The 57,671-nt window shown below is 52.9% G+C and carries 48 protein-coding genes (2 of these 48 cut by a window edge); 14 read left to right on the top strand and 34 right to left on the bottom strand.

Annotated elements, in window-relative coordinates; translation table 11 throughout:
• The 4 genes from acpS to KP806_RS13865 all read right to left on the bottom strand — a co-directional run.
• Window positions 1-445, bottom strand: the 5' portion of a protein-coding gene (gene acpS, locus KP806_RS13880) for a holo-ACP synthase (protein ID WP_318153628.1). 26 nt of this gene lie to the left of the window's left edge; 445 of the gene's 471 nt are visible here — the first part of the coding sequence; it begins with the start codon at window positions 443-445; the stop codon falls past the left edge of the window.
• 29 nt (window positions 446-474) lie between these two features.
• Entirely contained in the window at window positions 475-2,661 is a 2,187-nt protein-coding gene (locus KP806_RS13875; protein WP_224724288.1) for a copper resistance CopC/CopD family protein, read from the bottom strand.
• A 10-nt stretch (window positions 2,662-2,671) separates the two neighbouring features.
• Window positions 2,672-3,736, bottom strand: coding sequence for a DUF4198 domain-containing protein (locus KP806_RS13870; RefSeq protein ID WP_224724287.1), 1,065 nt, complete (start codon window positions 3,734-3,736; stop codon window positions 2,672-2,674).
• Window positions 3,737-3,832: 96 nt separating this feature from the next.
• A complete protein-coding gene (locus tag KP806_RS13865) occupies window positions 3,833-5,455 on the bottom strand; it encodes a hypothetical protein (RefSeq protein WP_224724286.1) in 1,623 nt (540 codons plus the stop codon).
• A gap of 163 nt (window positions 5,456-5,618) precedes the next feature.
• On the opposite strand from KP806_RS13865, the gene KP806_RS13860 reads away from it, so the two are divergent.
• Window positions 5,619-6,782, top strand: a complete 1,164-nt coding sequence (locus tag KP806_RS13860; protein WP_224724285.1) for an SGNH/GDSL hydrolase family protein — start codon at window positions 5,619-5,621, stop codon at window positions 6,780-6,782.
• 29 nt (window positions 6,783-6,811) lie between these two features.
• On the opposite strand, the gene KP806_RS13855 is transcribed toward KP806_RS13860, so the two are convergent.
• Window positions 6,812-7,210, bottom strand: coding sequence for a ribosomal maturation YjgA family protein (locus KP806_RS13855; RefSeq protein WP_224724284.1), 399 nt, complete (start codon window positions 7,208-7,210; stop codon window positions 6,812-6,814).
• 205 nt (window positions 7,211-7,415) lie between these two features.
• On the opposite strand from KP806_RS13855, the gene KP806_RS13850 reads away from it, so the two are divergent.
• Complete coding sequence (locus KP806_RS13850; protein ID WP_224724283.1) at window positions 7,416-7,643, top strand: hypothetical protein; 228 nt, start codon at window positions 7,416-7,418, stop codon at window positions 7,641-7,643.
• 227 nt (window positions 7,644-7,870) lie between these two features.
• On the opposite strand, the gene nadE is transcribed toward KP806_RS13850, so the two are convergent.
• The 6 genes from nadE to KP806_RS13820 all read right to left on the bottom strand — a co-directional run bounded on the left by nadE (window position 7,871) and on the right by KP806_RS13820 (window position 12,404).
• Window positions 7,871-8,680 (bottom strand): ammonia-dependent NAD(+) synthetase, encoded by an 810-nt coding sequence (gene nadE / locus KP806_RS13845; RefSeq protein WP_224724282.1) that lies wholly within the window; start codon window positions 8,678-8,680, stop codon window positions 7,871-7,873.
• A gap of 14 nt (window positions 8,681-8,694) precedes the next feature.
• Window positions 8,695-9,129 (bottom strand): BrxA/BrxB family bacilliredoxin, encoded by a 435-nt coding sequence (locus tag KP806_RS13840; protein WP_224724281.1) that lies wholly within the window; start codon window positions 9,127-9,129, stop codon window positions 8,695-8,697.
• A gap of 76 nt (window positions 9,130-9,205) precedes the next feature.
• Complete coding sequence (locus KP806_RS13835; RefSeq protein ID WP_224724280.1) at window positions 9,206-9,601, bottom strand: DUF3905 domain-containing protein; 396 nt, start codon at window positions 9,599-9,601, stop codon at window positions 9,206-9,208.
• 32 nt (window positions 9,602-9,633) lie between these two features.
• Window positions 9,634-9,774: a hypothetical protein gene (locus KP806_RS13830; RefSeq protein WP_224724279.1), complete on the bottom strand. Its 141-nt coding sequence runs from the start codon at window positions 9,772-9,774 to the stop codon at window positions 9,634-9,636.
• Between the two features lie 52 nt (window positions 9,775-9,826).
• Window positions 9,827-11,512 (bottom strand): two-component system sensor histidine kinase NtrB, encoded by a 1,686-nt coding sequence (locus KP806_RS13825; protein WP_224724278.1) that lies wholly within the window; start codon window positions 11,510-11,512, stop codon window positions 9,827-9,829.
• A 49-nt stretch (window positions 11,513-11,561) separates the two neighbouring features.
• Window positions 11,562-12,404, bottom strand: coding sequence for an alpha/beta hydrolase (locus KP806_RS13820; protein ID WP_224724277.1), 843 nt, complete (start codon window positions 12,402-12,404; stop codon window positions 11,562-11,564).
• A gap of 67 nt (window positions 12,405-12,471) precedes the next feature.
• On the opposite strand from KP806_RS13820, the gene KP806_RS13815 reads away from it, so the two are divergent.
• The gene (locus KP806_RS13815; protein WP_224724276.1) at window positions 12,472-13,731 is read left to right on the top strand and encodes a BaiN/RdsA family NAD(P)/FAD-dependent oxidoreductase; all 1,260 of its coding nucleotides are present in this window, start codon (window positions 12,472-12,474) and stop codon (window positions 13,729-13,731) included.
• Between the two features lie 370 nt (window positions 13,732-14,101).
• Here the strand turns inward: KP806_RS13815 and KP806_RS13810 are convergent, their stop codons facing one another.
• Entirely contained in the window at window positions 14,102-14,512 is a 411-nt protein-coding gene (locus KP806_RS13810; protein ID WP_224724275.1) for a hypothetical protein, read from the bottom strand.
• 181 nt (window positions 14,513-14,693) lie between these two features.
• On the opposite strand from KP806_RS13810, the gene KP806_RS13805 reads away from it, so the two are divergent.
• A complete protein-coding gene (locus KP806_RS13805; RefSeq protein ID WP_224724274.1) occupies window positions 14,694-15,602 on the top strand; it encodes a helix-turn-helix domain-containing protein in 909 nt (302 codons plus the stop codon).
• Between the two features lie 18 nt (window positions 15,603-15,620).
• On the opposite strand, the gene xylB is transcribed toward KP806_RS13805, so the two are convergent.
• Together xylB and xylA are read right to left on the bottom strand one after the other, a co-directional pair.
• The gene (xylB, locus tag KP806_RS13800) at window positions 15,621-17,117 is read right to left on the bottom strand and encodes a xylulokinase (RefSeq protein WP_224724273.1); all 1,497 of its coding nucleotides are present in this window, start codon (window positions 17,115-17,117) and stop codon (window positions 15,621-15,623) included.
• Between the two features lie 19 nt (window positions 17,118-17,136).
• On the bottom strand, window positions 17,137-18,450 hold the full coding sequence (gene xylA, locus KP806_RS13795) for a xylose isomerase (RefSeq protein ID WP_224724272.1): 1,314 nt from the start codon (window positions 18,448-18,450) through the stop codon (window positions 17,137-17,139).
• 227 nt (window positions 18,451-18,677) lie between these two features.
• Here xylA and KP806_RS13790 point away from each other — a divergent pair, with 227 nt between their 5' ends.
• Window positions 18,678-19,847, top strand: coding sequence for an ROK family transcriptional regulator (locus KP806_RS13790; RefSeq protein WP_224724271.1), 1,170 nt, complete (start codon window positions 18,678-18,680; stop codon window positions 19,845-19,847).
• Between the two features lie 390 nt (window positions 19,848-20,237).
• On the opposite strand, the gene KP806_RS13785 is transcribed toward KP806_RS13790, so the two are convergent.
• Entirely contained in the window at window positions 20,238-20,426 is a 189-nt protein-coding gene (locus KP806_RS13785; RefSeq protein ID WP_224724270.1) for a hypothetical protein, read from the bottom strand.
• Between the two features lie 395 nt (window positions 20,427-20,821).
• Here KP806_RS13785 and KP806_RS13780 point away from each other — a divergent pair, with 395 nt between their 5' ends.
• Window positions 20,822-22,573: a glycoside hydrolase family 2 protein gene (locus KP806_RS13780; RefSeq protein WP_224724269.1), complete on the top strand. Its 1,752-nt coding sequence runs from the start codon at window positions 20,822-20,824 to the stop codon at window positions 22,571-22,573.
• Between the two features lie 82 nt (window positions 22,574-22,655).
• Here the strand turns inward: KP806_RS13780 and KP806_RS13775 are convergent, their stop codons facing one another.
• From KP806_RS13775 to KP806_RS13745, 7 genes are all read right to left on the bottom strand, one after another.
• Window positions 22,656-28,049 (bottom strand): Athe_2463 domain-containing protein, encoded by a 5,394-nt coding sequence (locus KP806_RS13775; protein WP_397376396.1) that lies wholly within the window; start codon window positions 28,047-28,049, stop codon window positions 22,656-22,658.
• A gap of 294 nt (window positions 28,050-28,343) precedes the next feature.
• Window positions 28,344-29,606, bottom strand: coding sequence for an S-layer homology domain-containing protein (locus tag KP806_RS13770; protein WP_224724267.1), 1,263 nt, complete (start codon window positions 29,604-29,606; stop codon window positions 28,344-28,346).
• 267 nt (window positions 29,607-29,873) lie between these two features.
• Window positions 29,874-30,836, bottom strand: a complete 963-nt coding sequence (locus KP806_RS13765) for an S-layer homology domain-containing protein (RefSeq protein WP_224724266.1) — start codon at window positions 30,834-30,836, stop codon at window positions 29,874-29,876.
• A gap of 282 nt (window positions 30,837-31,118) precedes the next feature.
• Window positions 31,119-32,375, bottom strand: a complete 1,257-nt coding sequence (locus KP806_RS13760; RefSeq protein ID WP_224724265.1) for an MFS transporter — start codon at window positions 32,373-32,375, stop codon at window positions 31,119-31,121.
• Between the two features lie 52 nt (window positions 32,376-32,427).
• Window positions 32,428-33,744, bottom strand: coding sequence for a DUF2087 domain-containing protein (locus tag KP806_RS13755; protein WP_224724264.1), 1,317 nt, complete (start codon window positions 33,742-33,744; stop codon window positions 32,428-32,430).
• Between the two features lie 155 nt (window positions 33,745-33,899).
• Window positions 33,900-35,120 carry an MFS transporter gene (locus KP806_RS13750; protein ID WP_224724263.1) on the bottom strand — a complete coding sequence of 407 codons (1,221 nt, stop codon included), beginning with the start codon at window positions 35,118-35,120 and terminating at the stop codon, window positions 33,900-33,902.
• 71 nt (window positions 35,121-35,191) lie between these two features.
• Window positions 35,192-36,289: a lactonase family protein gene (locus KP806_RS13745; protein WP_224724262.1), complete on the bottom strand. Its 1,098-nt coding sequence runs from the start codon at window positions 36,287-36,289 to the stop codon at window positions 35,192-35,194.
• A gap of 229 nt (window positions 36,290-36,518) precedes the next feature.
• Between KP806_RS13745 and KP806_RS13740 the strand changes: the two genes are divergently transcribed.
• Window positions 36,519-36,881 (top strand): LytTR family transcriptional regulator DNA-binding domain-containing protein, encoded by a 363-nt coding sequence (locus KP806_RS13740; RefSeq protein WP_224724261.1) that lies wholly within the window; start codon window positions 36,519-36,521, stop codon window positions 36,879-36,881.
• 114 nt (window positions 36,882-36,995) lie between these two features.
• Window positions 36,996-37,997: an aldose 1-epimerase gene (locus tag KP806_RS13735; RefSeq protein ID WP_224724260.1), complete on the top strand. Its 1,002-nt coding sequence runs from the start codon at window positions 36,996-36,998 to the stop codon at window positions 37,995-37,997.
• A gap of 78 nt (window positions 37,998-38,075) precedes the next feature.
• Here KP806_RS13735 and KP806_RS13730 read toward each other — a convergent pair whose 3' ends face one another.
• A complete protein-coding gene (locus tag KP806_RS13730) occupies window positions 38,076-38,528 on the bottom strand; it encodes a GMC oxidoreductase (RefSeq protein WP_224724259.1) in 453 nt (150 codons plus the stop codon).
• Between the two features lie 70 nt (window positions 38,529-38,598).
• The gene (locus KP806_RS13725; RefSeq protein WP_224724258.1) at window positions 38,599-39,078 is read right to left on the bottom strand and encodes a LysM peptidoglycan-binding domain-containing protein; all 480 of its coding nucleotides are present in this window, start codon (window positions 39,076-39,078) and stop codon (window positions 38,599-38,601) included.
• A 163-nt stretch (window positions 39,079-39,241) separates the two neighbouring features.
• On the opposite strand from KP806_RS13725, the gene KP806_RS13720 reads away from it, so the two are divergent.
• Both KP806_RS13720 and KP806_RS13715 read left to right on the top strand, forming a co-directional pair.
• Window positions 39,242-39,538 (top strand): spore germination protein, encoded by a 297-nt coding sequence (locus KP806_RS13720; protein ID WP_224724257.1) that lies wholly within the window; start codon window positions 39,242-39,244, stop codon window positions 39,536-39,538.
• Window positions 39,539-39,552: 14 nt separating this feature from the next.
• Window positions 39,553-40,542: a hypothetical protein gene (locus tag KP806_RS13715; RefSeq protein WP_224724256.1), complete on the top strand. Its 990-nt coding sequence runs from the start codon at window positions 39,553-39,555 to the stop codon at window positions 40,540-40,542.
• Between the two features lie 57 nt (window positions 40,543-40,599).
• Here KP806_RS13715 and KP806_RS13710 read toward each other — a convergent pair whose 3' ends face one another.
• Together KP806_RS13710 and KP806_RS13705 are read right to left on the bottom strand one after the other, a co-directional pair.
• Entirely contained in the window at window positions 40,600-41,169 is a 570-nt protein-coding gene (locus tag KP806_RS13710) for a hypothetical protein (RefSeq protein ID WP_224724255.1), read from the bottom strand.
• Between the two features lie 132 nt (window positions 41,170-41,301).
• Window positions 41,302-41,664: a YmaF family protein gene (locus KP806_RS13705; protein ID WP_224724254.1), complete on the bottom strand. Its 363-nt coding sequence runs from the start codon at window positions 41,662-41,664 to the stop codon at window positions 41,302-41,304.
• Window positions 41,665-41,909: 245 nt separating this feature from the next.
• Here KP806_RS13705 and KP806_RS13700 point away from each other — a divergent pair, with 245 nt between their 5' ends.
• The gene (locus KP806_RS13700) at window positions 41,910-42,386 is read left to right on the top strand and encodes an efflux RND transporter periplasmic adaptor subunit (protein WP_224724253.1); all 477 of its coding nucleotides are present in this window, start codon (window positions 41,910-41,912) and stop codon (window positions 42,384-42,386) included.
• On the top strand, window positions 42,383-43,072 hold the full coding sequence (locus KP806_RS13695) for an AIM24 family protein (RefSeq protein ID WP_224724252.1): 690 nt from the start codon (window positions 42,383-42,385) through the stop codon (window positions 43,070-43,072). Before KP806_RS13700 ends, KP806_RS13695 begins: the two co-directional genes overlap by 4 nt.
• A gap of 633 nt (window positions 43,073-43,705) precedes the next feature.
• Here KP806_RS13695 and KP806_RS13690 read toward each other — a convergent pair.
• The 8 genes from KP806_RS13690 to KP806_RS13655 all read right to left on the bottom strand — a co-directional run bounded on the left by KP806_RS13690 (window position 43,706) and on the right by KP806_RS13655 (window position 55,950).
• The gene (locus KP806_RS13690; protein WP_224724251.1) at window positions 43,706-46,816 is read right to left on the bottom strand and encodes a glycoside hydrolase family 2 TIM barrel-domain containing protein; all 3,111 of its coding nucleotides are present in this window, start codon (window positions 46,814-46,816) and stop codon (window positions 43,706-43,708) included.
• 170 nt (window positions 46,817-46,986) lie between these two features.
• The gene (locus tag KP806_RS13685) at window positions 46,987-47,472 is read right to left on the bottom strand and encodes a YhcH/YjgK/YiaL family protein (RefSeq protein WP_224724250.1); all 486 of its coding nucleotides are present in this window, start codon (window positions 47,470-47,472) and stop codon (window positions 46,987-46,989) included.
• Between the two features lie 1,025 nt (window positions 47,473-48,497).
• Complete coding sequence (locus KP806_RS13680) at window positions 48,498-49,505, bottom strand: DUF3231 family protein (protein WP_224724249.1); 1,008 nt, start codon at window positions 49,503-49,505, stop codon at window positions 48,498-48,500.
• 538 nt (window positions 49,506-50,043) lie between these two features.
• Window positions 50,044-51,858 carry an ABC transporter ATP-binding protein gene (locus KP806_RS13675; protein ID WP_224724248.1) on the bottom strand — a complete coding sequence of 605 codons (1,815 nt, stop codon included), beginning with the start codon at window positions 51,856-51,858 and terminating at the stop codon, window positions 50,044-50,046.
• Window positions 51,859-51,995: 137 nt separating this feature from the next.
• Window positions 51,996-52,754, bottom strand: coding sequence for a response regulator transcription factor (locus tag KP806_RS13670; protein WP_224724247.1), 759 nt, complete (start codon window positions 52,752-52,754; stop codon window positions 51,996-51,998).
• An 88-nt stretch (window positions 52,755-52,842) separates the two neighbouring features.
• Window positions 52,843-53,673 carry a carbohydrate ABC transporter permease gene (locus KP806_RS13665; RefSeq protein ID WP_224724246.1) on the bottom strand — a complete coding sequence of 277 codons (831 nt, stop codon included), beginning with the start codon at window positions 53,671-53,673 and terminating at the stop codon, window positions 52,843-52,845.
• Window positions 53,674-53,676: 3 nt separating this feature from the next.
• Complete coding sequence (locus tag KP806_RS13660; protein WP_224724245.1) at window positions 53,677-54,567, bottom strand: carbohydrate ABC transporter permease; 891 nt, start codon at window positions 54,565-54,567, stop codon at window positions 53,677-53,679.
• A gap of 81 nt (window positions 54,568-54,648) precedes the next feature.
• Window positions 54,649-55,950, bottom strand: a complete 1,302-nt coding sequence (locus KP806_RS13655) for an ABC transporter substrate-binding protein (RefSeq protein ID WP_224724244.1) — start codon at window positions 55,948-55,950, stop codon at window positions 54,649-54,651.
• Window positions 55,951-56,233: 283 nt separating this feature from the next.
• Between KP806_RS13655 and KP806_RS13650 the strand changes: the two genes are divergently transcribed.
• Together KP806_RS13650 and KP806_RS13645 are read left to right on the top strand one after the other, a co-directional pair.
• Window positions 56,234-57,196 carry a glycoside hydrolase family 113 gene (locus tag KP806_RS13650; RefSeq protein ID WP_224724243.1) on the top strand — a complete coding sequence of 321 codons (963 nt, stop codon included), beginning with the start codon at window positions 56,234-56,236 and terminating at the stop codon, window positions 57,194-57,196.
• A protein-coding gene (locus KP806_RS13645) for an AGE family epimerase/isomerase (protein WP_224724242.1) crosses the window boundary here: on the top strand, window positions 57,193-57,671 show its beginning. The gene runs 730 nt beyond the window's last position; only the first 479 of its 1,209 coding nucleotides appear in the window; its start codon is at window positions 57,193-57,195; its stop codon lies beyond the right edge, outside the window. The genes KP806_RS13650 and KP806_RS13645 overlap by 4 nt, the downstream gene beginning before the upstream one ends.

Below are 57,671 nucleotides of genomic sequence, written 5' to 3'. Positions count from 1 at the left end.
CAAATGCGGAAGCCAGCGTCCGCTCGTGGGTAATCGTCACATGGATACGGACCGCATCCGGGTGAAGCCCCAGCCTCTCCCAGGCGCCTTCACTAAGTCTGCATTCAGGCTTGCCGCTCGTTCCTCGCAATATTTCAATATCCTGGAAACCGAGCACCTGCCCGATCCCGCAGCCAAAAGCCTTAACGAGCGCTTCCTTCGCGGCGAACCTTCCGGCCGTAAATTGGTGAAGACGCTCGCCTTGGCAGGGCTCTGCCAGTACCCGCTCGCTGACGGTAAGCACCCGTTCCATAAAGCGCCGTCCAGCGGCCCCCTCCAAAATTTTCTTCATCCGCGTAATATCCGATAAATCATGCCCGATGCCAATAATCATGCCTACACCGCCTTTTCCTTGAAGGTGAGAGTAGCAGATGGGCAGAATGAAGTCAAGCGTGTCGGATGTCATTCGATCTGTCCCTTGTCCGCACCAGCCGGTTACTGGAGTTTCTTTTCATAATGAAAGTCATTTCCCGCGCTGTCGCTTATATCAACCGTAAGCATAGCCGGGCTGGATAGTCTTTCGAATATGCCTTCTGCACGGTACGTATACTTCGTAAAGCCCGGAAACTCAAACTTTTCCTCTTCCAAGGGCTGAAGCTCAAGCGGTATCACAACCGGCTCGATGTCCGGTGACGAACCTGCACCTCCGGCAACGTTCATCGATGCGGCTGCAGGCTGCCCCATTCCTTCCGGCAGCCAAACGTCAAGCCTGACCTGCTGCACCCGAGATGGACTCTCATCCGAAATGCGAACGCTCATATGCGCCTGCTCGCCCATGACATGCCAGTAGAAAGGCTCCTGCCCTTGCTTCCCTGCCGCCTCCATAGGCGGCGAGCTGGAAGACAACCAGCCCGCAAGACCGAATAAGCACACCGCCAGCAGCACCTCCAGCCGCACTCCAAACATAAGCCTTCGGCTCGCCGCATGTCCGCGCGAGTCGCCGTAAATAATCCCTTTGGCCGCTGCTTCCGCAATCTTCGGCATTAACAGAAGCTTATGCAAAGCGGCTATCGCAAGCACGAGCAGCATCAAACCTAGCTTCGCTGCGATCAACCGGCCGTAGGCGGTCGACAGCAGCTCGGACCATGCGGACAGTCTGGCAAATGATAGCCATGCTCCGCTTACGATCATCAGTGCAATGCAGGGCAATGCCCATGCCGAGAAACGGACCGCTGTCCGGTTCAGCCCGTCCGCCGCTTGACGACTGAACGTCAATGACAGCAATCCGGCCAATCCCCCGAACCATATTGCGGCTGCTCCCATATGCAAAGCATGACTAAATACAGCTGCCGCCGCTCCATTCACTGAAGCATACGCATGGCCGGTCAATGGAAAGGTCGCGATAACCCCGGCGATTGCGAGCCACTTCACACGGTTCGCCCACAGCCGCTCGCGTGCGGGAGCGAAGGCGAGCAATAGCAGGAATAAGGCTCCCGCCGGTCTCAGCACGGCGATTTTGCCGATCATCGTTTCGCTTGCTAGCGTATAAAAAGGCAATCCGCCGAGCTGCTCCGACAGCATAGAAAACCTGACCCAGCCGGACAGGATCCATATGAGTGCCGCGGCTGCCGCAGCAGCTCTCTCCGCCCGCAGCGAAAACCCTGCAGGGGCTTGCTCCTCCCCGCGCCACAGAATATAACGGAAAAACAGCATGCCTGCGAGCGATGCACTAACGAAAATATCCAAAATCCGCAGCGCAATCATCAGCCCGTGACCGCCGCCGTGCTCATGCGAGCCTTCGGCATGAGCGCGGTCCATCCCCGCTTCGACCGTATCAGCCGTTCCAGTCGTTTCAGACGCTTCTGCCTCTCCTTCCGCCTCATCCGCTGCCGTCAAAAAATCATCGCGATTTAATTCCGCTCCGTTATCCCGACCGGTTTCAGCGCCAATCCCCCCGCCGCCTTCCGCAGCGGAAGACTCCGCCTCAAGCGCTTCCGCATCGGCGCTTTCCGGAGAAGGCGCCGCATCCGCTCCCCCCGCCTTACCGGTGCCGCCGTCACCGCCCGTCTCGTCCGCCGGCGATGGCCGGACGCTGCCGGCGTCATCGCCTCGAGCCGGCATCTCCGTCGACGAGCCGCCCGCCGACGACGATGGGGCGGCGGCCGATGGTGCAGGCGTCCTTACCGGCACTGGTTTTGCCGTCGCGGCCGGCTTAGCCGGCGAGCCACCGCCGCCTGGCTCAGACGGTGGAGCTGCTCCGCCGTCCGCTTCCGTATCGCCGTCCAGCGAGATCGTATCGTCGGGCTTTGTCTGCCCCAGCTTCACGCCTACGGCGAACTTATACGAGCCGTCGGTCGTATGCGTATCCAGCGACAGCACCTGCCAGCTTACTTTATAGATGCCTTTTTCAAGCTTCGGGATCGTATAGAGCAGCGTTGAATCGCCGCCGCTGCCCAGCTTGCCGGAAACGGAGCTCCCGTCAGCCGCATTCGTAAGCGTCACAGAGCTCAGCTTCGCATCGACCTTCTCGGTGAACGTCAGCCGGATGACGGACGGCGAGCTTTCCAGCTCCGCATTTTCATAAGGGGAGGACTCAGAAATATAGGCATGCGCCGAGACGAAGCCCGGCAAGCATGCCCATATCCAACCTGTTATTACAGCTAAAATAATCGTTTTTTTCATCGTCATTGCCTTATTTCAAATAAATCGAAACGGCCGCACCGGTTCCGCCGACGCCCGGAAAATATTCAACCGAAGCGCCCGCAGCTGTCGAAGCCGCTCTCAAAGCGACCAGCCCTGCACCCTTATAGCCGCTGTCCACATATTGGCGAAAGAATGCCGCGTCCACCTTCGTAACGCCCTGCTCAATCTTCATCGTTGCTGGCGAAGCTGCTTTGCCGTTGACGTAAACGAACGGTTTACCCGCTCCCGCGCCGCCGGGCAGCAGCACCGGCTTGTTCTGAACCGTAAACGTCATCGTCGCTTCGTAATTCGTCAAATCGTATTCGCCAGCCTTCGCTTCCTCGGTGCTTGGTTTGGAACGGACCAGATAATAGTCTGCGGCGCCGGCCGTAAACGTAACGGTGCCATTTGCGTCCGTCTCTAGCTCGATCGCCTCCGAATTGCTCCGGCGAATGACGTCAATCGCCGTATCCGCAAGCGGCTCGCCCTTCAGCAGCAGCCGGATCGAGACCTTCCCGCCGGGAGTCGCCGCGGCCGGATTGAACAGCGGGATCAGCTCCGCGCGGTCGGGACTGACCTGTCTGGAGAAGCCGGTCAGCGCCTTCACCCGGTCAAGCACGGGAATATCGCCGACGGCTACAAATGCTTTCGCGCTGCGTAGGGTACGGCTTGCTGAGGCAGCGCTTTTGAACACACTGTCCCCTTCGGTTGAAACGATATATGCGCCCGGCACGTTTGATTTAAACGAAGCCACGAAATAATTGTTTTTCGCCGGCGTCGTTTCCGTAGAAGGCTCGCCTGTATAGAAGCGCGTGCCTGTAATATCGGATTTCACGCCTGCCGGCGTCGTCACGTACACCTTGGAGGTGTCGGTTCCCCACTGCCCTTCCAGCCTGTAGCTCTTATGCTCGTTCGAGTGGTTCCCGTACATCAGCTCCACATATGAAACCTGTCCTTGCGCCACGATCGGTGAATTTACCTGCGTCCAGCCGTCATGGGCGGATACGGGAACAGCCGCTCCCAGCATGAGTGCGGCGGCTAGCGCGAAGCCGGCCGTTTTTTTGCGAAATGTCATCATTTTCAGCCTCCGATTGATTGGTTTGAGCTGTTCAAATTGTATCAACCGGAAGCAGCAGCCGCATGACTCGATCGGGCTATATCCCTGTGAACATTATGTGAAAAGCACCGGACTTCCGCCGATCAGGCGCAAAATTTCCCCATTTTCCTTGACGCCGAGCTGAAGCTCCATCCGGTCAATTGCCGTAAACCGGACGCCGGACGCCTCTCCTGCGCTCCATTCCGCACTTCGTTGACGAGCGTTCACCGCGAACGCCTCAAAGCCGCTTAATCCCAGACTTTCCGCCGTTTCCAGCGATATTGCCTCCACGACGACGCCGTTAAGCGCTCCTTCACTCGTGACCAGGCAGCGGTCGGCTAACGTTTCCAGTGTATAAGGCTGCATAATATGTACGGACAAATAGACGCGCCCGACTTGCGCAAGCAGCAGTCTCCGCTCGCACAGCCATTCCGCTCTCGGCAGTACGCCGACGATGCTCTCCTGCGCTCCTGCAGGAATCCGGTAAATGGCCGCTACCGTATTTTTGTGGAAAAGCACCTCTGAATGCCCGGTCTGATGACGCGGATCTTGAAGGGCATCCGTGCCGGATGGATGAAAGAAATAGGCCGTGTTCACGCCGTCGGTACTGTCGACCGGAAGCGATATGTCCCAGCGGTGCTGCTCGTTATCGAACTCCTCATAACGCTCCCAAACCCCGCCTGCAGCAAAATCCTTCGTTATGTATACATAGCTGTGAAGCTGAACGAAAGCGGAACCGGATTGCTTCGTAATCACTCTGCTCACCTCTGCCGGCTCCTCCCGCTCGAGAGCCCGCTTACGGGACTCGGCCGGAGCTTCATAGTACAGAAAGCCGGCATATTCCGTGCGGGGCATCGCTTCCGGAAGAGCAAAATCGCCGAACTGGACATAGTCGTGCAGAACGTTTCCGTCCCGCGGGATATCATGCTTCAAGCCGCGCGAGTGCGCGCCGACGAATGCGCCCTTCAAATAAAATAACGCCCGCTCGTTCCACAAAAAGTCGAGCATTTCGCCAAGCTTACCCTTGTCTTCCTCGTCTAAGCTCAACTGCCAAGCGCATGTGAACGCCTGCACCCAGTGCCAAAACCACGGCAGGCTTCCGTATTCATGCATGCCGTACCGGCGGACATTATCCAAGGTGAGCTGCAGATTGCGCCGCCCTTCCTCCTGCAGCGCGGCATCGCCGAACCGCTGTCCGAGGATCAGCTTCGCTGCCGTATATTTCGCGTCGTGATGGCCGAATACGTTATCTGATTGGCTGTAGAAACGGCTCCGGTAAACGTGCGCGAGAGCGTCATCGAAGGCTTCCTTCAGCGGCGCGGACAGCTGCGAACGATACCGGTCGGAGAAATAAGCCATCAGACTGCCCATCAGCTCCACTGGCAAAGGATTCGGCGCTGCCCCACGCGGCTCGTTGCCCAAATGGAGCGGCCAGTGTCCATAAGTGGCGCTGGCTTCATCCCTGTCCTGCAGGCGAAGCACCTCCAGCAGCACGGCCTCAGCCGTTTGCTTGGCTTCATCCGCCTCAAACGGCAACAAATCCGGATGATCGGCAGCTGCGGCAAACAAATAAGAAGCATAATAAAAGTTGTCGCGGATATCGTGATGGAACCACAGCCCGCTGCCCAGCACCGGAAGCTGCTGCGCGGCTGCCGCTATTTTCAGCGTAATTTCGGTTTGTCTGGCCTTAAAGCTCATTGTACAGTTCTCCTCGCATGACCTATTTTTTCTTCCAATGATATATAAATTCGGCGTCTGGCGAAACCTCTTCATTGTTTTCCTGGCAAAATCATGTTAGCTTGAGAGAGAGTTGGTCAGCCTTCATGGGAGCGCAATCACATCGATTAAGGAGCTGAAGCTGTTGCAAAACGGATATACCTCACTGACTTCTCTGTCCAGCTCTGCAAATTTCATTTGGAGGCCGGAGTCGAGGACGACGATCACCTTCCGGACCTTCATCCGGCCTAGAGAGCATGGGCCGCTGCAATTCAAGCTGTGGCACAGCAATGCAGTCGATTCAACCTGGGCCGACGGCGCTGAATCGAGAGCCGGCGATCTGGGCGGACGCTGGCGGATCGAAGCTTGCTTCGTAGCCGACGGCGGTGCGCAGCCGGATGGAAGCTTTGTCTCCGGTACGGAGAAAGCCGTAACCTTCGGAGGAGCATCCTCCAAGGATGTGCTTCCGGGCGAGCGGTTTTGGAGCGATGCGGTCCCGGTTACCGTCCCGGAGCATCATTATTTGGCATTTAGCTGGACGATTACGGCGTACGGTCCGGAGGACGGCGTCCCGTTTAATACCGAAACGCTGCTTGCAAGCGCCTATGAAGCGGATGGAGACAAGGCGGGACAAGCCTCCGCAGAAGGCTATGCTCCGGCTGTTAATCGCCAAATCGTCCCTTCCCTTCTCGCTTATGAGAGGAAAGTATCGAAGCAGCTTGTATTTTTGGGGGACTCCATTACCCAAGGCGTCCGGACGGAGAAGGACGGTTATGCGTTCTGGGCGGCAAAAATCGCCGCCGGCCTAGAAGCCGATACAGGCGTCTGGAATATAGGCAGCGGCTGGGCACGCGCATACGATCTGGTTCACAGCAACGTGTGGCTGAACAAAGCGATGCAAGGCGACGAGGTTGTTGTCTGCCTCGGCGTAAACGATATCGGAACGGGGAACCGCAGTGCAGAGCAGCTGAAGGCCGATTTAACGTCCGTAATCGGACAGCTTTCAAACGGCAAAGCCGTATGGCTGTGCACGCTGCCTGCCTTCAACTTTGAAGGTGAACAGGAGGCCGTCTGGCGGACCGTCAACGACTGGATCCGAAGCCTCCCGGACATCGGGATTGCCGGTGTCTTCGATATCGCGAAGGTGCTTGGCCAAGAGCCGCCGAATGACCGGCTGCTGCAGACGGCATACATGAGTCCCCATAACGATCCGCACCCGAACGGCTTGGCGGGCTCGGCGGTTGCCGACGCTTTTTTGACCTGGTACAAAAGTAAACGGCTGTCGCCGTCCTTTGGCGGTAACCGCTAATTGAAAAAGATCCGATGACGGGCTCTATATTAAAGCGTCCGCCTCTCGGATCGGGAGCCGAATATGACGACGTCGATCAGCAGCGCGGCAGCGATACCGGCTGAATATCTGACCAAATCAACCGTCAAAAATCCGCTCCCGAGCACCAATGCTCCAAGTGCGGTGCTTCGAACCGCTGCGATCCACTCGGTCTGATAGAGCTGGCTAAACTCAATCCCGTAACAGAACAAAGCACTGGCCAGCGCAGCGTGACGCCGCTTCCATCGCACCGCCAGGAAACGGATGCCGAAATAAATCATGCCCGCCCACAACGCATCGCCGAAATGCTCGCGGGCGAAGGCAGGGAGTGCGCCGGAATAGGCTCTTGAACAGTAGCCCAGCAGCATCGCGGCAGCCGCTGCCGCCAGATATGGCAGTCTCGTTTTCATCGCTGTCACGCCTCCTTCCTTCGAACCTTACTGCTTCGGCACCGGGTCCGGCAGAATCGGATTCTATTTTTCCGAAAATTGGATACGCCAACAACAGCCTGAACAAGCTTCTTCCCCCCACAAAATAAGCCCGGCTTTCGAATTTTATATAATCAGTCTATTTGTTTCCGATTTACCTCATATGACGGATATTAGGAGTGTATCTATGGCAAGTGATATTGAATTAGCAATGGAGAAAATAGGGGAACTCAACTACCGGAATCAAAGAGCAATGATGGAATTAATTAAAAGAAGCCTGAAGATGACCGATGACGAGTTCAATAAGGAAATGCTTCTGGCTTACGCCCACCAGAACCCTGTTCATATTCTGGAAGTCGCAGTCGCTCTGCAGTATGAAGAAATATTGAAGTCGCTTCCGGAAAAGTTCTTATAAACAAGCGTACTTATAACCAAGCGTAAACGGCTGACGTTACGCACGAACCGTTAGCTGCATCTTTGCGCAGCTCGGTTCTGTGCCGTCCTTTGGAGGCTCAGCATACGTTTCGCGGTGAATTCTAAGCAAAATAAAGATGAAACTTTATAAATGCTTAGAATTGGACAAGAGACCTCTCTTCCGGCATCCGCCGGTCGGGAGGTCTCTTGCTGTTGCCGGGCATTTGCTTAGATGCCCGGAATCGGAGAGCGCTTGTGCTCGGTTTTCAAATACTGCTTCTCCAGCTTCTCGCGTGCTTCAACACTGATTTCCTTGCCCTCGAGGTAATCGCTGTTGTCGCCGTACGTAATGCCAAGCTCGCCCTCATCGGTTTGCCCGTCCCATAGTCCCGCGGTCGGGGCCTTATCGAGCACGCTTTGCGGCACTCCCAGATGGGAAGCCAGCTGGCGTACCTGACGTTTGTTCAGCGTGCTGAGCGGAGTAATGTCTACCGCGCCGTCGCCCCACTTCGTGAAGAAGCCGGTGATTGCTTCGGATGCATGGTCCGTGCCCACCACGAGCAGGTTCAGATCAAAGGCGAGCGCATATTGAGTTACCATTCGCGTTCTGGCTTTAATATTGCCCTTGCCGCCGCGGCTCAAATGCCTTGGCATGCCGAGCTTCTTGAGTCCGTGCTCTACCTCGAGCGCGATTTCGTCCACCGCTTCCGCGATATTCGTTTCCACCTTATACTTCAGCTGGAAAGCTTCGGCTACGGCATAGCTGTCCGCAATATCCGACTGCTCCGCGTAAGGCTGGAACACGCCCAGCGTCATGTATTCCTTGCCCGTCTCGGCGCTGAGCTCATCGGTCGCACGCTTGCAGAGGCCCGTAGCTACCGCGCTGTCGATGCCGCCGCTAATTGCGATAAGCAGGCCCGTCGTTCCCGATTTCTTAACGTATTCCTTAAGAAAATCGACGCGCTTGCGGATTTCCGTATCCGGATCAATTTCGGGCTTTACGCCCAAATTTTTGATAATTTCCTGCTGAAGGCTCATAGGATCTCACCTGCCTATCGGCAAAACCGATCGAATGCATCGGTCAGGTCAGCCGCGATATCGGCAGCCGAACGGTTCTCGATTTGATGACGCTCGATAAAGTGTACAAGCTCCCCATCCTTCATCAAGGCGATGGATGGCGATGACGGCGGGTACGGAGTGAAATATTCGCGAGCCTTCGCTGTCGCTTCTTTGTCCTGACCTGCAAATACAGTGTAAAGATGATCAGGTGTAATATCGTGCTGGAGTGCTTCCGCAACGCCAGGACGGGCTTGGCCTGCCGCACAGCCGCATACGGAGTTAACGACGACCAGAGCTGTGCCTTTCGCGTTCGGCAGCGTTTGTTCTACTTCCTCTGCCGTGCGAAGCTCCTGAATGCCGACGCGGGTAAGATCGTCCCGCATAGGCTGTACCATATCCAACATGTATCGCTCGAATGACATCGACATCGAAACACTCTCCTTTATAATGACTATATTTTAGTAACTATTATACCGCCCGATATGAAAATAAAGCAACCGGAGCCTACTGCTCCGGTTGCCTTTTATCCGACGTATCGTCCGGATCGCCGGCGCCGTAGGCGGCGTCTTTGTCCGGATGCATGAAAATGCCGCCCTGCGGCGGCAGGCCCTTCTCAAAAATGTCGCGATTCTCAGCCGTTTGAAAACCGATATCCTTGAACGGATGTACCCATTCGTCGCCGGCCATGACGGCCGGATCGGTATCCTCGCTCCACTGCGACAGCGGCGATTCCGGCGATTCATAAATATGATCCCCGATCACGACGCCGTATTTATTTACAAAAGGCGCTCTTTCCCCCCGGCCTTCGCGAAACTGCGGCAAAAATTCGATCTCGTAAGGATCAAGCGCAGGATCGTCTTCCGGCAGGTTTTTGCCGCCTTCGCGTTTCCGCTCTGTCAAGCGATCGCCCCCCGTACGTTCCGTTGCGAATTCTAGATAGACGGGCGGTTCGGACCGTCCAGCTTCTTGTCGAAGCCCGGGTCTTCGGGCGACTTTCCTTTATCCGCAGCGTTCTTCGCCGCTTGCTGCGCTTGCTCTGCCGAACGGTTTTTGTCGTCTTGGTGCTGGGTCAAAATACTCCCCTCCTCCCTTTTTCTGTAGTATGCGCAGGAGGAGGCTCACTTATTAGCTTGCCTGGCTGTGACCGTCCTTGTCCGTACCGCCTGCCGGCTCAAGGTTGAAGGTGACGATGAACGTTGTCCCTTCTCCTTCTACGGATTCGACGTCGATTTGTCCGTTATGACGCTCGGCGATGCTCAGGCACAGCGGGAGACCAAGCCCCGTTCCCTGCGTCTTCGTCGTAAAGAACGGCTCGAACAAGTGCTTCATTTTGTCCGGGTGGATGCCCGTTCCCTCGTCCGAAATTCTCAGCTCGATTCTGTCGCCGGTGTACTCCGTGCTGATCCTCAGCAGGCCTTTATCCCCCATCGCTTCCATGCCGTTGCGGGCCAAATTAAGCAGCAGCTGCTTAATTTCCCGATCGTTCAGCATTAGACGGGGCAAGCTGTCGCAAAAGCTGACTTCAAGCGTTTGCCCCCTCAAATTCGAATCGGCATTCAGCAGAGGTATTATTTCGTTGATGATATCGTGCAGAGAAGCTTCTTCCATGCTCAGGTCCCTGTTTTGCGCCAGCGACAAAAAATCGCTGATGATCATATTCGCCCGGTCCAGCTCTTCCATGACGATGCGGAAATATTCGTGCTGAGTACTCGGGCTGCGCTCCTGAATCAGCTGCACGAAGCCGCGGATCACCGCCATCGGATTGCGGATCTCGTGCGTGATGCTTGCGGCCATCTGGCCGACAAGACTAAGCCTCTCCATACGCCCTACCTCGTCCCGGAGCTGTCTGATTTCCGTGACGTCCTGGGCCATGAGTACCGCTCCTTCAATTTTGTCATTGAGAGAATTTCTCAAGAAAAAGGTCGTGTTCAGAAGCATTTTATCTCCGGTCATAACCGGAACCGCCGTAGCCTTCGTGCCCTCAAGCGCCTGCCGGAGAAGGCCGGCTTGGACATCGCCTTGACCGGGCTCGAATACCGACTCGAACGGCTCGCCGAGGAATTCGCCCTGGAGCGCCGGCTGCAGGCTGAGCAGCTTGGCCGCCATCTCGTTAAAATGCGTAACGCAGCCTTCGTTGTCCACGACAATTACGGCAAACGAGGTTTCATCAATGAATTGCTGCAGCTTCTCCACTTCGTACCGGTAATTATCCGATATTCGTATAACCTCCCGGTGAAGCCGCTTTTTTTCGATTACGCTTTCAATCATGAACACCGACAGCCAAGTTGCCGTCAAGGAGGAGGTCACCGCCAGCACAAGCGTGAGCACCATAAGAACCGTCCAGGTAAAACCGCTCGCCGATATGTAACCGAATAACGAAATAATGAAATAGAGCATCAGCACGGACATCAGAAGCAGCCCGTTGCGTTCCTTCCGAAGCGCCGACGCACGCTGAAATGGCTTTATTGACAGGTATAACAGGGGGACGAACGAAACGATGAACAAGAAGAAGCTCGCCGTTTCCCATACGTTGTCCAGCATCGGTATTCTCATCAGTATGTATAGCAGCGTCAGGATACCCAGCGCCGGAAATCCCCCGTATAACGATCCGATCATATAGGGAATGAGACGAAAGTCTACTTCGAAACCGTTTACGTCAGCAGCGGTCAGCATGCACAGCGCCATCGACACGCTGCAAAAAATGCACATAAACACGGATATTCCTTTTCGGTTCTCCTGGTCATACCACAGCTGAAAAGCGAATATCGGCAGCAAGGATACGACGAATTGTAACAGCAGTTCCTTTAGCACGAACGATCGGCTCCTCTGTTTGCTATAAACCGATTAAAACACAAACCTATTATTTTGACAATTGCTGTCGTATCCAATTTCCGATTTCGCAAACGGCTTTCTCGCCCTCCAAATCGTTGTGCAGCTCGTGGCGGCCGTCTTCCCAAATCTTCCAATCGCATCTCGGCCCAAGAGTTTCCGCCAAAGCGGCGCTTGCGGCCGCCGAGGTAATCCGGTCCGCGGAGCCGTGCATAAGCAGCACGGGTAGCCGGAGGTTTTGCGCATTCGCAAGCGCCCATTCGCCGCCGTCCGTAATTTCCTTATAGGTGCTCAGCGTAATTTTGGTATGGCAAAGCAGATCCTCCACGATTTTGGCTGCCTTGGCATATCCAGGTCGAAATAAATCCGCGGGGTTCAAGCCGGTCTCCTGCTGTAAGGACGGCACGATCGATGCCAGCTTGCGTCCGATCCATTCCACGGTGGGATTCGGCTTAAAGGCCAGCCGCAGCCACGGGCTGGTCAGAATAAGGCCGTGGAGCATCGGCTCCCGCCGCAGCGCGCAGTTCAGCGCCACGTTCCCGCCCATGCTATGGCCGTACAGAAAAACCGGTGTCCCCGGATGTCTCCTCGCCGCCTCAAGTACCAACCGCTCCGCATTTCCGAGCGCCTGCTCAAGCGTTCCGAGGTGGCCGCGCTTGCCGGGCGAGCGGCCGTGGCCTAGCTGGTCCAGCGCCAGCGCCGCATATCCGGACTCCGTAAGCAGCTCCGCCACATGGGTGTAACGGTCCCCGTGCTCCCCCATCCCGTGAATGATGCATACCGCGGCACGGATCTCCCCCTTGTCCGGCTTCCACTCCCTCGCGAACAAGCTCGCGCCGTTCATTCCGGCTAATAGCCATTCCTCTCTCAGCATAGCGATCGCCGCCTTTCTTTGTGGTATGATAGTCTTATTATTTTGAAAAAATAGCGGGTGGTTATTTATGCAATATGACGCAATAGTAATCGGCGGAGGCTCCGCCGGGCTGATGGCCGCAATCGGGGCCAGCAAGAACGGCGCCGCCGTGCTTCTTCTCGACAAGGGCGAGAAGCTCGGGCGCAAGCTCGGCATCTCCGGAGGCGGCCGCTGCAACGTGACGAACAACAAGGAGCTGGACGAGCTTATTAAGCATATACCCGGCAACGGCCGGTTCTTATACAGCAGCTTCGCGAACTTTAATAATAAGGATATTATCTCATTTTTCGAGAAGCTTGGCATTGCCTTGAAGGAAGAAGATAACGGGCGCATGTTTCCCGTTACCGACAAGGCGAAAACCGTCGTGGACACGCTCGTCGGCCAAGTACGCAAGCAGGGCGTTCATATTCAGCTGAATGCGGCGGTCGATCGCGTTTTATATGAGGACGGAAGCGTGACGGGTGTACGGCTGAGATCGGGTCAGGTTTATCAGGGTCGCAGCGTCATCATCGCCTCCGGCGGCAAGTCGGTGCCTCAGACCGGCTCGACCGGAGACGGCTACAAATGGGCGGAAATGGCCGGCCATACGATTACGGAGCTGTTTCCGACCGAGGTGCCGCTAACGTCGAATGAGCCGTTCATTACGAGCAAGGAGCTGCAGGGGCTGTCGCTTCGCGATGTCGCTCTTTCGGTGTGGAGTCCGAAGGGGAAAGCGATCGTCTCCCATCGCGGGGACATGATCTTCACGCATTTCGGCATTTCGGGGCCGATCGCGCTGAGGTGCAGCCAGTTTGTCGTTAAGGCGCTAAAGCAGTATGGTACGGGCAATATCGAGGCAGCCGTCGATCTGCTGCCGGACAAAAGCAAGGACGAAGTATACCGGGAAACACTGAAGCTTGCCGGGGACGAAGCAAAAAAATCGGTCAAAAACGTTCTCAAGGGCTACTTGCCCGAAAAGCTGATCCCGCTTCTGCTGCAGAAGGCAAATCTGGCTGAAACCCTCACTTTTGATCATATTCCGAAGCAGGAGTGGTTAACCCTGGCCCAGCTGATCAAGCACTTTCCGATCCGCGTGTACGGCACGCTGTCGATCGAGGATGCGTTTGTGACCGGCGGCGGCGTAAATCTGAAGGAAATCGATCCGAAGACGATGCAGTCCAAGCTGATGGTGGGGCTGTATTTTTGCGGAGAAATATTGGATATTCACGGCTATACGGGGGGATACAACATTACCGCAGCTTTCTCGACGGGCTATACGGCAGGCGAGAACGCCGTTCTCGGGCGATAGGACGCTCAAAGCCGGGAATGGCATGGCGGGCTTGATTAAGTACTGCAGCCCCGTGGCGAATTTTCTGCAGCGTATATAGCTGCTGGATGAATTAACTGTAATGGATGTATCTAAAAAATCAGCCGAACAGCGAATTTTCGAGAAATAGATGGATAGTATGTATATAAACGTCAACTTAACGACAGATTCTCTAACATTCGGACGATATAACCGGATTAAATCCTGTTATTTTCTCAAAAATTGTGACTTACTCACAAATAACCACACTCAATCCAGTTATGAAGCACGCCTATAGGAACGATAAAAAGGGAGGATGCTCGCCACGACAGGTACTACGCTGCGTGTGAGCCTCCTCCCTTCCTGTTTCCGCTCAAATATGAACGTCTCCCGAAAAGTGATCGTAAGTACCGGGATCCGGCAAAAATTCGTCGCGGTAGTCCGCGTCTTCGTCCCGGTTGTGCAAGCCGTCCGCCGCATCGGCTCCTTCCTCGAGCGTTCCCCACTCCTCGTTCACGAAATGCGCGGGAATCGCTATCGTATCAAGCGAATATGCGCTGTCCGTCAACGCCCCCTGCGCGATGCTTGACTGCTCCACGAGCTGCCCCCCGTGCGACTGGGCAATTTCCAGCGCCGACGTCAGATCGCTCCCCTCCAAATGCACATGCATCCGGCTGCCGTCGTGAAGCACCGTTTCGTATCCAAGCTGCTGCAGCGTCTCGCAGGCAAGCGCCGCGCTTTGCGCGTCGTTAAAATCAAACAGCAATGCGGAATTGTAAGACATATCTCAGCTTCCCTTCCAGGCTTTTGCTATAGTATGCCAAATGTCCGCTAAAAACATGTCTATCATGACCACAAAAATCTGACACGTATTTTTCATAAAAAAGGATGTCATTACGTCATGTTTTGTGACATAATTGGTAACATACTTGTTTGATATACTGGCATTAGGGAGGGTCTCACCGATGAATCATTTGTTTTATTTGCTTTCCGATCCTATGCTTATCGTTGAATCCGGCGAATCCCGCTGGTATATACGCGATGTCAACCAGGCGTTTGCCGCTTTCTCGGGCTTTAAGAAGTCGGATCTGCTGCTGCTCGATCCCGCGGCGGTCATTTCCGCGCCGGAATCCGGGCTGAGCTTTGCCGGCATGCTTCGTCAGCTCTCGGACGACCAGAGCTTCACCCCGTCGCTGGAATGCAGGTTGGTCACAAAATCTTCTACGCCGGCAGCCGTACAGCTGACCTGCCGCAAGCTGCAGGCGGCCGAGCAAGTTTTGTATGTTCTTATTTGCAAGGATTTGCGCGAGACCAAATGGATCGACGAATACGTGCTGAACCATAAGATCATGATCGCCTGTACAATAAACGAAAGGTTCGGTATTCAATCGTTCAAGCACTATTATACGCCTGTCGTCGGACAGCCGGCTTCGTCTTATACGAACAAGCCGATATTCGAGCTGGTCCCCGAGCAGGAGCGGAACAAGCTGAAGAGAGCGCTGGAGCATGCCCGGAACAACCGGACAACCGAAAGCCTGAGCTTCCAGCTTAAGCTTGGCGACCGCTTCTACAACGCAGATGCTGTCATTCGGCCTTTTTATAACGGGAACAGGAGCTTCAAGAGCTTCGCCCTCCTCTTTCAAAATATGCAGGTAAACGCGCTGGACGACGATCCGTCCTACAAGCTGCGTATGCTTATGCTTAGCAAGAACATATCCGTAACCTCCCTGGCCCAGTCGACGCTCATCTCGCTTACCACGATTTCCAAAATCCGCAACGGCAAAATAAAAAAACCCCAGCGCCTCACGGCGGAATTGATCGCCGGAGAGCTGGGGGTGCGGCCCGAGGCCATATGGAGCAGCTTCAAGCGTTAAACGCTGGAGCTGTTTTGCTTACCCTCGGTAAGGCGCGATGGCCTCGTTCAAGCTGCGGGTTTGCTCGTACACCTGCTGATAAACTTTAAAAATGCCCTCGTAAGCCTCTACGGCTTCAGGCTGCGGCGAATACGAGTCCGCATGCTTCACGAATTTGTTCGCGCAGGCCTCCAGGCTTTCGAACCAGCCGGCGCCGTAAGCCGCAAGCATAGCCGCGCCTAAGCCAGGACCCTGCTCGTTCTCCAACGCAACAACGTTGGCGTTGAAGATATCCGCCTGCATTTGCAGCCAGGCCGGATTTTGCGCGCCGCCGCCGATCGACACGATCGTGTCGACGGTCTTGCCGGCACGGCGGAACATATCCACCGACTCGTTAAGCGAGAAAGTGATGCCCTCCATTACCGCACGCGCGAAGTGGATGCGCTCATGCGAGCCGTCCACGCCGATGAAGCTGGCTCGGATAACGGAATCCGCATGCGGCGTGCGCTCGCCGACCAGATAAGGCGTGAACAGCAAGCCGCCTGCCCCAGGTTTCACCTCGCCGACGCCTTCCAGCAGCTGATCAAACGATTCGTTCGGTGCGAACGTCTTTTTGAACCAGCTGAGGCTGTACCCGGCCGCCAGCGTTACTCCCATGACGTAGAAGGAATCTTCTTTGCCGTGGTTGAAGAAATGAACCTTGCCCCCGAAGTCCTTCGTCTTGTCGTTCTCGTAAGAGAGAATAACTCCAGAGGTGCCGATGCTGCAAAGCGTAAGCCCTTCGGACAAAATGCCGGAGCCGATCGCGCCGCAAGCGTTGTCCGCCCCGCCGGCGAATACCTTTGTTGCTTCATTCAGACCGGTGCGCTCCGCAATTTGCGGAAGCAGCGTGCCGACCAGACCGTGCGATTCTACAAGCGGCGGGCAGAAGCTTGCCGTCAGGCCGAACGATTCCAGCACCTCTCCGCTCCAGGCTTTGCCTGCCACGTCCAGCATCAGCGTGCCCGCGGCATCGGAGTAATCCATATGCAGCTCGCCGGTCAGACGGTAACGCAGGTAATCCTTCGGCAGCAGGAACAGCTCCGCTTTGGCGAACGCTTCCGGCTCATGCTGGCGAACCCAGAGAATCTTCGGCAGCGTAAAGCCTTCAAGCGCAGGGTTGCGCGTTACGCTAAGTAGCTTGTCGCCAAGCACACGCTCAATTTCGCGGCATTGCTCAGTCGTACGCGTGTCGTTCCACAAAATCGCGTTGCGGATCGGATTGCCCTCCGCATCCAGCAGCACGAGACCGTGCATTTGGCCGGAGAAGCTTAAGCCTTCGATCGCGGATGCGTCGATTCCGGCCGTTGCGGCCAGCTCGCGCAGCGCTTCAGCGGTTGCATCCACCCAGTCATCCGGCTTTTGCTCGCTCCAGCCGGAATGCTCGTGGAACAGCGGGTAGCTGCGGGATGCCTCCGCCGCTACCGTGCCGTTACGGTCAACGAGCAGCGCTTTAACCGCGCTCGTTCCCAAATCTATACCGATTACATAGCTCATTAGCCAGGCGCCTCCCGAATTAAACGCTGAAAATAACTTCGCTAAGCATGAGGCGGATGCGCTCTTGGCGGCCGGACTCGTTTTTGATCGGGTTGTTTTGCAGAGCATACTGCTCAAGCGATGCAAGCGTCGCTTTGCCGGATACGATTTCCGCGCCGATGCCTTCTTTGAAGCTGCGGTAACGGTTATCTACGATGCTGTCGAGAATCTTTTCGTCGATCAATTTCGCAGCAGCTTTCAGGCCCCAAGCGAAGCTGTCCATGCCGGCGATGTGCGCGAGGAACAGGTCTTCCGCCTCGAACGAGCCGCGGCGGACTTTCGCATCGAAGTTTACGCCGCCGCGTCCGATGCCGCCGGCTTTGAGCACTTCGTACATAGTGAGAGTCGTCGAATACAGATCAGTCGGGAACTCGTCCGTATCCCAGCCAAGAAGAAGGTCGCCTTGGTTCGCGTCAAGCGATCCGAGCATGCCGTTGATTGCAGCCGTGCGGATTTCGTGCTCGAATGTGTGGCCGGCAAGCGTCGCGTGGTTTGCTTCAAGATTCAGCTTGAAGTGGTCTTTCAGGCCGTATTTTTGCAGGAATGCAATTGTTGTAGCCGCATCGAAATCGTATTGGTGCTTAGTCGGCTCTTTCGGCTTAGGCTCGATCAGGAATTGGGCGTCGAAGCCGATTTCCTTCGCGTAAGCGATCGCCATGTGGTACAGGCGGGCAAGGTTGTCAAGCTCAAAGCCCATATCCGTGTTCAGAAGCGTTTCGTAGCCTTCGCGGCCGCCCCAGAATACATAGTTTTCTGCGCCGAGCTCTTTGCCGACTTCAAGGCCTTTTTTCAATTGGGCGCCTGCGTATGCGTATACGTCAGCGTTGCAGGTTGTGCCTGCGCCGTGCACGAAGCGCGGGTTCGAGAACATGTTAACCGTGTTCCAAAGCAGCTTTTTGCCGGAGGCTTGCATGCTGTCCTTCAGCATCGCTACGATCACGTCAAGGTTTTTGTTCGTTTCTTGCAGCGTTTCGCCTTCCGGAGCGATGTCCACGTCATGGAACGCGTAGAAAGGAATGTTCAACTTCTCCATGAACTCGAAGTTCGCTTCAACGCGGGCTTTCGCACGGTCAAGACCGTTAAATTGATCCCAGCCGCGAACCATCGTCGGAGCGCCGAACGGATCGGTGCCGTTAGCGTTAAATGTATGCCAGTAAGCAACTGCGAAGCGCAGGTGCTCTTCCATTGTTTTGCCAAGTACAACTTGTTTAGGATCGTAATGTTTGAATGCTAGCGGGTTGTCGGAGCCTTTACCTTCGAATTGGATCGTGTTTATTCCTTTGAAATAACTCATTAAAATTAAGTCCTCCTTCGTGGATTTCAATAGGTTTGTAAGTGCTTAACCACAGAATAACACGGACATACTTAGTTTGTCTATTAAACAAACTAAGTTTTTGTGTTAAACTGTTGGAAATCACGATTTGTTTTTTTTGCCGTATTCAGTATGCGGCTTGAGCAATCTCACTATTCGGCGTTTCATGATACAATGATAGTTATTGTTACGCGGACGGAGGCTTTACCTTGAAGAAGAAACCTACTGGCGACCTGGCGCTAATCAAAAAAATAAACACTTCCATCGTGCTGGATGCCGTGCTGAAGCATGCGCCGCTCTCGAGAGCGCAAATCTCCGAGCTTACCGGCCTGAATAAAGCGACCGTCTCCAGTCTCGTTCAGGACTTGATCGATAATCACTTCGTGCTCGAAATCGGGCCCGGCCAATCGAGCGGCGGCCGCAAACCGGTCATGCTGCTCTTTAACGGAAAAGCCGGCTACGCGATCGGCATCGACCTCGGCGTCAACTATATCCGCGGCTTGCTGGTCGATCTGGAAGGCGGCGTTGCCCGGGAGTACCAGCAAGTGCTTAAGCGGCAGGACGCCGGCTTTGCCATCGAGCAGCTTGAGCAATGTATCGAGACGCTGCTTCGCGATGCTCCCGAGAGCCCATATGGAGTTGTCGGAATCGGGATCGGCGTGCCGGGCATCGTGGACGGCAGCGGGACGATTCTGTTCGCCCCGAATTTGAAATGGCGCAATATCGAGCTTCAGAAGCATTTGGAGGAGCGTACCGGCCTGCCCGTCACCATCGACAACGAAGCGAATGCAGGCGCTCAGGGCGAGCAGAAATACGGTGCAGGACGAGGCATCGCCAATCAGATCTATGTGAGTGTCGGGATCGGGATCGGGACGGGCATTATTTTGAACAAGGAGCTGTACAAAGGGGCATCCGGCTTTTCCGGCGAGCTCGGGCACCTGTCCATTGAATACAATGGCAAGCCATGCAGCTGCGGCAACCAAGGGTGCTGGGAGCTTTACGCGTCCGAGCATGCGCTGCTCAGCTCCGCCTCTCCGCTCGGGTGCGAAAGCCTCGAGGATGTACTTCAAGCAGCCGCGGAAGGCGATGAAAAAATTATCGGGCTTATTCGTTCGACGGGCGATTTTCTTGGCGCGGGTATTGCGAATATCGTCAACGTGTTCAACCCCAATGTCGTCATCCTCGGCAACCGGATGAGCCGTCTTGCACAGTGGCTGGAGCCGGCCATTCAGGAGGCCGTCGACCGTAGGGCGCTGCAATATCACCGGGAGCGAATGCGCATCCTGTTCGCCGAACTCGGCGAACAATCCGCCGTTCGCGGCGCGGCCTATTACGCGATCAGCAGCTTTTTTGCAAAAATCAAAAGCGGGCAGCACTAAGTCTCGCTGTTACTGCGTTCGGCTGCAGTTTCTGCAGCTGAACGATAGGCTGCTTCGCCATTTCTCTGTTGCTCAATACACCTCTCCCTCTATTACCCATTACTCCATTCTTCCATTACTCCATTCTTCCATTCAGCCATGCTTCCGTTCTTCAGTTCCTCAGTTCCTCAGTTCCTCAGTTCCTCTGTTCCTCTGTTCCTCTGTTCCTCTGTTCCTCTGTTCCTCCATTATCCACTACTCCGTTCCGCCATTATCCACTACTCCGTTCCGCCATTTTCTCCATTCTCTAATCATTCATTTCACCATTCCTCGATTCTGCTGCACTAATTACATCAGAAACCTTACATGACGAGAAGTCGGCGGCGTTAGCCTGCACTTTTGCAGCAGAAGTTACCTCTCAGAGCTCGAAATGGCCCTAAGATCGTGATTCTGCTGCATATACTGCAGCAGAATCATCGGCTCGGTCCATATCCATTCATGCTGCTGCACAATCTGCAGCAGAATCATCGGCTCGGTCCGCATCCATTCATATTGCTGCACATTCTGCAGCAGAGAATAATAGGCTCGATCCGCATCCATTCATACTGCTGCACAATCTGCAGCAGATTGATAAGTAACTTTACTGCAGCCGAGGCGAAAATCGCCCTTTCCAACATAATCCGCCACTCTCGTTCCTTCACCACCTACTCTCTCACCCACTCAGCACTATCGTTCCTCACCACTCGCCCTATCCTATTCAGCCACTCTCGTTCCTCACCGCCTTCCCTCACATCCCATCCAGCCCCTCCACTTCACCTCCAGCCACCATCCATCCGCTCCTCCGACCTACCGAAATCCGACCATTCAATTAACTCATTTATTAATTAAAACACTAATTTCATTACCTATATTGACATTTAATCAATTTAAAACTTAAATAATAGTATATTTCCGCCTTGTTATTAACTTTAAAATTAAATAAAGGAGCTGTGATGATGCAAAACAATTCCATTCCAAGACCCGAATATCCGAGGCCGCAGTTCGTTCGCGATGCCTGGCTGAATTTGAACGGCGAATGGCAGTTTGAAATGGACCCGGGCAAAAGCGGTATCGCAAGAGGCCTGAATAAGGAGGATGCGAAGCTCAGCGGCGCGATCACCGTTCCCTTCTGTCCGGAAAGCGAGCTGTCGGGCATCGGGCATACGGATTTTATGCCGGCCGTCTGGTATAAGCGTTCGTTTGAAGTTCCGGATGATTGGAACGGCGGCCGTGTTCTGCTCCACTTCGGAGCAGTAGATTACGAAGCAGAAGTATGGGTGAACGGCAAGCAAGCCGGCAGCCACCGCGGCGGTTACAGCTCTTTTTCCTTCGACATCACGCCTCTTCTGCAGGCCGGAAGCAACACGATCACAGTCTATGCGGTGGATGACACTCGCTCCGGCAAACAACCGCGCGGCAAGCAAAGCTACAACTTCCACTCCGGAGGCTGCGATTACACGCGCACAACCGGCATTTGGCAGACGGTATGGCTGGAGCATGTGCCGGACTGCTACATCGAATCGTTCCGGCTTACGCCGGATCCGGATAACGGCGCTTTCCATGTCGCGGCCAAAATAAAAGGTCCCTCAAATGGCGTCCATCTGCAATGCGTCGCCATGCTGGATGGTCAGGAGGCAGGACGACAAACGTCGGCCGTCGGTTCCATGTCCTCAGTGACGGCTACTGTCGCATTATCAGAGATTCACCTGTGGGAAATGGACTCTCCCGTTCTCTACGACCTTAAGCTTGAGCTCGTTCATGAAGGCAAAACAATTGACGCTGCCGATTCCTACTTCGGATTGCGCACTGTTCAGCTGGATGGCATGGCTTTCCGGTTGAACGGGAAATCGGTGTTTCAGCGGCTCGTGCTTGACCAAGGCTTTTATCCGGACGGCATTTATACCGCCCCTTCCGACGAAGCTCTGAAGCGCGATATCGAGCTGTCGCAGGCTGTCGGCTTCAACGGCGCCCGACTGCACGAAAAAATGTTCGAGCCCCGCTTCCTCTATTGGGCCGACAAGCTTGGCTATCTCGTATGGGGCGAGCATGCCAACTGGGGGCTGGATATTACCGATGTGTCGGCATTGGCTCGGTTTTTGCCGGAATGGATCGAGGGCATCGAACGGGATTACAATCATCCGAGCATCGTCGGCTGGTGTCCCTTTAACGAAACGTGGGATTCTTCGCGGGGCACCCGCCAGGATAACGATGTGCTTCGGATCGTATATGAGACGACAAAAGCGCTGGACCCTACCCGCCCGGTCATCGATACAAGCGGCAATTACCATGTGGTGACGGATATTTTCGACGTACACGACTACGATCAGAATCCGGAAACCTTCCGCGAGCGATACCGGCCTTTGGCGGAAAACGGAGAAGCATGGGTTTCCTACCCGGACCGGCAAGCTTACGGCGGCCAACCTTACTTCGTCAGCGAATACGGCGGAATTTGGTGGAATCCGGGTCAGACAGGCGAGAATGGCTGGGGCTACGGCGATCGCCCGAAGAGCGAGCAGGAATTTATGGAACGCTACGAGGGGCTTACCAATACGCTTCTGGACAATCCGAACATGTTCGGATTCTGCTATACGCAGCTATACGATGTCGAGCAAGAGGTTAACGGGCTCTACACCTACGCACGCGAGCCTAAGTTCAATGCAGAAAAGCTGCATGCGATTAACAGCCGCAAGGCCGCGATCGAGGATTAATTTTTACCATATAACGTAAACAAACAGGGGACTGCTCTCTCAGGCCGAAATGGCCTAAGAGAGCAGTCCCCAACAAGTTTGCCTAATGAACGCGATGGACGCCGGCAATGTCCTGCACGGAACCGTCCAGCGTTATCTCTACTGTATTGTTTTTCACAACGCCATTGCTATAGTACGCCCGAAAAACAAAAGTAAGCTTTCCGTCCGGCTGCTCCGCAAACGATTCGTCCCACAGCACGCCTTTCCAGCTGGTCCTGGCTGCGTTAGCCGGGTTTAATACAACGGTGTGATCTCCCATCGAGACTTCGACGCGATCCGCTCCCGTTGCCGTTCCAGTAACCGTCGTATTCGCTTCGAGCATAAATCTCTCGCCTGCCCAAAACACGGAGTACACGCGCGGCGAATCGAATCGGCCCGTTCTGTCCATATTATATTTCCGCCGGTGCTCATCCCAAAGCTCCGTATGCTTAACGCGGCCGGATACGGACAGCGGCAGCACCTGCACGGTTTTGGTCACGATAACGGGCTCGGCAATGCCGTCGCTGACCGTCATCCTCATCGTCCAAGTCCCGGTTGCTGCAAGTTTTACCGTCGGTCCTTCCGGCGAATATCCCGGTCCCGCGCTCGTATAGGAATAGCTTGTATGAGTACCGTTAGGATTTGTCAGTCTGTATGCAATCGTCAGCTCATTGCCGTCCTGATCGTTAACGGCCGACCGGAACGAGACGGTATCACCTTCGTACACCGGCTTCGGCGACCAGTCGAAATCGGCCGCCGGAGGGCGGTTGTTAACGATTTCTACCGTCTTGCTTACCGTCTGCACATTGCCGTTAGGCGTCGTTGCCCGCCATTCGAATGTGTATAACCCGTTTGGAACGGCGCCTGTCTGGAAGCTTCCCGACCAGCTCTTTTGCCCGTAACCGGCGGTTTGGGTGGTAGAGGACGAAAGTGCAACGGTTCTTTGGTAAGTAGTCCCTTTGAATGTTGTTACCGTAACGGCATTTGCATATTTCGTCGTTTCCGCCTTCAAGCTGTAGCCTTCATTTGTGACCAGAGTAGAGATGCCGTTCCCCGAGCCGTCCGCAGCATGAATCGTTCCGGTCAGTTGAATCGGTGTCGCTACCTGAACCTGAAACGATTTCTCCGCAGTGGAGCCGGCTACGGAGCCGTTGCCTGTAATTTTGAACGTATACAACCCGTCCGGCGTCGAGACTGGAATCGTAAACGTCTCGTCATTCCAGGACACGTCATTGCCGCTTTTGGAGCCGGTATAAAAAGGAACAAACCGGGAAATCTGGGTTCCCATCGCAAAAGCTAACGAGATCGCGTACGGATACCTCGTCCAGAGCTCATGGGCGATCAAACTCTCGCCGGCCGGTACGCCGTTTAACGAAAAGCCGCTGTAAGCCGTCTTCAAACGGCCCTTCAGCTGGACAGGCACCGTATCCGGAAGCACGAACGTCCGCTGCACGGGATCGGACCACGCTCCTTCCAAATCCTGAGCCCTGTAATCCAATACATAAGTGCCGGGCGGCAAGGAGGAAGGAATTTGGGTAAACGCCTCTCCCGTCGCCTGATTTGTGAATTTAATGGCCCGATCCTGAATTCCCCGATCTGTATCCGCCCTCGTTACGCTGTGGTCAAGATCGTAGCTCGTATCGATCCAATTGGTGCGGTACGTATTCGATGTCATCTGGTAATCGAAATCAAGCGACACATCCGCTACCGGCTTGCGGTGAACAAACACCTCGATTGCCGATTCGTTCGAATAATAAGCGTAATCCGCGAAAAGCGGGTCGGCGGCCGGCATATCCTTTACTCGGCGGAAAAAGATATATTTTCCGGGCTTATTCAGCTTTAATGTTGAACGGTATGCCATCCAGTTAGCGGCGTTTTTTTCCGAAATCAACGATTTTCCGTTGACCTGATCGTAGCCTAACGAATTGTCGAAATGGTCCGGATCCTGAATAATTTGCAATTCGTCCAGCCCAATTGAATCCTGCTCATAATCGAAGGTTGCGGTGTGCGTGACTACCTCCTCTCCGGCCAGCTTATAGACCTTCGGAATGGCCGGGTTATTTTCGCCGATGTAATCGATCACCTCGCCAATCAGCTGTTCTATGGCTTTGCCGTTAGGGATATACTTGTCATGCTCCATCTGCTCCTGTATGGCGGGGCTGCCGGCAAAAATCAATCTCGCAGCCTGCTTGTCCATGACCTGCTGCAAATCCGGCAGTTGGCTTACCGAATGGTCCGATAGATATACGACATATTTGGAAGGAACGGCCCGTAAAAATGACGCATCATAAGGCTGCCGGACATCCTTGTAAATCGTCCCGCTATAGTACCCCGTATAATCGTCGTAGCTGACCATTCTTGGCTCCCATACATTACGAGTCCAGTATACCGTTCCTGAATAACTGGCTGTCCAGGTTACGCTGCAGGATCCGTTTTTGGGACCGCCCGATGTCGGACATGAGCCGCTTGCAGAACTTCCCGTCCGGCTTAGCGTTCCGGAGTAGCTTCCGTCGCTGTATGATTTGCTGCCGGGGCATTCGCTCCAGGAAGAGCTTCCACTCGCAAAGCCGTTCGAGTTATACGTCGTTGTCACGGTATTGCTGCAGGAATCCGTTGCGGTTTTGGAGTCCGTTTTCGATACGTACCGCCCCTCATCCCTCGTATACGGAGAATTGGATACGCTCGTGCGGGACAGCGTGCCCGAATATCCTGAGCTTGAATAAACAGTCGTGCTCGGAGGATAGCTTGAACCTGTGCTTCTGTAGGTGCTTGCCGGCTGATCATAGGTGTACGTCTTCATATCCCAAATCCCGATATTGGCGAGCATGCCCGCCGTCGTAAAAGCGTTCGTAATCGTCACTTTGTTGTTCTTGACGTAATCGGCCGAGCTTTGCGATAAATTGGAATCCAGCATAAAGAAAACATCCAGATCCGGTTTTTCGTTCGGGACCTCCAAATACAAATCGCTTGAAGGCTCATAATTGTCCACAAAAAAAGTTGAAGCAAAAGTATGGGTTTGATCGTCCGCAGGCGTTATAAATTCCGAAAGGCGTGCCTGATTCGTCCCTTCTTTGGCATTCACAACGATCCGATACTGCCCCAGCTTGGTAAACGCCGGGAAATCCGGCTCTGACTCGGCTGTTTCGTAAACGTCAGTTTCAAAGGTACCGTCATTGTCGGCATCATACAGAACCTTCAACGTTCTGGAGGCGATATAATCCTCATCCGTGCTTTGCACATCGTAGTACAGCTGAAGCTCGTCCAAGCGGCTAATTTGAGAGCCGTAAGCGTGGGCGACGATAGCCGGTTTATGGTCGGGCAATATTTCATAGTCGACAACGTACGGATCCGAATATCTCGTAATCGATTTTCCGTTTCCGTATGGAATGACGCGTTTGGCCGCAATGCTCATCCGGTAGCTGCCGGGTGTTTTGTACATAAACATTTTTTGCTTTAGATTGCTCTCGCAATAGCCCGTCCGGCATTTCAGGCCCGGATTGTCCGTGTCGACAAAGCTGAAATTCGTAATTTCTAGCGGGGCATTGCCTTCCACCCACTGGTCGTTGCTCGCGGCGGAGCGGTCATAGGCCATCATGGTCCGATTCTGCTTGTAGGCTCCTTCGAGCGTAAGCGACACTCTAGGCTTCGATTCGTGAATGACAACGTGCCTGATCAAAAATGATTCCGTACCGTCAGGCGCGGTCCAAACGACTTTGACTTCGCGGATCCCGAGCGCAGCCTCGCCGAACACATACTCCCCTTTGAAAAAGGCTTTAACATCGATCTCCTTGCCGTCGACGAACGCTTTTTTGGAGAAGCTCTCATAGCCGGGCGCAGCTTTACAGCTAGGTGCGGGTATGTAGCCAGGCGCTGCATCCGTTACCGGAAACGGCACGACATCGTACCAGTCAAGCGGCCAGCTTGCTTCCGGCTGTATGTATTGCGGCGGGGCAGGCGGGAAAACAGCGTCAGGATTGCTGCAGCCCCCTATTATTTCAACTGGAGCATCCTGTATGACGACTACCGTCTTCATCGCAACCGATCGGTTGTTGACCGGCTCGTCTTTATCGACAATCGTCTGCTTGATATGAAATGTTTTTAATCGCCGGTTTGACGATGACTCCGAAAACTTCGTTTTTATGTAGTCGTGTAAAAATGTCCGAACCGCATCCTGATCCAGATAACCCGCGCTTGGCTTCTGAATTTCGGGGATGGCCGGGTCAAAGGTTTTAGTTGCTTTTGTCCCGTCTTCATCGTTAGAAATTTCGAAAATATAATAGTCCGCGTCTTTTCCGTAGGATAAGTCCTGGTAGCCGATTCTTTCTTTGTCGAACTCGGATTTCTTCGTGAATTGGACTTGAGGGATGACGTTGAAGCCGGACTCCATCGTGCCTTTCTCATTGCCCTTAAAGGTGAGATTGAGATAACAAACGGGACTGCCCGATTTTGAAGGGACGGCAGCCGTATCATTGGCATAAAAAGCGACGGCTTTAGCATCCGTTGAATATTTCCAAGCCTTCGGATCGGTTTTGTCCAGCTTATCCGTATCAACTTCAATCGTGAACACACCGGTCCCGGTATTATCCTTGACGATTACGCCGTCCGATTTGTTATTGGAAGCTAAATCAAGGGAGGTATCTTTATCCCGGTCATACAAGTTGAGCTGCCAATGCTTTACTTCTTTTCTCGTATAAAATAACGCCTCCGCCGGCAAACTTCCGTAATAGAGCTGATCCTGCAGCGTTCCTGTCACTTTAACCTGAACCTTCACTTTTCGTTCTTTGCCGATCGGAATCGGCTGCTTCTCCACAGCTGTTGCCGTACACGCTGCAGGCGGCGCCGTTTTTTCGGGCCCCTTCAATTTTTCTAGCGTAAAGGTCTGATACCATAACGAATGCGACGCCCAGCTGTAGTGGTACATCGTCCCAAAGCCCGCTTCACGGGCTGTTGCCGGCTGGTTGACGACCATGTAGTTTCTGGGATCCATGTTCTCAGGGGTTTGGCTAAGAACTTTGTAGCGGTCGCTGTATTTGACTCCTTGGGTAATGGTGAAGTTTAGGGAGCGTTGAATGTTACTAAAGAGCTTGCTGAACCTTTCATCGATAGTATTATCATAATAATTTAAATACAAAAATCCAGGAGTTTCAGGTTTATGTCTATAGGATGTAGGGAGGGATTTCCATGGTTGAAAAACCCAATGCTTATCACCTAGTTTTGCCCCTACATCATCATCCACAATAAAATAACTATTTGGAAACAAAGTACCATCAATCGTATAACCCAAATATCTGTATTCACCAAATTTATATCCACCATATTTTGCAGTATATGCGTAATAATGACCTTCTCCACTTGGTTCCGGATTAATTACAAGGTTTTCTTCTGTCTGCCAACCCCTCTTAAAATCTTGACTCCTTTCCGGAATTGATGAATAATCACCGTACACTATTAAGTTCATAGGCGGAGATTTCTTACCAGAAGCGTTCATGGTGAACTCGTTATAATATAATTTCGAGTTAAACTTATAACCATCTACGTTACATGGACGAACTCCCGTAGGAATATTTCCATCTGATCGTGTATTGTAACCACAAGGATTATCAAAACCATTTATTTTGTCTGCCGCATACGTATGTTGAACAAATGCTAAAGGTGAAATAAAAGAAATTACCATTGATAAAAAAATAATAGATACCATCCAAAATGATACATTACCCTTTATCCTTTTCAATAACATGCCCCTTTCATAATCTTAATAGAGCCTCTCTAATCTAATTAATTCGCCAGCTACATATGCTTTAAAATCCCTATTGTTAAATGAAAATTCAACAGCCTTTGTAGTCAGGTATTTCTCCATAGCAAATACTTTTGATTTTAATTGTGTTCCCTTACTATCCCCTGCAAATAATTCAAATGCTGCATCTACTAGTGTTGTAGAATGTGGGTATTTCTTATTTCTAGGATAAACCATACTAAGATAACTTGAATTCCCATCAGCTACAGTCAATCCAAATTCAATCGCAGGTAAGTTCGAGAAATCTCCCAGTCGCGTTAAAAAGTCATGTTTATCAAAAGACTCTCTACTATCAAAAATGATAACCCCCAAGTTCCCAACACCAACATAACCGCTCGTAACATGCTTCTTAGCTAACTCAACAATTTTTTTATAAGAATCATATTTGTACTTATCGCTGTACAAATAAATTTGCCCCTCCAGTTCAACGTACAATTGCCCTTTCAAATTAGGCTTATAAGGATCGCGTAGCGAAGAATCACGAAGTCGTTGAACCATGGTAAGCGCTTCGGCGCGAGTCACGTACCGATTAGGATAAAAATGATTATTCCAACCGCGCATTAATCCTGCAATTAAGGCTGTAGCTCGATATCCACTTGCAGCCGAATTAATTGAACTGCCCATATCAACCAGTCCACTATTCGATCTAACATACTCACTATAGGCAGCATCGAAATTAGTTTCTAAAGTAGTGAACCATTTCCCTAGTAAATATGAAGCTCTGTCTCTAGTAATTTGTTTCTTATAGAGCGCATAGTCCTTTGGAAAAACAGGGTCAAACGTCATCATTACATCCATGTCGTATAACATATCGATGAAAGGCTTCGCCCAATACCCAGACTTAGCATTTTGGAATTTAAACTTGTTTTCAATTACGGCAGAACGAATTGGTCCAATAAACCCCGGCTGAACATACATCAATTGATCCAACCAACCCTGATCAAAATTCTCCCCGCCATCCGAGAAAGCACGTAGCATCATTGATACGAATTGATCCCCGCTCACCACTGCATCCGGCTTAAACGTACCGTCCGGGTAACCTTCGACAAGGCCGGATTCGGCAGCCTTTAAAATACTTTCCTTCGCCCAATGGTTCGCAATATCCGGAAACGGCTGCTTCTCCGCCGCCGCTATCCGTTCATGGCTGCCGGACGCCCCCTGCAAGGAAGTACCGATAAGAAGGCATAACGCGATGAATCCAACTTTTGCTTGTTTAAACAACGAAATCACTCCTATGCTTGTTCTGTGCGCACCCTGCGACTTTTTTTCGAGCGTATTGCTCGGACACGAAATCCCTTATACCTGTAAAATGAATCGTTTCAACGCTCCTGCGAACAGCGAAGCCCTTGTTCCTCGAAAATAGCCTCATTTTGAAGCAGAGGATGAAGAACAGCGGGTCCACAGTCAGCAAATCACATTCACATTCACATTTACATTCCGATTGTTTTTCACGAATAGCGGATTGTCTCTCCCTGCAATCCAAAACCATCATTTCAAAAACCCCAATAACCTCGTAATCACGATCGCCGCCTCGGCACGGGTTACGTGCTCCTCCGGTCTGAACGTGCCGTCCGGATAACCGCTGAAGACACTGTAGCCGGCAGTTAGCGAAACCGCATCCCGGTACTTGGCTTCCACCGCGTTCATGTCCGAAAATGCCGGAGTCTTGGCCAGCCTGGCTGGAGCAACCATTCTCATGACGTTGGCTGCCAGCAGCGCCACTTCCTTGCGTTTGAACGGTTCGCGAAGCCCGTCAGCCGACCAGTCCTCCGTGATGCCGATCTCCTTGGCCGCCGACAAATAAGGAGCCGACCAGCGCTTGCCTGTCTCCGGAAGCAAGCTGTACTCCGCCAAACCCATTTGCGCGCCCAGCCGCTCGTCCTTCACCCTCCACCGGAATGACTTCTTCCATTGCCGCTTTCCGTTCGGCAGCTCCTCCGTCAGCGACAGGACGAGCATTTTGATCAAGGCTTCCCCTGTCACCTGGTCATTCGGACCGAAGCGTCCTTCGCCGTACCCCGCGACCGTTCCCGCAGCAGCCAGCGCTTCTATATCTTCCTGCGCCCAATGTCCCGGAATATCCGAAAACAGCGGCACGTTTACTCTCAGATTGTAATAAGCCCGTTTTGGCGCCGAAATGGTAAACTTATATGTGCCTCTCGGCGCCTTCCGGATTACATACTCGTTTGTCCATTGCACCTTGCCGCCGGCGCTTATTTTGTTGCTCTTCGTTACCCGCAGGACATGTCCCCCCGGCATTCTCAAGGCTGAATCAAACTCCCCGTCACTCCCCTCCAAAATAAAAGAAATATACGCTGCCGCTTCATTCAGCTCATACGTCTTCGACACCTCGACGCGCCCGGCCGCCGACGCCGCTAACGGAAAAACCGCCAGCAGCAGCGCCAGCACCACAACTAGATTCACGCCTCTATAAACGATTTCTCGCATCATCAACCTGCATCTCTCCCTATGTAATGACTGAAACCTCTTAATAAATCAAACATTTTTTTACAGGGATCCCTTACCATTTCTTTCTTTTTGTCGAATTTCCTCCTTTCACGCAGGCTTCCCTTCCTAGAACGGAACAAAAAAAAGCACGCCCCTCCCTCAAACGAGGGAGCAAGCGTGCTTCGCTGCTCTTCCAAACCATTACAGTAAATGTTACTTCAACCGGAAACTCCTGTCAATATCCTCCAGAAAATCTGTTCATTCGCCTGCCTGCCGGTCCTTCAGTTACCCGGCCTGCCCTTCACCGGTTTGGGCAAATAACGGCTTGTGCTTAAACAGCGGAAGAAGCAGGAGCATCCCGATAAACATGATGACGGCGGCCGTGCAGTAGATGCCGACAAGCGGAAAAACCAGCTTCAGCTGTCCCGCCGCAAGCGTCATGATGACCATCATGCCCATAAACATCGGAGTCAGGACGCCGTTAACCCGACCGACGTACGACTCCTCCGTCCACTGTAAAATCATCGTGCTGATGCCGATTTGGATAAGGGGGAACCCGAGTCCGCTAATAAATTGCAGCACCAGAGTAAGCGGAACGCTTGTCGACAAACCGATTCCGAACATCGTAACGGCGCTTAGAAGGATCCCAAGCGCCAGCAGCTTCTGCGGCGCTACTTTTTTGGCGATCGCCATAACGGCGCCGCCGCCGGCCAGCATCGCCACCCCATTGACCATCAGCAAAAACTGCAAAAATTCCTTAGGCTGCCCCAGCCTTTCGAGCACGATGAACAAACCGAGCGTCTGGGCGATGCCGACCGCCGTACCGGCCAGCGCGAACGTGCCGCCAAGCGACTTCAACACGGGACTGCGCCATACGTAAGCGAAGCCGGCTTTCATTTCCTCCCAGAAGCGGCGCTCCGCGGCTTGCCCGACCTTTTCAGGCTCCCGGTCGCGCGGGATCCGGAACAGTACGATCGCGGACAGCAAAAACGCGACGCCCATGACGGCGATCGAAATTTCGATGCCGAATTTTTGATACGAAATGACGCCTAACGAAGGGCCAACTACCATAAAGATCGCAATAAGCGACTGGAACATCGCCATCGCCTGCTGCAGCTGCTCGGCCGGAATGTGCTGCTTGAACAGCTTCATCGCCGAAGGCTGCGAGAACTGCGAAAGAATAGCGGATACGAACGTGGCCAAATACACCATATGCCAAGATCCGTACATTAACGTGATTAACACGATAAACACCGAAATCGCCGACAAAAAGTCGCACCAGATCATCGTTAAGCGCGGCTTCCAGCGGTCGGCGAACGTTCCGCCGATAAATGAAAAGACGAAAATCGGCAAAAATTCCACAAAGCCCATCAAGCTGATCGCAAATGGGTTTTCGTTCGTTTTGTCCGTCACGTACATCAAAATTGCGAAGTTCCGTACCCAAATCCCGATTTGCAGCAGGACGTTCGACAAAAGAATCGTTTGATAAAATTTGTTGCGAAACAGGCTTCCGCCTGCCCCTTTTACAGCCCCGGCAGACATTGTTTAAATGCACTCTCCCTTACATGTTTCCCATTTTTCTGAATCTGACCCGTCATTCCTTGCCATTGCCGGCTTCACCATGGTAGCCCTTTTCCCCATACGGCTGCAGCTTCTCCACCCAATGCTCCTTCAGCTCGGCGACCTCCCGGTTGTATTGCCTAACCATATCGGCCGGCTCGCGCCCTTCCGCCGCGAGAACGTCTTTATAATCATAACGAAGCTGTTGATCGAATTTAACGGTCTCCAGAACGAGATACGAAAAATTTTCGCTTCCGTACTCCTTCCATTCCTTCTGAAGCTCCTTGTTCGGATGGCTGCCCATATTCAGCATAAATTGCTCCCGGCCCCACAAAGAATCCAGGTTGGCGGAGCCTCCTACATAAATTTTCCCGTTGGCGTTATTCTTAATCTGGAACACCCCCATCGCCCGTTCGCGCTCCTGGTATTCCGCCGTCAGCTGCTTGCGCTGCGCCTTATCCATCTTTGCTCCATCCTTTCCCTTCTTCTCTTTCACGGTTTTGCCCTGCTTTTCGCGCTTCGGCTTAACGGCTGCCGCCTGAAGCGCCGCCTGAGCCTCGTCTTTCTTAACTGCGGCAACCTGGGCTTTCAGCCAATATTCGCTGCAGTCGTCCTTCCGGTCCATGAAGCCGTATTCGATCAAATAACGCCGCAGCACGACATAGTCCTCGGCCCATACTGCCTTCAGCCGCTCGTTCACTTCCTTCTCCCCGTACTTCACGCCCCAATCGAAGCGCGAAGCGATTTGCCGCAGGACGGCGATCTTCCGTTTTTCCTTGCGCGGGAAGGAAGCAAGCGGACCGTTCGGGCCATCCGGAAAATACTGCTTCAGCACCGACGCGTTCTCTTCCTCCGTAATCGCATACCTCTCATCCACCTGCGTCGCCGTCGCATGCACGGGCATAAAGCGGGGCGCCGCGGCTTCGCCCTGCTCCATCAATTCCATAATGGCAAGAAGAAGCTTCGCCTGCTTCGCCTTCTCCTTTAGCACGAACCGGTGATTCCTCACCGTGGACGCGCTGCCGATTCCCGTCCGCTCAAGCATCTCGTTGTCGGACAAATTCGCGGCAAAGCCGCGGATCAGCTGCTTCTGCAAATCGGTCAAGCCGGTCGCCTTCTTATCCAGCTCCAGCAAATAATCCAGCATCGAGCCGTGAGCCTGCTGCACGTGAAAGCCGGCGTATTTGCCCGCCTCGTAAAACCGGCCTGAAGCCTCGTGAAGGAAAATTTCGCCTTTTTCGAACCCTTCCCCGCACAAAAGACAATAATAATGGCCCGCCGGTTCATCCCATCTATAACCCTGCTTCATCTCCCTGACCGAAGCGCTCCAAAAATGATCACTCAATTCCATAAAACAAACACCTCTTATCATCGTTTGGTTATTTAATAGACATTATATATTTATGTTTGTTTTTTATCAACAGCTAAGCGGATATAAGTGTGAAACTTATAAATTCTTAGAATTAAAAAAACCGCCCGAGGCTAAACCCCGAGCGGCAATCGATATTATCTTCTATCCTTAGGAAGAAGCAGAGCAAGCAGGCCGATCAGCGGCAATGCGCTGCACAAGCCCATTATATAGCTGAGCGTATGAGCATCCGCCAAATATCCGAGCACGACGGCGCCAAGGCCACCCATGCCGAATGCGAGGCCGGTAATGAGCCCGGAGGCGGTCCCGACCTTGCCTGGCATCAGCTCCTGAGCGTAGACGACGCTCACCGAGAATCCGGATTGCAGGATGAAGCCAAGCACCACAATCAGCGGATAAACCCAGGCGATCGGCAAATGCGGCAGCAGAAGCGCGAACGGGGCGGCTCCCAGGATCGAGATCAGCATCATTTTTTTGCGGCCGATCTTATCCGCCAGCATGCCTCCGAAAAAGGTGCCGGCAACGCCGGCGGCCAAAAACAGGAAAAGCGGCACCTGGGCGGCTTTAATGGACAGCCCGTACATATCTTCTACGTAAAATTGATAAAAATTGCCGATGGCCGCGCCGTACCATGAGCGCGCGAACACGATCGCGACGAGAATGGCGAGCGCGAAGCCGACGACCTTTGCCGATAGCTCCGGCTTCGCTTGGCCTGCGGCCTTTTTCTTCTGCATGCTTCCATTGTGAAGAGCCAAATTCGTTTTGTACCACGGCACTACCTTCATCAGAATAAGAATGGCGGTAACAGCCAGCAGAGTTCCCCACATCGCGCCCTTCTGCCCTAGCGGCAGGAAAATTGCCATTGTCATCAGCGGTCCGAGCATATGACCGAAATTACCGCCCACCTGATAAATGGATTGCGAGAACGCGCGGCGGTTGCCGGCCGCCAGATGCACGACCCTTGAGCCCTCCGGATGGAAAACCGCAGAGCCGAATCCGACGAAGACGACCGCAAGCAGCAGCAAATAAAAATTCGGGGCCAGCGCCAGACCGATCATCCCGAGCAGGCTGCAAAACATGCCGACCGGCAGCATCCATGGCGCAGGCCGTTTGTCCGACACAAGGCCGACGACCGGCTGAAGGACGGACGAGGTCATATTGAGCGTAAATGCAATCCAGCCGATTTGAGCAAGGCTGAGCTGCAGCGAATTTTTCAAAACGGGAAAAAGTGCCGTAACGACGGATTGCATCATATCGTTCATCAAATGGACAGAGCTGATTGCTACCAAAATGGCGTAGACCGTCGCGGATTTTACCGCTTCGGATCTTGCTCCTGCGACACCAAGCTGTGTTGACATAGATTGTGATCCTGCCTTTCCAATACGTTAATCCGTCATTTCCGTTATCGGATCAATCCGGTCATGCCGGGTTAAACGGCGAACTTAATGCATACGGGACTTGCAAGCTCGAGCACGGCTCCGGTCGGAGTCAGCTTCCCGCTTTCCTGATCGATGCGGAACACTACAATGCTGTTTGTCTTCTGATTCGCAGCCAGCAGATGGCCGCCATCCGGAGTAATTGCGAAATTGCGCGGCGTCTCGCCGCCGCAGCCGGTATGCTCCACCAGCGTCAAAGCTCCGTTTGTCTGATCGACTGCAAACACGGCGATGCTGTTATGCCCGCGGTTGGAGCTGTACAGGAATCGGCCGGATGGCGCAAGGTGAATATCGGCGGCATCGTTGTAGCCGTCATATCCGGCCGGCAGCGCGGAAACGGCATCTCCTGCCGTCACAGCTCCCTGCTGTGCGTCTACATGCAGCAAAGTGACGGTCGAATCCAGCTCGCCGAGCACATAGCCGACCGGCAGCGAAGGATGGAACGCGAGATGGCGCGGTCCTGCGCCTCTCTGCACTTTGCAGACGCCATGCTCCGTCAGCGTAAGGCTCTCCGCATCGTACCGATATACGATAACGGCATCGAGTCCAAGATCGGCGGCGCATACGAAGTCCGTCTCCCCAAGCGGCATAATGCAGTGCGCATGCGGTGCGTCCTGCCTTGCCGCGTTCGGCCCGAGTTCGCCGGCATGACGGGGCACGGAGGCCGCCTCTTCAAGCCGGCCGTCCTCGCTGACCGGCAGCAATGCGGAATTGCCTCCCGTGTAGTTTGCTGCGAACAAAGCTTTGCCCGCACGGTCGATGCTAATATAGCAGGGATGCGCGCCATGCGTCAGCTCCCGGTTGAAAATTCCGTTAATAAGGCCGTGCGTCTCGTCTAGCTCGTACGCCACCGCAGAACCGCCGGCCGCGCCGCCGGTTTCCCCCGTTTCGCTTACCGCATACAGCAGACTTCCGTTAGGGTGGAGCGTCAAAAAGGAGGCATTTTCGAGGCCCGCCACGCCTTGTACGATTTTTATTTCATTAGATGCCGCATCAAAGCTGCACACATGGATCGTCGATTCCTCGGCCGCCCCGTATGAGCCGACGTAGAATATTCCGTTAAAAGCGCGTTGTTCTGAATGATTGCTCATATCCATACTCCCAACCTTCCGGCATTTTTTAGCGTTAAACTGACCATAGCACAAGCCGCCCCGGCAAACAATGTCTTTTTTCGAGCGAAAATGTCACTTATTACCAGGTAATCACTCTAGTAAACTTTTGCGATTTATCGAAATATAAGACTTCACAAAAGTTATTGTGATATGTTACAATGTAAGCGCTAACACGTCAGTTGTTCACTTTTCTAAAGGGGGAATCAAGATGGTGAATAAATCACTGAGCGAACGGAACGTATATGAGGATTTTGATTTGGAATCGGACATTTTGTACTTCAAGACCGGTATCCAGGGTCTCGTAAGCTTCCACGGCAGAAACTATAATATTAAAAAGAGAATGACTGCCGAGCAGATCCAGCAATTGACGCGTGACCACGGCTTCTATCCGATCAGCTCCAATTGCTACATCAATATCGGCAAGATCAAGACGATCAGCGACGGCACCATTTATTTCGGGACGGACGTTTCCGAATCGAAGCAGGTCACCGTTAACCGCCGTAAGCAATACGTGATCCAGCAGCTGTTCTCGCAGCGGTCCTCAAGCAAGGATTTGCGCATCACGCCGTAATGGCATCGCCAGCCGCCCTTATACCGCAAATACGCGGAAAAGGGCGGTTGTTTGTTTCCTCCCGTCCTGCTATTCTTAGGGTTGGGCATGATACATTTGATTGGGAGGATTCCAATGTCTACACAAGGTCAAGCATTCGAACAAGCATTCCATGACGAACAAGCCGTCTGGCTGCAATGGGGCGCGTATGAAGCGGCCGTTTTGCCTGCGGTAGGTGCGAATCTCATCGCTTTCCGCGATAAAGTGAACGGCTACACGATCCTTCGCGAGCCGTCGGCCGGGGAAATGGACGCATTTAGAGCCAATCCGGGCGTCCACGGCATTCCCGTTCTGTTTCCGCCGAACCGGTACGAGGACGGAACGTTTACCTGGAACGGCAGAACATACACCTTCCCGGTGAACGAAGCGAAGACCGGCAACCATTTGCACGGCTTCTTCCATACGGCGGCATGGAACGTAGAGGACTTCGGCACGAACAAAACCGAAAGCTACGTTTCTCTGAAAATCTCAATCGACGAAACACACGATATTTACAAATACCTGCCACACCGCTTCACGATCAAGCTTCGTTACTCGCTGAACGACACCGGCCTTCTGCAGCATGTATCCGTACATAACGAAGGAACGGATGCAATGCCTTGCATGCTTGCTTTCCATACGGCGGTCAATGCGCCGTTCGCGCCTAACAGCACGTCCGAGGATTACCGATTCACGCTCACGACCGGCAACCGCTGGGAGCTAAGCGATCGGATGCTGCCGACCGGAAGCTACCAGACACTCCTTCCCGAAGAGGAAGCGATGAAGTCCGAAGGGCTAAATCCTTTCTGGGCGTCGATGGACAACCATTACACCTCGGAGCCGCAAAATGGCCGTAATGCCATGGAGCTTACGGATACGCGCAATAACGTGACGCTCGTCTACGACGTCGGCACGGGCTACAAGCAGTGGATGATCTGGAATAACGGCAATACACCGGGCTTCTTCTGTCCGGAGCCGCAGCTTAACCTGGTGAACGCGCCTAACGTGGACCTTCCTGACGAGCAAAAAGGCTTCGTCTCGCTGGAGCCGGGCGGCATCTGGGAGGAAACGAGCCGCTTGTACCTCAAAAAAGCATAGACAACAACTGAAGCAGGAAGGGCGCAGCGCCTCTTCCTGCTTTTTTTATTGAACAACCGGCTCTACACCCCCATTCCCTTAAGCCTCCTGCCCGCTAATATAATCCGCCGTACGAATGGCTAACGCTGCGGAAGTCAGCGTTGGATTGGCTGCACCCGCGTACGGAATAACGCTGTTGTCGGCGACGTAAAGTCCGGCAATGCCGTGAATTTGGCCATATCGGTTCGTCGCAGAAGTGTGAGGATCCTCCCCCATGCGGCAAGTGCCTGTCTCGTGGTTGCCGGAGCCAGGCGGCCGGACGCCGGAAGTACTTTCAGTCGGCTGGGAAGGTTCGAGGTTAGACGCCCTCAAGGCATCTTGAACCGCAGATAGCATTTGTGCAGTGACCTTCCGATCAGCAGCTGAAAGCGAGTATTCGATTTGAACGCTCGGATTGCCATAGCTGTCCTTATTGGCATGATTTAGACGGATCCCGTTTTCGAAACGGGGCTCGTGTAATAGGGTTCGATTTCCGAATAAGGAATTGGCCAACGTGCAAATACGGAAGGATGCATCCGCGGGGTAACCGCATCCCAGAGCAGCGTTCTGCCGCCGAGGGCCGTCAACAGCCGCGCCCCGCGAAACTCAGGGGAGGCCAAGGCTTTGTCAGCGACGTATAATATTCTCCAAGCTCATCGGACAATATCGAGAGGTTTCTGCCGTTCGTCGGCAGGATCGGATCCCCCGCTTCGACTACGCCGATCCGTTTCTCCGTTCCTTTCCGGCGCTGGCATAATCGCCAAAGAGCGGCTCCTCCTCCCGCTCCCGTCCCGACAATGACAGCGTCATATTCGATATGAGCCATTTCTTCGAGCGGAACCGTTTTTATCCATAATCGGCTGGAGGTTACATTGGTATCCGGAGCCTCCGCATATTGCAGAAAGGGAGCTTCAGGAATGACGACCTGCATGCCGCGAACCGGCTGATCCGCATGAACAATCGAAGGATTTGCGGCCAATAAGCTCTGCAGCGTTACTGCGGACCGTATAGCGATGCTTCGGGGCGTGTCGCCTGCGCCGGCCAAATAAATTTTTACGGGCATCACCTCATTTTGCTACGGTTGAAACGCCGAATAACAAGCCTATTTTACAAAAATCAATGTTCTTTTACGGCGAGAAAACATATCCTATTATATTCGAAGATTTGACAGGATCGGGTATGGAACAATGTAAGAGTTTCAACGGCAGAAGGAGGAGGGGTCTTCGATGGGATACGGACGCCGCTTACAGCGCGCTAAAGTAAACATTAATATTAAAAACATCAACGTCACGACGATGAGCGGCTCCGCCTCCTTTAACGTTGGAGACTTTGCGGTCATTGACCCGATCAGCAGCCAGAATACGGCTACCGAGAATTTTAACAGCAACAACAACTTCAGCAGGACGACGACGACGCAGCACGGCGGCGCCGGCGCCTTCAATACGGGTAATAACAACAAGTTCGTTACGCCGTTTAACCGGATTAACGACCTTGGCAACGGCGGAAACGGCAATTTGAATTGAGGGGGAACTCCCGCTTGAACTATCCTTATTCTTATCTCTATTATCCGTATTATTGCTCGTACGGATATTCAAGTCCTTATCAGGACCCTAGCCAGAGCTACTATTCGGATCCGGCGGCCGCCGCGTATCCGGTTATTATACAATCCATTCAGCAGCTGCAGCAGCTGCAGCAGCAAACGTCCCGGCTGCTTCTTCATATGCAGAGACAGGTTGCCGATTTGCAAGCCGGCATACAAAGAGTCGAGCAAATCCGGCAGCCCTCTAACACCTACATTCATAACGAATTCGAAAAGTTCGACATCATTCTGGACTCCATCAACCTGGAGTCGCTCAGCGGCTCTATGCAGATCGGCCTGTTTAACGGCTCGCCGCCTTCCGGAGCAAATCCGCCTACCGTAACGACGACGAATATTACGTCACCCGCTCCGCAGGCAAGCGCTCCTTCAGGCACTGCGGCCCCGGGAGCCCCTTCAGGCACTGCGGCTCCGGGAGCCCCTTCAGGCACTGCCGCGCCAGGAGCTGCGGGACTCCCATCCGGCACCGCTGCGCCCGGGGGGTTCCCGTCAGACGTGACGGCGCCGGGGTTCCCGTTCGGCGCGGCAACACCGGGATTCCCGTTCGGCGCGGCAACGCCAGGATTCCCGCCTGGCTCGACAGTACCGGGATTCCCGTTTGGCGCGACGCAAACGACGACACCCGGTTCAGAATCGATCCCGGGAAGCGACGACGTTGTGGGTCAACTGCTTCCCGGCTCCACCATTCCGCAAGGCGTGGTCATCCCGCCGGGGCTTCCGCTTCCGCCGGGCGCAACGCTCCAAAGCGGCAGTGCGCCCTTAGCTCCGGGACAGGAGCCGCCTTCCGAGGCCGTGCCGCAAGGAGCTACCGTCATCCAGCCCGGCATGGAGCTTCCTCCGGGAGCTATCGAAATTGCGCCGGGTATCGCGGTACTGCCGCCGGGAACATCGCCGCTGCCGGCCGGTACGCCGCTGCCGCCCGCTCCATAAACGGCGGTTCAGGCGGCGCAGCCAAACAAAGACGGAGTATAAGCAGCATTATGTTGCTTATACCCCGTCTTTTTTCAGGGTGCGTTTCATCATTTCCAGCTTCTGCCTCAAAAATTCCCGTTTGATCCCCTTCATTTCATCTTTCATTTGTCCGATCATTTCAGACTCTTCCTCCAGCCTCTCGTTAATTTCGGACGGACTGGACAAATTTTTCATGGCATCGGAAAATCCGCTTTTCTTCAACATGCTGTTATAGATTTCTAATGCAGGACGGTTCAGAAGATCAAGCTCCGCAAAGGGCTTGCCCTGCTCTTTCAAGTCATTTTTCCAATACTGATACGTCCGCTCGTACAAGCCTTTCACTTCGCTTTGACTGAATCCGCCCTTACGGCTCCATTCGTCGATCGTCTCATTGATCAAAAACTGCTGAACGGCCAGTTTGACTTCAATATTCATCAACTGATCCCCTAAGTTGCCGATGACCGCTTCCATAATTTTGGCGTACTCGGTAAAAAAGGAATTCGGATATACTTGCCGGCTGACATTCCGCTGCTTTATTGTTCCAGGCTTTCTTTTTTTGGGAGAGGCTCCGGAAGCTTTCCTTCGTTTCGGTCTCTTCTTAGGCATAAGAACACCCCTTTGCCTCCGCACATCGAATATTACATTTTATATACGAACGGTTCTGCGTATGTCAAAAACGACGGCCAATCATCCTGATCGGCTGTCGTTCTGTCGTTCTGTCGTTCTGTCGTTCTGTCGTTACACCAGAGGTTCCTGAATTAATGTTGCAAATTTAAATTGGTGGACATGATCGTCATTAAATGTCGTTTGACCCGTTACGAAATGTACATGTTTTCCGTTTCCAACCGGAATTGCCGGTCCCGTACGAATCTTTTTCAGTTTATGGAAATGGCCGAAGAAATCCGTTCTCGTGAGATCGATTTCATGGATATGACTTCTTCCTTTAGGGATCGCCTGCCCTGTAACACCTGCAAAGCGGTGATTATGCCGGTCATCCCCTTCTTCCGCCAGTTTAGTGCTTCCTTGGAATTCATGAACGTGCCTCTGCATCTTTTTACAAGACTTCACGTTCTTCCATGGTCTTGATTTTTTTCTCTTCATTCGCTGCTTGCCTCCTCAGTATTTCGTGCCCATTACAGATTATGTGACTCTAAACATCCTATTAAGGCAAGCAAATAGATGTGCTAGGCAGCTATCTGAGGCTATTAAAATAGTAAGCATAAATGTGCCGCTGCACATCTTTGACGTTCTACGGAATATCTTGCGAAACTTGGAGTGACTAATGTCGGAAAAGAATGTAAAATGTAAGCATCAGCCCTCTTATGTCGAATGAAAGGGAGTCTGCGATGCTGAAACGTTTTCGATCCGCCGTCATGATGACATGCCTGTTATCGGTTTTTATTGCAGCGGTGCCGGTTAATGCGGGATTTTTTGACCGGATCAAGGAAATTTACAATACTCCCGAGAAAATCAGCGAGCTGGAAGCCCAGTACCTGGAAGCGAAAGCGGCTCTGGACGAGCAGCAGGAGGAGCTTGAGCAATCGAGGATAGCCGCCGAAGAATACGCGAGGAAGCAGCAGGAGCTGGCCGGGCAAAACGAGCAATACCGCCTGCAGAACGAACAGCTGATCGCCCGGAATGCAGGCTTACAATCCGAGCTCGAGCGGATGAAGAGCGACAGGGAATCGTTTACGGACATGCTTTTCCGCATCGCGGCCATTGTGGCGGCTCTAGCGGCGGCCTACTACGTCTCGCTTCGTCTGTGGCGCTATTCGGTGTGGCGCAGGCAGCGCTCGGACAGCGGACGGAGCTTCGGCGGATGAACGTTACCGTTCCCGCACGCACGGGTCATGTTCATGTCCGGCTTGAGGATGGCGACAAGCTCCACGTCCTGCATCCCAAGTCGATTGTCGCCTACCAAGGGGCGCCGCAAAGCCGCGAGGACCGCTTTATGGATTTGGCCGGCATTTACCGCAAGAAGAGGTGGATCCGTTCCGCCCTCTCGGGACCGTCCGAGTTTATCCTCGGCCTTCCGGCAGGCTGTTCGCTGGAGTCGGTGCCGATCGGTGAGCATAGCGATCTGCTGTTCGATTTCCGCCACGTTATCTTTTTCTCAGACGGGATGCAGTTCAAGTCGGTCGTGCAGAAGCTGAAAAACGCCTGGATTACAAAAGAATTCGTCCGCATGCGCTTTTCCGGGCCGGGAACGCTCGGCGTTATCACGGCCGGGGATCTGATGCCGATCCAGCTTCACCCCACCCGGCCGCTGTACGTCGAGACTGGCGCGCTCGTCGCCTACCCCGAGAAAGCATCTATTGAGCTGTCCGTCTACGGTAACAAGCTGGCCAGCCAGCACATGAACGTTCAGTGGGAAATCCGCGGCAGCGGGCCCGTCTTGATCCAGACCGGCTCCCGCGATGCGGAGCTGGAGGAGCAGCTGCAGAACGGCGGATTTATAAAGCGAATTTTGCGAGAGGTGCTTCCGTTTGGAGGCGTTTATATTAAATGAAGCAGGAGGGCCGGCTTTTAGTAGCTGGCCCTCCTTGCTTATGCGAACCTAATGCGGATTATATTCTGCTGCATTAAGTGCATCAGAAACCTGACATCGACGTCTCCGGATCGACCTCTGCTGCACTTTTGCAGCAGAATTCAGCCGCAACACGCCAAATCAGTTACTCGGACCCGAATCTGATGCATAAAGTACATCAGAACCTTCAGCTAGTCTCCATATTCCTCCATCTGATGTACAAAGTGCATCAGAACCTTCAGCTAGTCTCCATATTCCTCCATCTGATGTACAAAGTACATCAGAATCTCCAACTAGCTTCCATGTCCCTCCATCTGATGCACAAAGTACATCAGAAACCTGACATCGACGTCTCCGGATCGAACTCTGCTGCACTTTTGCAGCAGACTTCAGCCGCAACACGCCAAATCAGTTACTCGGACCCGAATCTGATGTACAAAATACATCAGAACCTTCAGCTAGTCTCCAAATACCTCCATCTGATGCACAAAGTACATCAGAACCTCCTACTAGTCTCCAAATACCCCCATCTGATGTACAAAGTGCATCAGAACCCCCTATGCACGCCAACAAGGGCGGTTCGAATACGAACCGCCCTTGCCTGAACCACTATTCCTATACGCCCTGCAGCGTAAACCGGTAAGAATAAGTCCGGTTCGCGTAAAGCGTGTATTCCTTCTCCGGACGCTGACCCCAGCTGTCGTTGCCGCCGACGCCCATCTGCTTATGGTTGACACGAACGACCGTCTTGTCGCTGACCGGAAGCATGTGAATATGGTCATGCGCTTCCAGCTCGGACGGCGTGTACGGCAGCACGTTCAACTCAAAATGCGGCGCGCCCTTCAGCACGATGCCTTCCCCTTGCGCATTCGTCACAGTAGCGCGGCGAACCTCCATCTTGTTGCCGCATTCCTGCGGACGGATGTACGGCACCATCTGATCCTGCACCTTGCCCGAATAAAGCCCAAGCTTGCCGCCCGTTTGGCGATCCCAATACGTTTCATCCGGCCCTTTGCCGTACCAGCTAACCTGATCGTACTGCGCAGGCATCTGGAACAGGATGCCCACCTCCGGAATTTCCGGCAAGTCCGCACCAGGCAGAAGCTCCTCATACACTTCTACCTCGCCTTGTCCGTTGACGTTATAGACTAGAGAAACCTGCGACTCGGCGGTCGTCGGCAAGCTAAAGCTCGCCTCAACCGTAACCCGGCTCGCGCCGATCTCCCAACTCATGCCGCGCAGCGTTCGTTCCGCGCCTGCTTCCCGCCAGGTCGCGCAGCGCTCGTGCTGCTTGTTGCCGCGGTCGTTGTCCGTATAGGCACGCCAGAAATTCGGCGCCAAGCCCGCCTGCAGACGCTCCAACCCGTTCCATACGTACGACGACAAAGCACCCGTCGCTTTATCGAACGATACGGAGAAGCCTTCGCCGCTGATGACGAGCGTACGCTCCGTCTCCTCCGCCTGCAGCGCAGGAGCAGCAGGGAGCGCTCCGACCGATGGCTTAACCGGCGCCGGCAGCACAAACTGCTCGAATGCGATCTCATGGCCCGCTTCCGCCCAAGCCGTCGAAGCCTTCAGCAGCAGCCGGACCGTCAGTACCGCTTCATCGGACCCGGACGCTAGCTGAGGCAGCTCGTATGGAAGCGTCAGCGTTTCCTCCTGCTCGGGACTTGTAGCAGCCTCGGCCGTACCTTCCTGTACGACCGTTCCGTTCACGGCTACCTGCCATGCGAGCGTATAGCTGTCCAGCGCGGTGAACAAATGGCGATTCGTCGTTTTAACCAGGCCGGCACCAAGATCAACCGCTTCGAATTTTGCGTTCTGGTAGACCTTCTTCACCTCTTGGAGCTTCGGAGACACGGTGCGGTCCGCGAAAATCACCCCGTTGCCGCAGAAATTTCCGTCATGAGGCGATTCGCCGAAGTCGCCTCCGTACAGCATTTTGACCGTGCCGTCCTCTTCCGTTACGCGGATCGCCTGATCGATCCAGTCCCATATAAAGCCGCCCTGCAGCACCGGATACTTCTCGAACAGCTCCCAGTACACGTGCAGACCGCCGCAGGAATTGCCCATCGCATGGCTGTATTCGCACAGGATAAAAGGCTTCTGCGGATTGTTCCGCGCGTAATGCTCTACGCCCTGCGGGTTCGTATACATATGGCTCTCGATATCCGAAGCCGCGTCGGACTCCCGCCAGTGGAACACGCCCTCGTAATGCACAACCCTCGAAGGATCCGCATCGCGCAGGAAATCATGCATAAGAATAAAATTGTCGCCGCCGAACGACTCGTTGCCCAGCGACCAGATGACGATCGACGGATGGTTCTTGTCGCGCTGGAACATCGAGTTGCAGCGGTCCAGCACGGCGCCCGTCCATTCCGGCCTGCTGCCCGGAACCGTGTAATCTCCCAGCTCCTTTTGGCCATAATTCCAGGAGCCGTGAGTTTCCAAATTCGTTTCATCGATGACGTACAAGCCGTATTCGTCGCACAGCTTATACCAGAGCGGATGATTCGGATAATGGGACGTCCTGACGGCATTGATGTTATACTGCTTCATCAGCTCGACGTCGCGGCGCATGTCCGCTTCGCCGATCGCGCGGCCCGTATCGCAGGAGAACTCGTGGCGGTTAACCCCTTTGAACATGACGCGCTTGCCGTTAATGAGCATCAGTCCGTCCTTGATTTCGAACCTGCGGAAGCCGACTTTGCAGCTAATCGCTTCCAGCATCGTGCCGTCCTCCGACTTCAGCGTCAAAATCAGCGTGTACAAATTCGGCTGCTCGGCGCTCCACTTCAGCGGGTTTTTCACATTCGCGCCGAGCCGGACCGCCGTCAGCTCCTCCCCTTCCACAGCGGTCTGCGCCGTCAAAGGCGCCGCGAACACGGCGTTCCGGTCCGCATCGTACAATGCGGCCTCCATCGTGATCGGACCGAGCGACTTGGCAAAATAATTCATAAGCTTGGCGTCGATAACCAGCTCTGCATCAAGGTACTGCTCGTCCAGCTCCGTCTTCACAAAGAAATCGTAAATATGAGCCTCAGGTGTCGTATACAAATACACATCCCGGAAAATGCCGCTCATCCGCCAAAAATCCTGATCCTCCAGCCAGCTCGCGTCCGACCAGCGGTATACCTCAACCGCCAGCTTGTTTTCCCCCTGGAAAAGGTAAGGAGTCAGGTCGAATTCCGAAGGCGTGAACGTATCCTGGCTAAAGCCGACCAGCTCGCCGTTCAGCCAAACATAAAAAGCCGACTCTACGCCCTGGAAGCTGATGAATACCGGCTTGCCCGCCCAATTCTCGGGTACGCTGAAGGTGCGCACGTACGATCCGACCGGATTGTAGGCGGTAGGCGCAAACGGCGGCCTAATGTCCTCGTTCCCGTCCCATGGATATCTGACGTTCGTATATTGCGGATAGTCATAGCCCTGGAGCTGCCAATGCGCGGGTACCGCGATTTCGTCCCAGCTGCTGTGATCGAAGTTTTTCTCATAAAAGTTTGCGATTCTCGACTCCGCATTCGGAGCGAACGCGAATTTCCACCGGCCGTTCAGCGTCAAATAACTTGACGACTTGCGGTGATCGCCTTCAAACGCCTCTTCAATCGTATCGAACGGCATAAGGGACGCGTGGGCATCCATCCGGTTAATCCGGAAAATATCAGGGTTATTGTTCCATTCCGGATAACCGTTTTCAGGCGGCGTATACTGGAGTTTTTGTCGCATGAATAGAGCACCTCTCTTACAGGAAGTAGTATGATATTCACATTATAATCGATTTATGAAACCCATTTCATTTAACAATTTTCATATCAACTATAAAAATATGAATCTAATCATGGCATCGCAGAAATAAAAAAGCAGCCTCGCCTTTAGCGAAAGCTGCTTCCTGGAGTTTAAATCACATCCCACAATTGCTTATGAATCTTGATCACGACTTTTTTCACTTCGCCCGGCCCATCCACTGAGCAGCACGGACGGTGAACGTCGGAGGGATAGAAAACCGCGAACTGGCCTGGCGTCAGTACCAGACTGGATTCAAGTTTTTCCTTCCTTTCGTAAAAAACAACATCCCGGCCGGCCAAGTCCTGTTCTTCGATGACCAGCTGATCGGAGAGCTTGATCACATCGATTCTCTCTTCCCCGCTCACGACAAACTGAACGTCTACATAAGTCTCATGAGACTCCAATCTCTGCTCGCCGCTCGGCTTCGTCACGATTCGCTGCACCAAAGCAAACATAAGCCCTCCCTCTTCGAGCTCATATTTGCCCGGCTCCTTGCCCGAAAGCCCGCCTGACTGCAAATGCTCCAACGCTTTCCGGATCGCTTCGGGATAAATGTGACGCTCCTGGTCCATGTGCTTAATATCGCCTATTATCATAAATTAAACGCTCCTCTCTTCCTGCTTTAAATCAAATAATCCGTTACTATCTTCTATCCCCATTCTATTTCTCCTGCTTCTCATACTCCTCGACATACATTTTCGTCAGCCGGTGCAGCTGCTCCACTTCCAGCCGGTCAGTAGCCGTAAACTCATCTGTAGTTTTGGCTTCACCCCGCATCAGTTCCGCTGTACAAACTGCATCAGAAACCTTACATGTACGGAGGCTCATAGCGATGTGCTGCACTTTTGCAGTAGAATCTTTCACTTACACTCCAATTAGGCCGATTTGGCATGATTCCGCTGCATAAACTGCAGCGGACCAACGTACAGCATCGTGTTTTTGTCTTCCTGGTGTATAAACTGCAGTAGAATAATTAGCGCTATTATCTGGTGGGACGCGCAATTCTATAATGGGTGTCTCATCAGACATTGGTATGAATTACCATAACCCTATTCCATTTGTCCTTAAAATTCGTATATCATTTGGTATGTCCAAATGAATACTAAACATCTTAGCTTCCGGCACCGCCGGGGAATCATTTTGGCAGCCAATTAATGAAAAAACTGCCAGCAAAATAATAAAAACGAAATTCTTCAATTGAACAATTCCTTCCTTGCTCCTACCCACCCGACCCCATCCGATTCATACCGAGGAAAGATGTGCATGAAGGATCAGGATATGGCCTTCGTTCAATGGATCAATGGAGCGATATCTAGAATACAAGTAACCTGTTCATTTTCGTAAACAACGTGAGTTTCCAGCTGTTTATCCGCAAGTTGGCAGCCTAGACATTGACTCTCGAACATGTTTCTATAAAAATTGATCTGTTACGCAAGAGTTTCAACTCTCGGACAAGACTTGGAGGCGCAGATCGTGAGGGAGTTGCCGCCGCGGAAGCTCCTTTTACTTATTCACGAAATGAGGCTTACTGCTAAATAGCAAAGACAGCTGATCGCTCTGACCGGCTGCCGTCTAGTCTTGATTAAGCTGTCGTACCTGCTTTAGCGTAATGCGTAACCATTTAAATTTTAGCCAACTCTTTTCTATTTGGAGCATGCGGCGGTTCTTCTAACCATCCTCTGTCAATTAATATTTCAGTACCCTCTTTCCCGTATTGCAAAATTTCTACAATTATTTTTAAGTATTCATTTACCAAATCAATCCTTGAAGAAACAGAAAGCGCATGACCAATAAAGTGTACACCTTGAGTTTGAAGCAGTGTGACAAGGTTCAATATCAACCTGTCTGAAAAAGGAGAGACCGTTGAAGTTGACACTTCGGAATTAACCATAATTGAACCCATTAGGTCTTCTTTAATCAGAGTATCATTTAGGAACCGAATCTGTTTTTGAGCTAATTCTTTTCCATCCATCAAGTATTTTTGAATTTCTTTATCCTTTGTAACTTGTATGAAACCATTGAGTAAAACTAGCCCAAAGTAGTTTCTTTCAATGTTAAAGAACATCTCGGATAGTTCAAGTACATTTAAAGGGCGTTTCTGTTCCAGCCATTTGGATAAAAAGGCTTCTTTTTTACGAACAAATTCGATGTGGTCCGGGTAAGGGATCATTGGAGGACGGTCATAAATTCCTATAGATAGGAATAAGTTAACGGAATCATTATAAAGCTCCAGTGTGGATTGTAAACAGTCAGTGAAGAAGATTCGAATATCCTTACGAGCAACATTCGAGGTTAATACACCGTAGTTTACCAAACCAATTCGGCTCATGCCATAAACATAACTCAATGGGAAAAGATCAAAGAACAATGGAGGGGCATTCAAATCAACATCTTCATCGGAAAAACCCTTCGGGATTGGGAAACCTTCTTTTTCAAAGATGTTCCTGATTTCCTTTACATGTTTCTCGGATAATTCAAGGGACTTATTAACGATGGTTTTAACATCTTCATTAGTTAAATGATGCAAAAAGTGCTTGGAGATGCAAATCGCCATACTGTCATTGATAAATGTCATCCATAAGCCAGCAATTTCCGTTGAGGATAGACCTACTTTATGTTCCACATTCATTCTGATAAACTCCTTCTTGAGTGTGCGGTTTTTTAATGAGTATGTGCTACCCAAATAAAACTTATGTACGAAATAACGGACTTGCCTATCTTAAAGGATTTACTTTAAACATAACGAAAAAAAATAAGGGGTTGAAAACAAGTTGGGGGGATGAAAAGTGAAAAGTTCCCGGAAATAAAAAAATGCCTCCGCGAATTGATCGCAAATAGGCATCTAAAAAACCCAACTGAAGATAAGACCTGTGTCTAGCTTCTTTATTCCAAGTAAACAATCTCGTCTGCAACCTTAGAAATAAGCAAAATAATCTACAAATACAGTTTTCATTAAATGGAAATGACACAGTTAATTTCATCAATCTCCCTCAAAACGAAAAATAACTGGATTTCACGAAGTTAATTCACCGTTTTTTTGTCCTGATCGGACATTTCGCAGAATTAACAACGTAAAATCCAGTTATTTCATAAGCCGCGCATCATCGACGAAAAATTAGTACAGAAATCCATCTAATTGCCGCGCACGAGCACGCCGCCCAAGCGCATCACAGCTGAAGCTGCTTCAAATTGTAAAACTCGCCCTTCTTCGCCATTAGCTCGTCGAAAGTACCGACCTCGGCGATCCGTCCCTGCTTCATGACGACGATGCGGTCGGCGTCGCGGATCGTCGACAAGCGGTGCGCGACGATAAACGTCGTGCGCCCCTTGATCAGCTCCTGCATCGCCTTCTGCACATGGAACTCCGACTCGTTGTCGAGCGCGGACGTCGCTTCGTCCAGGATGATAATCTTCGGAGCGCGGATAAGCGCCCGTGCGATCGCGATCCGCTGGCGCTGGCCGCCCGACAGCTTGCCGCCGTGCTCGCCGACCATCGTCTGCAGACCGTCGGGCAGCTGATCGATAAATTCGGCCAAATTTGCCATCTCCACAACCCGCCGCACGTCCTCATCGCTAATATTGCGAAGGCCGTACGTAATATTGTCACGGATCGTCCCCGAGAACAAAATGTTCGTCTGCGGCACGACCGCCAAATGCTTACGGTAGCTGCGCAGGTCAATATCCGCCAGATTGATGCCGTCCATCATCACTCTGCCTCCGGTCGGCTGCAGGAAGCCAATGACCAGATTAAGCACCGTCGATTTCCCCGCGCCCGATGCGCCTACGAAGGCGATACACTCGCCCGCCTTCACGTCCAGCGTGACGTCCTCGAGCACATGATGCTCGCTGCCCGGATACGACAGCTCAACGCCCTGGAACGAAAACTCTCCGTGAACGTCCGCCAGCTTTCTTTTGCCGCTATTGTTCTCGATGTCGGTCGACACCAATATTTCTTTGATCGAATGAATCGATTCAATACCCTTCGCAATTTGCGGATAAATGTTAATGAGTCCGGTCACCGAAGCAAGAATCATTGCAAAAAAGCCCTGGTACATGACGACGTCGCCGACTTGAATTTGCCCATTGTAGGCGAGATATGCCGTGAAGATCAGGCATAACACCTGAAAGGTCTGAAACGTGACCCAGTTCGTCGAGCCGAAATACGCCTCCACCAGATCGAGCCGGTAACCTTTGCCCTGGATATTGCGGAGCGTCGAATCGATCCGCTCGATCTCGACCTTCTCGAGGCCGTGGGCGCGCGTAATCGGGATCATCTCCACCATTTCCGACACGCGCGAGGACATCTGCTCGATTTCCTTGCGGAATTCCTTGTTGGATTTCCGGATTTTGCGGCGGAAGACGGTTACAATCGAAATCGACATCGGAATCGTCAGCACAAAAAACAAAGAAACGATCCAGCTGCTCTTCAGCGTAATAACGAACGACACGATAATATTAACGACCGCAGGCGCCAAAGCGATCATAAACTGCTTCGACATCATCTCGACCGCTTCCACATCGCGGAGCACCTTGGACTGCAGCTTGCCTGCAGGCAGCTCGCGGTGCGAGTTGATCGACAGCTGCTGCAGCTTGCGCACAAGCGCGCTCCGGAGGCCAGCCTCCACATATCGGATCGCGCGGCTAAGGAACGATATGTACGCCGCGTGCGTCGGTATATTTTGCAAAATAACGATTAAAATAACCGCAAAATTAATCCAGATCCCGCTGATCGGATGCTGCTCCGGGTTCGTCGCGATATTGATGATGTTGGCCGTAACGATCGGCAGCACATACACCGGCGCGCTCTTGATAAGCAAAAACAGCAGCGAAATCGTCAGATTCGTAAAATTCCCCTTATAAAGCGAAAGCAAAAACTTTATCGGACCGGCCTCCTGGTCCAAAGCGGCGTTTTCGAACGTGCTTCCAAGCCCCCTCGCTCCTCCGCCGATACCAGCCTTGGCCTTGACTGCTCTTTCGCTCATGTTGCTCTCCATCCTTCTGCAGCTTGACATACCGCGGCGCTGGTGCCTACGGTCTACTACGGCCACCATCTTACGCTCATTTGCAAGGGCTGTAAATGTGCGATATGGCGTTAATTTTATCCGATTTGGCTGCTCCGCTACCTTTGCGTACCTTTGTAATCCTTCGGCGTGACGCCGACCATTTTTTTGAACAGCTTGTTGAAATAGACCGGATCGCTGTAGCCGACCAGCTGCGAGATTTCATAGTTTTTCAAGTTGGGATGATCGGTCAAAAACTGCTTCGCTTTCTCGATCCGGATATCGATCAAATATTCGGTCAGCGTAATGCCGGTTTCCTGCTTGAACAGCCTGCTGAGGTAATTGGCGCTCATGCCGACGTTTTCCGCCATCCGCTCCATCTCAAAGTTTTTGTCGTACTCCTGCTCCAGAATCGCCTTCATCCGCTCAATGACGTGATGCTCTTTCTCGTTTGAGGCTTCTTCCCGGTCCGCCGCGCCAGCCGAATGCTCCGCTTTACCGCTTTCCGACCGTTCCTGCTTGATGCGGACGAGCAAATCATACAGGCTCGTTTTGTCGACCGGCTTCAGCAAATAATCGCGGACTCCGAACCGCAGCGCACGGCGCGCATAGTCAAATTCGCTGAAGCCGCTGAGCACGATAGTCGCGACCCGTTTGTCCTTCATCTGCTCGATCAGGCGCAGCCCGTCCATGAGCGGCATTTTGATATCCGTAATGAGAACGTCGAGCTCGCCCTCGCCCAGCTTGGAAATATGCGTCCATGCGTCCATTCCGTTGCTATAAGAACCGATGATTTGAATGCCAAGCTCCATGTTGGTCATAATTTTTTGAAGCCCGAGCCTGATCAATTCCTCGTCATCGGCAATGATAATGTTCATCCCGGCCACACTCCTTTGCCATCGCCTCTTTCATTTTGCCCAAAAATGAAAGCTGCCGCAAGAACCGAAAAAAAACAAAGCGGGCGGCTTATTTCACCGCACCGCTCGTAACGCCCGCAAAAATGTACTTTTGCAAAAACAGATAAAGAACCGCCGTCGGAATCATGATGATCAGAATCGCCGAAGAAATCATCTGCCAGTCGCCGCTGTTCACCCCGAAAAACCGCATCAGCGAGGTGGACACGACGACATGCTCCGCTCGCGGCAAATAGAGATAAGGAGTATACATATCGTTGTAAATGGCGATGGTTTTCAAAATGACGATCGTAGCCGTCGCCGGAGCAAGCAGCGGAAAAATGATCGAGCGGAAAATCCGGATTAGGGATGCGCCCTCAAGCATTGCGCTTTCGTCCAGCTCATTCGGGATGTTCTTAATAAACTGCAGGAAAATATAGATCTGTAAAATGTCCGCGCCGACATAAATGAGCACCGGGCCCATTAAATGGTTCGTCAGATCAAGCATTTGCACCGTTTTGTAGTTAACGACCTGCGTCGTAATCGACGGGATGATCGTCGCGAACAGAAACAGGCCGAGCAGCGGCCCTTTGAGCTTGAACTCAAAGCGTCCGACCGCATAACAAAAAGCCGAGCCGAGCAAAATATTCAAAATTAGCGTAATCGCGACAATTAGAATCGTATTGCCGAAGGCCGTCGTCATATCCGCCTGCTTGAAGGCCTGAACGAAGTTTTTGAAGTACAGAAAGCTGTCCGGCGCCGAAATATACGATTTGCTGTGGAATTCCTCCTTCGTCTTGAAGGCGTTCACAACTATGATATAGGGCGGAAATAAAATCGCAAATACCGCGAGCAGCAGCGATGCATATTTGACCGAATCCCAAAGTCTGTTCGTGCGGTTCACCGGTCAGTCCCCCTTTCCGTTCAGCAGGAAACGCTGAATCGACAATACGACGATGACAAATAGCAACAAGACGACGCTCATGGCGGAAGCGAGCCCATAGTTGTTGAACTGGAACGCGGTCTCGAGAATTTTCATAACGAAGGTTTCGCTCGCTCCTGCCGGACCGCCCTTCGTCAGCACGAACGGGAGATCGAACACCTCTAATGCGCCGGTGACCGTCAGGAACAAATTGAGCTCAATAATTTTGTAAATGTTCGGAAGCGTGATGCTAATAAATTGCTGCCAGCCGTTAGCCCCGTCGATGGAGGCCGCTTCGTAAATGTCGCCCGGTATGGATTGGAGCGCCGCCAAATAAATAACCATATTAAAGCCCATAAACCGCCAAAACCCGATGGAAGCAAGCGTATAATTGACAAAGGATTCGCTGCCGAGCCAGCTCGTCTCGGATAAAGCACCGAAGCCCAGCTGTCCTAACAAATAATTGAGCGAGCCGTTCGTCGTGTCAAACACATACCCGAACAGATAAGCAACTGCAACGCCGTTTAAAATATAAGGCAAAAAGAGCAGCAGCCGGAAAAAGTTTTTCCCCTTCAGCCTGCCGTTCAGCACCACCGCAAAATAAATCGCAACGATGTTCTGCACGATCCCGACGGCGAAATAAGCAAAGTTATGCTTGAAGACGCCGAAAATCTCGGGATTCGAAAACACTTCCTTATAATTGGCCCAGCCGATCCACTCCTTGTCCGGACTTAACCCGTCCCAGCTCGTGAAGCTCAGCCTGACCAGCTCAAGCGCCGGGTAATACGAGAAGGTGAGTAGCAGCAGCAGCGGCAGCGCGACAAAACTTATGATGACAACCCTTTTTTGCTTATTAAAAGGAAGTCTGCTTAACATAGGACAACCCCTTCCTGCTTCTTTCTAATTGAAAGGACGGCAGGGAGCGCCACAAGCGGCGGCCCCTGCGCCTCCTTTGCGCTATAGTCCAAGATCCTTTTTCGCTTTCGCCCAGGCTGCGTTTACCTTGTCGAGCACCTTCTGAGGATCCTTCGACAGCACGAACTCCTGAACCGCCGCCGCCTGATCAAGCTGCGCCTTGTTCTGGATTTGCGTCGCCGCATCCACCGGAGAAACCGGCTCGAAAAACTTCGGCGCAAAGCTGTTAAATTCGGCCAGCTGCGGCAGCTTGGATTCCTTGCTCTTCAGCGTCGGAATGAAGCCCGCAAAATCGTCGTAGCCCGATTCCTCGATCATCCAGTGAATGAAGGCTTTGGCGGCTCCCACGTTGCCGTTTTTGTTCACCGCATAGAAGAAGTCGGGGTTAAGCGGCGCTTTCGCTACGCCCGAGTTGTCGGCCGGGAACGGGAAAAATCCGATATCCTCCGCCGGCGCCCCGTTCTCGATCACCTGGTTGATGACCCAGTTGCCGAGCAAATACATGCCGTATTTGCCGGAGGCTACGTCCTTCTTCGATTGCTCCCAGTTCGTCGAGTTCACGTCGGCTTCCAGGAAACCTTTCTGGTGAAGCTCGCGGATGATGCCCCATGATTTTCCGTAAGCATTGTCCAACGTGTAAGGCGTATCCGTCTCCGCGCGCTTGTTCTGGTGGGCGGCATCTCCGCCGATCAGCGTCGGAATGTCGAATACCCAGGTATCGAGGGGCCATTTGTCCTTAAAGTTGGAAGCGAGCGGCACGATGCCCGCGTCCTTCAGCTTTTGCGAAGCCGCGAGAAATTCGTCGTATGTTTTCGGCAGCTCCGTAATGCCCGCCTTCTCGAACGCATTTTTGTTATAGACGATGCCGACCGTCGAGCCGCCGGAGGAAACGCCGTACATTTTGCCTTCGTACGCCTTCAAATCCTTGAAGTGAATGTCTCCGGAGAACTGGATGTCATCGAGCGGCGCAAAATAGTTCGGCAGCTCCGCATTCGGAATCGACGGCACAAATACGACGTCCGGGAAGTCGCCGGAGGCGATGCGGATTTTCAACGTTTTGTCGTAATCCGTGATCGCTTCGAACTTCAGGTCGACGCCCGGATACTTCTCTTCAAAGCGTTTCTCGTAATCGGCGTACTGCTTGTCGATCATGTCCGTCCTGTTCGTCAGAAAAACAAGCTCGCCGGAAATGTCCGATGCTGAGCCCGGCTCGCTCGTCGCCGTGCCGCTGCCCGCATTGTTCGTCTGCGAGGTGTTATTCGTTTCCGCGTTATTCCCTCCGCATGCCGCCAATGTTGTTAGCATGATTACAGAAACTAAAGCTAACGAATAGGTTTTTTTCATCTTACAATCCCCCTGCTATCGTTTGTTGATTCCGCTTACATTCCGATCATACCCGATAAAGGAACGGACTAAAATGGTTTCAACTGCGATTTCTGGTCTTCAAATGACATCGTGAGAAAACGCTATCTTCGTTGCCGGATGCGGATTTTTCGGGTTCCTATGTATATTAATAAGTAATAAAAAAAAGTATTGCCAACCGGAGTGAATCCCTGTTAACTTGTTATATAACAAACGCATTATTAGCAATAACAAAATCTGTTAGTCAAGAAACGAGGCGATTTCAATGTCAAATCGATCCGCCTATATCGGCGGGATGACCTGGGGCTGGACCGGTGTCCGCGGCACCTGGACCGGACCCGAGGCGGACCGGTCGATGGAGCTTATGGCCGAGCGGCTGAACGTGAATTGGACGGCGATCACTCTCGGCGCCCTTCAGGATCATGCGCAGGCAACTCAAATCAAATTCCGCGAGGCCCCTACCGTTACGGACGAGGAGGTTTATGCCGCCATCCGCAAAGCGAAGGAGCTTGGCTTATCGGTCTGCCTGAAGCCGGTCGTCAACTGCGCGGACGGTACGTGGCGGGCTCACATTAATTTTTTTGATATCGACGTTCCTTGCGAGCCGAAATGGTCCGAATGGTTCGCTTCCTACACGGAATTCATTCTTCATTATGCGCGAATCGCCGAGGAAACCGGCTGCGAGATGCTGTGCATCGGCTGCGAAATGGTGCAGACAGACCGCCGCGAGTCCGAATGGCGCAGCCTGATCGCAGAGGTTCGGCGCGTTTATTCCGGGATCGTGACCTACAACTGCGACAAATACCAGGAGGATCAGGTCAAATGGTGGGATGCCGTCGATGTCATCTCCTCCAGCGGTTATTACCCGGTCGGCACCTGGGAGGAGCAGCTGGACCGGATCGAACAGGTTACCCTTCGTCACGGAAAGCCGTTTTTCTTCATGGAGGCCGGCTGCCCGAGCCGTGAAGGCTCGCAACACCTGCCAAACGATTGGGGACTTCAGGGGGCGCCAAGCGAGGAGGCGCAGCGGCTCTTTTACGAGGATATGTTCGGGGCGTGCGAGAAGCGCGGCTGGGTCGGCGGCTTTATGCTGTGGGACTGGCCGGCGAAGCTTTACGAGGAAAGCATGGCTTCCGGGAACGACGATTACTGCATGTTCGGCAAGCAGGCGGAGCGGACGGTCCGGGAATTTTTCGGAGCCAAAATAAAGGAGAGTGCGGCAAGATGAGTGATCGGCAGTGGCTGAACAGCATCCGTAGGGAGCTGGACGACAATATCCTCGGCTTCTGGATGAATCATGCGGTCGACGAGCGGCGCGGCGGCTTTTACGGTTATATCGGCCGCGACTTGAGCGTGAATCCCGAGGCGGGCAAAAGCCTTGTGCTGAACACCCGCATTTTGTGGACCTTCGCGTCGGCGTTCCGCCTCTTCGGCGATGAACGGTATTTGGCCGTCGCCGATCGGGCCTACCAGTACATCCTTGAACATTTTATCGATCCGGAATTCGGCGGCCTGTACTGGATGGTGGATGCCGGCGGACATCCGCTGGATACCAAGAAGCAGGTGTACGGGCAAGCGTTCGCCATCTATGCGTTCTCCGAGTATTACCGGGCGACGGGTAACGAGGCGGCGTTCCGGCAGGCGGTCGAGCTGTACGATATATTGGAACGTTACAGCTACGACAAGGAGTACAAGGGATATTT

Source organism: Paenibacillus vietnamensis, from assembly GCF_020169515.1.
GTDB classification, from domain to species: Bacteria; Bacillota; Bacilli; order Paenibacillales; family Paenibacillaceae; genus Pristimantibacillus; species Pristimantibacillus vietnamensis.
This window is presented reverse-complemented; position numbering and strand designations above follow the sequence as displayed.

Coding starts and splice junctions, on each gene's coding strand:
- KP806_RS13875 (WP_224724288.1), bottom strand. CDS start 2,661: ATGAAAAAAACGATTATTTTAGCTGTAATAACAGGTTGGATATGGGCA.
- KP806_RS13870 (WP_224724287.1), bottom strand. CDS start 3,736: ATGACATTTCGCAAAAAAACGGCCGGCTTCGCGCTAGCCGCCGCACTC.
- KP806_RS13865 (WP_224724286.1), bottom strand. CDS start 5,455: ATGAGCTTTAAGGCCAGACAAACCGAAATTACGCTGAAAATAGCGGCA.
- KP806_RS13855 (WP_224724284.1), bottom strand. CDS start 7,210: ATGAAAACGAGACTGCCATATCTGGCGGCAGCGGCTGCCGCGATGCTG.
- KP806_RS13850 (WP_224724283.1), top strand. CDS start 7,416: ATGGCAAGTGATATTGAATTAGCAATGGAGAAAATAGGGGAACTCAAC.
- nadE (WP_224724282.1), bottom strand. CDS start 8,680: ATGAGCCTTCAGCAGGAAATTATCAAAAATTTGGGCGTAAAGCCCGAA.
- KP806_RS13840 (WP_224724281.1), bottom strand. CDS start 9,129: ATGTCGATGTCATTCGAGCGATACATGTTGGATATGGTACAGCCTATG.
- KP806_RS13820 (WP_224724277.1), bottom strand. CDS start 12,404: ATGCTGAGAGAGGAATGGCTATTAGCCGGAATGAACGGCGCGAGCTTG.
- KP806_RS13815 (WP_224724276.1), top strand. CDS start 12,472: ATGCAATATGACGCAATAGTAATCGGCGGAGGCTCCGCCGGGCTGATG.
- KP806_RS13810 (WP_224724275.1), bottom strand. CDS start 14,512: ATGTCTTACAATTCCGCATTGCTGTTTGATTTTAACGACGCGCAAAGC.
- KP806_RS13805 (WP_224724274.1), top strand. CDS start 14,694: ATGAATCATTTGTTTTATTTGCTTTCCGATCCTATGCTTATCGTTGAA.
- xylB (WP_224724273.1), bottom strand. CDS start 17,117: ATGAGCTATGTAATCGGTATAGATTTGGGAACGAGCGCGGTTAAAGCG.
- xylA (WP_224724272.1), bottom strand. CDS start 18,450: ATGAGTTATTTCAAAGGAATAAACACGATCCAATTCGAAGGTAAAGGC.
- KP806_RS13785 (WP_224724270.1), bottom strand. CDS start 20,426: ATGGATGCGGATCGAGCCTATTATTCTCTGCTGCAGAATGTGCAGCAA.
- KP806_RS13780 (WP_224724269.1), top strand. CDS start 20,822: ATGCAAAACAATTCCATTCCAAGACCCGAATATCCGAGGCCGCAGTTC.
- KP806_RS13775 (WP_397376396.1), bottom strand. CDS start 28,049: ATGAACTTAATAGTGTACGGTGATTATTCATCAATTCCGGAAAGGAGT.
- KP806_RS13765 (WP_224724266.1), bottom strand. CDS start 30,836: ATGATGCGAGAAATCGTTTATAGAGGCGTGAATCTAGTTGTGGTGCTG.
- KP806_RS13760 (WP_224724265.1), bottom strand. CDS start 32,375: ATGTCTGCCGGGGCTGTAAAAGGGGCAGGCGGAAGCCTGTTTCGCAAC.
- KP806_RS13755 (WP_224724264.1), bottom strand. CDS start 33,744: ATGGAATTGAGTGATCATTTTTGGAGCGCTTCGGTCAGGGAGATGAAG.
- KP806_RS13750 (WP_224724263.1), bottom strand. CDS start 35,120: ATGTCAACACAGCTTGGTGTCGCAGGAGCAAGATCCGAAGCGGTAAAA.
- KP806_RS13745 (WP_224724262.1), bottom strand. CDS start 36,289: ATGAGCAATCATTCAGAACAACGCGCTTTTAACGGAATATTCTACGTC.
- KP806_RS13740 (WP_224724261.1), top strand. CDS start 36,519: ATGGTGAATAAATCACTGAGCGAACGGAACGTATATGAGGATTTTGAT.
- KP806_RS13735 (WP_224724260.1), top strand. CDS start 36,996: ATGTCTACACAAGGTCAAGCATTCGAACAAGCATTCCATGACGAACAA.
- KP806_RS13725 (WP_224724258.1), bottom strand. CDS start 39,078: ATGCCCGTAAAAATTTATTTGGCCGGCGCAGGCGACACGCCCCGAAGC.
- KP806_RS13720 (WP_224724257.1), top strand. CDS start 39,242: ATGGGATACGGACGCCGCTTACAGCGCGCTAAAGTAAACATTAATATT.
- KP806_RS13710 (WP_224724255.1), bottom strand. CDS start 41,169: ATGCCTAAGAAGAGACCGAAACGAAGGAAAGCTTCCGGAGCCTCTCCC.
- KP806_RS13705 (WP_224724254.1), bottom strand. CDS start 41,664: ATGAAGAGAAAAAAATCAAGACCATGGAAGAACGTGAAGTCTTGTAAA.
- KP806_RS13700 (WP_224724253.1), top strand. CDS start 41,910: ATGCTGAAACGTTTTCGATCCGCCGTCATGATGACATGCCTGTTATCG.
- KP806_RS13695 (WP_224724252.1), top strand. CDS start 42,383: ATGAACGTTACCGTTCCCGCACGCACGGGTCATGTTCATGTCCGGCTT.
- KP806_RS13690 (WP_224724251.1), bottom strand. CDS start 46,816: ATGCGACAAAAACTCCAGTATACGCCGCCTGAAAACGGTTATCCGGAA.
- KP806_RS13685 (WP_224724250.1), bottom strand. CDS start 47,472: ATGATAATAGGCGATATTAAGCACATGGACCAGGAGCGTCACATTTAT.
- KP806_RS13680 (WP_224724249.1), bottom strand. CDS start 49,505: ATGAATGTGGAACATAAAGTAGGTCTATCCTCAACGGAAATTGCTGGC.
- KP806_RS13675 (WP_224724248.1), bottom strand. CDS start 51,858: ATGAGCGAAAGAGCAGTCAAGGCCAAGGCTGGTATCGGCGGAGGAGCG.
- KP806_RS13670 (WP_224724247.1), bottom strand. CDS start 52,754: ATGAACATTATCATTGCCGATGACGAGGAATTGATCAGGCTCGGGCTT.
- KP806_RS13660 (WP_224724245.1), bottom strand. CDS start 54,567: ATGTTAAGCAGACTTCCTTTTAATAAGCAAAAAAGGGTTGTCATCATA.
- KP806_RS13655 (WP_224724244.1), bottom strand. CDS start 55,950: ATGAAAAAAACCTATTCGTTAGCTTTAGTTTCTGTAATCATGCTAACA.
- KP806_RS13650 (WP_224724243.1), top strand. CDS start 56,234: ATGTCAAATCGATCCGCCTATATCGGCGGGATGACCTGGGGCTGGACC.